The organism is Rhizobium ruizarguesonis (genome assembly GCF_017357285.1).
In the GTDB taxonomy this organism is placed as follows: Bacteria; Pseudomonadota; Alphaproteobacteria; order Rhizobiales; family Rhizobiaceae; genus Rhizobium; species Rhizobium ruizarguesonis.
This window is the reverse complement of the sequence record NZ_CP071678.1, coordinates 1,696,170-1,752,666: the sequence shown is the minus strand read 5'-3', so window position 1 is coordinate 1,752,666 and position 56,497 is coordinate 1,696,170. Positions and strand designations below refer to the sequence as shown.

The following is a 56,497-nucleotide window of genomic DNA, read 5'->3' as shown; positions in this document are numbered from 1 at the left end:
TGCGCCCGAGGCGCGCATCTTCGTGCTTTCCGGCATCTGGCCGGGCACCGAGCGACGCTTCTTCGAAAACGATCTGGTGCCGGTGATTTCTTCCGACGAACAGCTCGCCTTCTGGATGGCGGTGCTTGCCGATTACGGCCACTACCCCTGCGCGCTGCATGTCGATACCGGCTTCAACCGGCTCGGACTGCATATCGACGATGCGATCTCGCTCGCCGACGACGTCTCGCGGCCGGCGAGCTTCGCGCCCGTGCTTATCATGAGCCACCTCGCCTGTGCCGACGATCCCACCCATGCGATGAACCGGCAGCAGCTCGAATCATTCCAAAGGGTTAGCGCCGCCTATGAAGGCATCGATTCAAGTCTTGCCGCCTCGGCCGGCATCTATCTCGGTGAGGATTATCACTTCGACCTGACCCGCCCCGGCATCGCGCTCTATGGCGGCGAAGCGGTCAGCGGCATGGCGAACCCGATGCGGCCAGTCGCGACGGCGGAAGCGCGCATCATCCAGGTGCGCAACGTCGAAGCCGGCGAGACCGTCAGCTATGGGCGGGCGCTGCAGCTTCGCCGCGAAAGCCGGCTGGCGATCGCCTCGGCCGGCTATGCCGACGGCTACATGCGCGGCCAGTCGAGCGGCGGCGTGCCACTGCGCCAGGTGGTGCCGCAAGGCGGGCAAGGTTTCATCGCCGGACACAAGGTGCCGGTTGCCGGCCGGATCACCATGGACCTGACGATCTTCGATATCACCGACCTGCCTGACAACGCCGTGCGCGCCGGGGATTATGTCGAGCTGTTCGGGAAGAACATGCCGGTGGACGATGTGGCGCGGGCATGCGGCACGATCGGATACGAGATCCTGACCAGCATGGGGCTCCGCCACGAGCGGCGCTACGTGGCCGAGGAATAGCCTTCCTATTCAGCGGCTGCTGAGGGCGAGACGGACACCGAGCGCCAGGAAAAACGCCCCGAGGCCGCGATCGAGCCAGAGTCCGATTTTTTGATTATGCCTGATCGCGTCAGCAAGGCGCCCTCCGAGAAGGACGAGCGGCGGTTCGATGAAGGCCGCCACGACGATGATGAGCCCGCCATGCAGCAGGAGCTGGGCCCATGCCGGCCCTGCCCCTTCGACCACGAATTGCGGCAGGAAGGCCAGGAAGAATATCGCCACTTTCGGATTGAGCAGCGACACCAGGATTCCCTGCCGGTAGATCCTTGCCACCGGCAATCTTTCACCGACGGCCTTTGTCAGGCCACCGCCGCCACCGGAGCGCAAAGCCTGAATGCCGAGCCAGACGAGATAGGCGGCGCCGATCCATTTGACTGTCGAGAAGGCGACGGCGGAAGCGGCAAGTATGGCCGAGAGGCCGAGTGCCGCCATCAGCACATGCAGGCAGGCGCCGGACCAGACGCCGAACAGCGCGGAAAAACCGGCGCGCTTTCCGCTTCTCATCGTGTGGCCGAGGATGAAGGCGATGTCGGGACCGGGCGAGAGATTGAGCAGAACCGCCGCCGACAGAAATGCAAGCCAGTGTGTGAGCGAATAATCGAACATCTTTCACCATTCCCGGATGACTAGGAGCAAAGGATAGGCACGGGCGCGCTGATGGGGAAATCATTAGTTTTGATCCGTCGCGACAGCCATTATCTCAAGCACGATATTGATTCGATGAGGCGGCGCGTCTGCTTCACTTGGAAACCCGGACTGAAAGAGTACTAGATGGCGAAGGCCAGAACACAATTCATCTGCCAGAGTTGCGGCACGGTTCATAACCGCTGGGCCGGCAAATGCGAGAACTGCGGCGAGTGGAACACCATCGTCGAGGAAGACCCGATGGGCGGAATCGGCTCCGGTCCCGGCAAGACGCCGAAGAAGGGCCGCCCGGTGGCGCTGACGGCGCTGTCGGGCGAGATCGAGGAGGCACCGCGCATCCATACCGCCATGTCGGAGCTCGACCGGGCGCTCGGCGGCGGCTTCGTGCGCGGTTCGGCGGTGCTGATCGGCGGCGATCCCGGCATCGGCAAATCGACGCTGCTGATGCAGGCAGCAGCCGCCCTTGCGCGGCGCGGCCACAAGATCATCTACGTCTCCGGCGAAGAAGCCGTGGCGCAGGTCCGGCTGCGAGCGCAACGCCTTGCGGCGGCCGATACCGACGTGATGCTGGCGGCCGAAACCAATGTCGAGGACATTCTGGCGACGCTCGCCGAGGGCAAGCGGCCGGACCTCGTCATCATCGATTCCATCCAGACGCTATGGAGCGAACTTGCCGAGTCGGCGCCGGGAACGGTGACGCAGGTGCGCACCGGGGTGCAGGCAATGATCCGTTTCGCCAAGCAGACGGGGGCCGCCATGGTGCTCGTCGGCCACGTGACCAAGGACGGGCAGATCGCCGGGCCACGCGTCGTCGAGCACATGGTCGATGCCGTGCTCTATTTCGAAGGCGATCGCGGCCATCACTACCGCATCCTGCGCACGGTCAAGAACCGCTTCGGCCCGACCGACGAGATCGGCGTCTTCGAAATGTCAGACAAAGGCTTACGCGAAGTCGCCAACCCCTCGGAACTCTTCCTCGGCGAGCGCAACGAAAAATCGCCGGGTGCTGCCGTCTTCGCCGGCATGGAGGGCACCCGCCCCATTCTCGTCGAGGTGCAGGCGCTGGTGGCGCCGACCTCACTCGGCACGCCACGGCGCGCCGTGGTCGGCTGGGATTCGGCCCGGCTCTCTATGATCCTCGCAGTGCTTGAGGCCCATTGCGGCGTCAGGCTCGGCCAGCACGACGTCTACCTCAACGTCGCCGGCGGTTACCGCATCTCCGAACCGGCGGCCGATCTTGCCGTCGCCTCGGCGCTCGTTTCCTCGCTTGCCGGTATTGCCCTTCCCGCCGATTGCGTCTATTTCGGCGAAGTCAGCCTGTCGGGCGCCATCCGGCCGGTTGCGCACACCGCCCAGCGCCTCAAGGAAGCCGAGAAGCTGGGTTTTTCTGCAGCACTGCTTCCATCCGCCTCCGCCGAACTGCCGAAGGGCTCCGGCGGGCGCTGGAGCGAAGTCGGAAGCTTGCCGGATCTGGTCGCGCGCATCGCCGGATCGAAGGGGGCGCTGCGTGTGGAAGACGACGTTTGATCCTTTCATTGCCAGGAATGGTGATGATATAGGAGCACACGATAAGGCACGACACGGCCGCCAAGCGGCAGTCCTGGAGTTGAATTTACATGCCCATTACGATTTTCGACGGTATTGTCATCGGCGTCGTGCTCTTCTCCGCCGTGCTGGCGATGGTCCGCGGGTTTTCGCGCGAGATCCTTTCGATCGCGAGCTGGGGTGGTTCGGCCGCCGCTGCCTATTACCTCTATCCGTACCTGCTACCCTATGCGAAGAAATATACCGATGACGACCGCATCGCGATCGTCGGTTCGGCAGCGGTCGTCTTCCTGATCGCGCTCATCGTCATCTCCTTCATCACGATGAAGATCGCCGATTTCATCATCGACAGTCGTGTCGGCGCTCTCGACCGCACGCTCGGTTTCCTGTTCGGGGCGGCGCGCGGTGTGCTGCTCCTGGTCGTCGCCGTCGCCTTCTGGAATTGGCTCGTCGATGTCGACCACCGTCCGGCCTGGGTCAACGAAGCGAAGTCGAAACCTTTCCTGGATTCGATGGTGGTGAAGCTGAAATCGGTTCTGCCGGAGCAATTTGCCCAGATGATACCGGAAAGCATCCGTGATAAGCTGCAGCCGCCGGCACAGGGCGCTGGAGGTACCACTCCGCCGACGGGCGACCAGGCTCCGGCGGAAGACGCACCGACCGCGCCAGCAGACGGCGCACAGCAGCCGGCGAATTGACACAGTGTTCAAGAGCTTGACCCGCCTTCCGGCAATTGCCATTTGAGCGGAACATGAAATGAGGGTCCGGCCGAGCATTCCAGCTCCGCCGGGCTCAGCTATTTCTGGAAATGCCGATCCATTCTTGTGAGAGCAGAGGCCCGCAGAAATGAACCAGTCCCATTCCTTCCCGACCGACGATCCGCTCGACGGAGATACGCTGCATGAAGAATGCGGGGTTTTCGGAATTTTGGGACATCCCGATGCCGCCGCGCTCACGGCTCTCGGCCTGCATGCCTTGCAGCACCGCGGACAGGAAGCGGCCGGCATCGTCTCCTTCGACGGCAAGCGCTTTTATCAAGAGCGCCACATGGGCCTCGTCGGTGACCACTATACCAATCCGATGACGCTTGCCCGCCTGCCCGGCAGCATTACGATCGGTCATACCCGCTACTCGACAACCGGCGAAGTGGCCATGCGCAACGTGCAGCCGCTCTTTGCCGAACTGGAAGAAGGCGGCATCGCCATTGCCCATAACGGCAATTTCACCAACGGCCTGACGCTGCGCCGCCAGATCATCGCGACCGGCGCCATCTGTCAGTCGACCTCTGATACCGAAGTCGTCCTTCACCTCATCGCCCGTTCCCGCCACGCTTCGACATCCGACCGCTTCATCGACGCCATTCGTCAGATGGAAGGCGGCTATTCGATGCTCGCCATGACGCGCACCAAGCTGATTGCCGCGCGCGACCCGACCGGCATCCGCCCGCTGGTCATGGGCGAGCTCGACGGCAAGCCGATCTTCTGCTCGGAGACCTGCGCGCTTGACATTATCGGCGCCAAGTTCATCCGCGACGTTGAGAACGGCGAAGTCGTTATCTGCGAAATCCAGCCTGACGGCTCGATCAGCATCGATGCGCGCAAGCCCAGCAAGCCACAGCCGGAGCGCCTCTGCCTGTTCGAATATGTCTATTTCGCCCGCCCGGACTCGGTTGTCGGCGGCCGCAACGTCTATACGACACGCAAGCGCATGGGCATGAACCTCGCCAAGGAATCGCCCGTCGATGCCGACGTGATCGTGCCGGTGCCGGATGGCGGCACACCTGCGGCGCTCGGCTATGCTCAGCAGAGCGGCATTCCCTTCGAATACGGCATCATCCGCAACCATTATGTCGGGCGCACCTTCATCGAGCCGACGCAGCAGATCCGCGCCTTCGGCGTAAAGCTGAAGCATTCGGCCAACCGGGCAATGATCGAAGGCAAGCGCGTGGTGCTGGTTGACGATTCCATCGTGCGCGGCACGACTTCTCTCAAGATCGTCCAGATGATCCGTGAAGCCGGCGCGCGCGAAGTCCATGTCCGCGTCGCAAGCCCGATGATCTTCTTCCCGGATTTCTACGGCATCGACACGCCTGACGCAGACAAGCTGCTGGCAAACCAATATGCCGATGTCAAAGCCATGGCCAAATATATCGGCGCGGATTCACTCGCCTTCCTGTCGATCGACGGCCTCTATCGCGCTGTTGGCGGTGAAGACCGCAATCCGGCCCGGCCGCAGTTCACCGACCACTATTTTACCGGCGACTATCCGACCCGCCTGCTCGACAAGAACGGCGAGTCTATGGGCAACAAGATTTCGATGCTTGCCAGCAACGGCTGACACAGCGCGCCGGTTTTTCCATTGTCCATCCCGAGGGGTTCATCGCACCCCTCTCCCTTCGTGAGGGAACACGACATCATGAATATCAATCTTGAGGGCAAGATCGCGCTCGTCACCGGTGCGTCGCGCGGCATCGGCTATTTCACGGCGCTGGAACTTGCGAAAGCCGGCGCCCATGTGATTGCCTGCGCACGCACAGTCGGCGGACTCGAGGACCTCGACGATGCGATCAAGGCCATCGGCGGCACGGCGACGCTCGTGCCCTTCGACCTTGCCGACATGAATGCGATCGATGCGCTCGGCGGCTCGATCTTCGAGCGCTGGGGCAAGCTCGACATCCTCGTCGCCAATGCCGGCGTGCTCGGCGTCATTTCGCCGATCGGCCATATCGAAGCGAAAGTGTTCGAGAAGGTGATGACCATCAACGTCACCGCGACATGGCGGCTGATCCGTTCGGTCGACCTGTTGTTGGCCCGCTCGGATGCCGGCCGCGCGGTGATCATCTCTTCGGGTGCTGCCCACAAGTGCCGCCCCTTCTGGGGCGCCTATTCCGCTTCCAAGGCTGCGGTCGAGGCGCTGGCACGCACTTGGGCCGGCGAAAGTCAAAGCACACCGCTGCGGGTCACCAGCGTCGATCCGGGGGCGACACGCACGGCGATGCGGGCGCAGGCGGTGCCGGGCGAAGATCCGCAGACGCTGCCGCATCCCTCCCAGGTCGCAAAGGCGATCCTGCCGTTGCTGGGGCCTGGAGTGACCGAGACGGGTAAGCTGTTCATCGTGCGGGAGAACAAGCTCGTCGATTACCGGTTGCCGGAATAAGCTCCTGCATAATTCCTTAAATCGGAATCGATTTAAGGAATTATGCAGCAATTCAAAGTGCCACAGCGTCCTTTGCGGCTCTCGAAAAGACGCGTGGCGCTGTAGACGTCTCAGTTCGCTGCAACTGCCGGGAACAGATGCGCCAAGCCCGCTTCCGACGGGCAAAGCGCATTGAGGTCAACCGGTCCCTGGATGCCGTCCAAGGTGCCGTTGTCGGCAAATTGCCAGATTGACCAACGACTGCACTGTTCCTGCCTCGGTTCCCTGAATACACTACGCAGCCACAGATAGTGGTCGGGAAAGCGCGATTCATTGCCTTTCAGATATTGATCGAAGAACTCCTGCGTCACGTAGAAAATAGGCTTCTCCGGAAAAGTGCCCTTCAGCTCGGTGAAGAAGGCGTTCACCTCGGCAGCCATTTCCTCGAGCGTCGGGATTTTGTTACAATTGCCGACAAACTCCAGATCGATGGCGATGGGCAGAGTTCCCTGTTCCTTCGGCACGGTCGCCAGGACGTTCTGCGCCTGATCCTTGCCCGGTCGGCAGAAGGTGAAGAAATGATAAGCGCCCCTGACCAATCCAGCATCTCCGGCGCGCTGCCAGTTGTCGGCGAATTTGGAATCCCGATGATCTCCACCTTCGGTCGCCTTCATGAAGGCGAAGCGGACATTCGCCTGCGAGGCAACCACATTCCAATCGATATCACCTTGGTGATGGCTGACATCGATGCCTTGGATCGGATAGCTGCTTAAGGAAGGATTGTTGAAGCGAAGCATTCCGAAATCGTATGCGAAATATGCAGCGAATGCGACCACCAGCATTGCGGTCGCTCCGATCGTCGATCGAGCCGGTCTCCGCATCCCTTCCTCCCTATTAACAACAGCTTCTCAACCGGCTATGCGAGATTTGCGCCGCGAAAATGGCGGGCGAATTTCAAGGGCCCGCCAACTGGTTTCACCAGATGTCGCGGCTGCGATCGATTCATCGGATGGATGGATCCTGTTGCCGCTGGATCGCTCTTCGCCCCCTTGACCGGAAGCGCGAACCGGGCCATAAAACCCGCCATGAAAACGGTTATCTGCATTATCTGCCGGAAGATTATTCGCTAGCGCGAGCGCTGGCCCGGCCGTTTTCGTCTCCCAAATAGTCAAGATGCGAAACGCCCCGGTCCGCCGGTCGCGATATTTTTCTGATCGTGCATTTGGGAGAGTGAAATGGACGCGACGCCGGAACTGAAGCTGTACAACACGCTGACGCGGGAAAAATCGGTCTTTTCGCCGATCGATCCCAACAATGTCCGCATGTATGTCTGCGGCCCGACCGTCTATGACTTCGCTCATATCGGCAATGCCCGGCCGGTCATCGTCTTCGACGTGCTGTTCCGGCTGCTGCGCCATGTCTATGGCGAAGACCACGTCACTTATGCCCGCAACATCACCGACGTCGACGACAAGATCAATGCGCGGGCGCTTCGGGACCATCCGGGCCTGCCGCTCAACGACGCGATCCGCGCCGTCACGGAAAAGACCGAGACCCAATTTCACGCCGATGTCGCCGACCTCGGCTGCCTGGAGCCGGACTTCGAGCCGCGCGCCACCGACAATATCGTTGAGATGACCGAGATCATCGAGAAGCTGATCGGCAACGGTCATGCCTATGTCGCATCGGGCGAAGTGCTGTTCGACACCAAATCCATGGCGGATTACGGTCAGCTTTCGAAGCGCCCGCTCGACGAACAGCAGGCCGGCGCCCGCATCGCGGTCGACGCACACAAGAAGAATCCTGGCGATTTCGTGCTCTGGAAGCTGTCGAGCCACAACGAGCCCGGCTGGGACAGCCCTTGGGGCCGCGGCCGGCCCGGATGGCACATCGAATGCTCTGCGATGAGCAAGCGTTATCTCGGCGATGTCTTCGACATTCACGGCGGCGGGCTGGACCTGATCTTCCCGCATCATGAAAACGAGATCGCCCAGTCGCGCTGCGCCCACGGTACCGAGGTGATGGCGAATGTCTGGATGCATAACGGCTTCCTGCAGGTCGAAGGCCGCAAGATGTCGAAATCCGAAGGCAATTTCGTCACAATCCACGAGTTGCTGCACACGGAAACCTTCGGCGGCCGCAAATGGCCGGGCGAGGTGCTGCGCCTTGCCATGCTGATGACGCATTACCGCGAGCCGATCGATTTCTCGATCAAGCGATTGGAAGAGGCCGAACGTCTGCTCGCCAAATGGCCGGCGGCCGAAGCCGGCGATGCGGCTCCCGATGAAACCGTGCTGAACGCGCTTTCCGACGACCTCAATACGGTCGCGGCGGTGCAGGCATTGCATGCGCTGGCGCAGGCTGCCCATGCGGATCCCACAGCCCGTGCCGTCTTTGCCGCAACGGCCGACCTTCTGGGCCTGTTGCCGAAAAAGATGGAGATCGACGAAGCCGTCGCATCGGCGGTCGATGCGCTGGTCGCAATGCGTCTCGAAATGCTGAAGGCGAAGAACTTCACCGAGGCTGACAAGATCCGTAACGAGCTGACGGCGAAGGGCATCCAGTTGAAGGACGGCAAGGATGCGGTGACCGGCGAGCGCGTGACGACCTGGGAGGTCAAGAGATGACGACCTATACCGGCGGCTGCCAATGCGGAGCGATCCGTTTCCGCGTCAGCGGCGACATCAAGGATTCGTCGATCTGTCATTGCCGTATGTGCCAGAAGGCGTTCGGTGCTTATTATGCGCCGCTAGTCTCGGTGCGCGGCGCCGATTTCGAATGGACACGCGGAGAGCGGAAAAAATTCCGCTCTTCCAACTTTGTCGAGCGCGGCTTTTGCGGCGACTGCGGCACGCCGCTCACCTATGAAGCGCCGGATGGAATGGCGATTGCCGCCGGCGCCTTCGACGATCCTTCGGCATTTCCGCCGGTGGTCCAATTCGGGATCGAAGGCAAGATCGGTTTCGTCGATCATCTGCACGAATTGCCGGGGCACCGGACGGAGGAGGATGCGCAGGCTGCCCCCTTCCTGCTCGAGCTCGTCTCCTGCCAGCATCCCGATCATGAGACGCAGACATGGCCACCGAAGGAGCTCGGATGACGGCGGAATCAGACAGAAGCGGCGGGTGTCAGTGCGGAGCGTTGCGCTACCGCGGCAAAGGCGAACTCGGCTATCCCCATCTTTGCCATTGCCGTATGTGCCAGAAGGCAGCCGGCAACTATTTCATGCCGCTCGCCGGGGTGATGCGCAGCGATTTTACCTTCACACGCGGCACGCCGAAATGGTTTCAGTCCTCGGATCTGGTGCGGCGCGGCTTCTGCGGCGATTGCGGCACGCCGCTGTTCTACGACATTCCGGAGACTGATTTCATCAACCTCACGCTCGGCTCGCTGGATAATCCCGATGCGGTCAAGCCGGTGATGCAATCGAACACCAGCCGCAAGATGTCCTGGTTTCACGCGCTGGATGGCCTGCCGCTGGAACCAGAGCCTGAAACGCCCGACCGCGAGAACGCGATCGCGGCAAGCAACCATCAGCACCCCGACCACGACACGAAAAGCTGGCCCCTCGGAGAAAGCTCATGACGGACACGATAAAGACAGGCGGATGCCAGTGCGGCGCCGTGCGCTTCCGCATCTCGGGCAAACTAGGACGTCCCTCGATCTGCCATTGCCGCATGTGCCAGAAACAGTTCGGCGGTTTCTTCTCCGCGCTCGTCACCACGCCTGAGGAAGGGATGGAATGGACGCGCGGCGAGCCGAGCTACTTCCAGTCCTCGGTCAATATCGAACGCGGGTTCTGCAGCAATTGCGGCACGCCGATGACCTATCGTCATCCGGGCGGGCTGGAGCTTGCGATCGGCACCTTCGACGACCGCAGCGACCTCGCACCGCTGATCCAGGTGAACTACGAGGCCCGCCTGCCCTGGGTCGAGGAAATCTTCGAGGCGCCGGTGCTGAAGGATCAGGATTTCTACTCACGACAGGAGGCGATCATCTCCTTCCAGCATCCCGATCACGACACAGAAGTCTGGCCCGCGAAAGGCGTGAAGATATGACCGAGATACTGCGCACGCTCTATCCCGAAATCGAACCCTATGCTTCCGGCCATCTCGATGTCGGCGACGGCCATGTGATCTATTGGGAGCGCTCGGGTACGCCTGGCGCCAAGCCCGCCGTCTTCCTGCATGGCGGCCCGGGCGGCGGCATCTCGCCTGCCCATCGCCGGCTCTTCGATCCTGCTCTCTACGACGTCATGCTGTTCGACCAGCGCGGTTGCGGCAGGTCGACGCCGCATGCGGAACTCCATGCCAACACGACCTGGCACCTCGTTGCCGATATCGAGCGGCTGCGCGAGATGGCAGGCGTCGACACCTGGCAGGTGTTCGGCGGCTCCTGGGGCTCGACGCTGGCGCTCGCCTATGCCGAGACGCATCCAGAGCATGTCTCCGAGCTCATCCTGCGCGGCATCTATACGCTGACCAAGGCCGAACTCGACTGGTATTATCAATTCGGCGTCTCGGAGATGTTCCCTGACAAGTGGGAGCGCTTCATCGCGCCCATTCCGCCGGAAGAGCGGCATGAGATGATGCATGCCTATCATCGCCGTCTGACGCATGAGGACAGGAACGTCCGCCTCGCGGCGGCGCAGGCCTGGAGCATCTGGGAAGGCGAAACGATCACGCTGCTGCCGGAACCTTCGACGAGCTTCAAGTTCGAAGAGCCGGAATTCGCCTATGCATTTGCGCGCATCGAGAACCATTTCTTCGTCCATGCCGGCTGGATGGACGAGGGACAGCTGATCCGCGATGCGGGCAGGCTCAGGGATATTCCCGGCGTGATCGTGCATGGCCGCTACGACATGCCCTGCCCGGCCAAATATGCCTGGCTGCTGCACAAGGCCTGGCCGAAGGCGGAATTCCACCTGATCGAGGGCGCGGGCCATGCCTATTCGGAGCCGGGGATTCTCGATCAACTGATCCGGGCGACGGACAAGTTTGCCGGGAAGCAAGACTGATCGTTGGTATTGGGGCAGCCCCACACCCTAGCCTCTTCCCGTCAGAAAACGGGGAGAGGTGACGGCAGCCGGATGAGGGGCAGCATCCGCACTTCACAACAACCCGCTTGGCGGGAGGAAACGACATGAAAGAACGCATCTACCTCTTCGACACGACGCTCCGGGACGGGCAGCAGACGCCCGGTATCGATTTTTCCGTCGAGGACAAGATTGCGATCGCCGCCATGCTGGACGAGTTCGGCCTCGATTACGTCGAGGGTGGATATCCCGGCGCCAATCCGACGGATACGGCCTTCTTCAGCGAGAAGCGCACCAGCCAGGCCAGCTTCGTCGCCTTCGGCATGACGAAGCGGGCGGGCGTTTCGGTCTCCAACGATCCCGGCATTGCCGGGCTGCTTCAGGCCAAAAGCGATGCCATCTGTTTCGTCGCCAAGAGCTGGGATTATCACGTCGCTGTGGCACTTGGCTGCACCAACGAGGAAAACCTCGAATGCATTGCCGAAAGCGTCAAGGCGGCGGTTGGCGCGGGCAAGGAGGCGATCGTCGATTGCGAGCATTTCTTCGACGGCTTCAAAGCCAATCCGGCCTATGCGCTCGCCTGCGCCAAGGCGGCCTATGAGAGCGGCGCGCGCTGGGTGGTGCTCTGCGACACCAATGGCGGCACGCAGCCGCCGGAGGTGCGGGCGATCGTCGAGGCGGTGATCGCCTCGGGCGTTCCCGGGCACTGTCTTGGCATCCATGCGCATAACGACACCGGCCAGGCGGTCGCCAATTCGCTTGCCGCCGTCGAAGCCGGTGTCAGGCAGATTCAGGGTACCCTGAACGGCATCGGCGAGCGCTGCGGCAATGCCAATCTGGTGACGCTGATCCCGACGCTGGCGCTGAAGAGCGCCTACAACACACGTTTCGAAACGGCGATCGACGAGGAGCGGCTGCTCAACCTCACCCGGCTCTCGCATGCCTTCGACGAGCTGCTCAACCGCTCGCCCGACCACCAGATGCCCTATGTCGGCGCTTCCGCCTTCGCCACCAAGGCCGGCATCCATGCATCGGCGCTGATCAAGGACCCGCGGACCTATGAACACGTGCCGCCGGAAACCGTCGGTAACTTCCGCAAGGTCATGGTGTCCGACCAGGGCGGCAAGGCGAACTTCATCAATGCGCTGAAACGGCGCGGCATCGCGGTCGCCAAGGACGATCCGAAGCTCGACCTGCTGATCTCGATCGTCAAGGAACGTGAATCCATCGGCTATGCCTATGAGGGCGCGGATGCGAGCTTCGAACTGCTGGCGCGCCGCACGCTCGGCACGATCCCGGAATTCTTCACCATCGAAGGCTTCCGCGTGATGATCGAGCGCCGCTTCGACAGTCTCGGGCGCGTGAAGATCGTCTCGGAGGCGGTGGTCAAGATCACCATCGACGGCCAGACGCTGATGTCGGTTGCCGATGCCGAAGGCCCTGTCAACGCGCTCGACCTCGCGCTACGGAAGGATTTCGGCAAGTACCAGCACGAGATCGACGATCTCGTGCTCGCCGATTTCAAGGTGCGTATCCTCAATGGCGGCACGGAGGCGATCACCCGCGTGTTGATCGAATCCACCGACAGCGACGGCGTGCGCTGGTGGACGGTCGGCGTCTCCGAGAACATCATCGACGCTTCGTTCCAGGCATTGATGGATTCCGTCATCTACAAGCTGATGAAGAACCGGCAGCTGGCGGGCAAGATCGCGGCGGAATAAACCTATTCCGCCGGCTCGGCGCCGGGGTCCCAGCCCCTCGCCCGAATACCATTCGTTTCCTTCGGACGTCGTCTTCCAGCCGAGAGCATCGGATATCTTCTCGTCCATCGCTTCGTCTCCCGGTTCAAATCCTCTCACCCTTCATTCAACGAAATGAATTGGCCTATTCACGGCGCTTAAGCTAGGCCGGATCAGAAGAAGAACAAAGATGGAAACACCGATGTCGACCGATGCATCCGTTCCGTTGGCCAAGAACGAAGACAGTCCGCGCGGGTTCGCCTTCGCGCTCACAGCCTACCTGCTCTGGGGCTTCCTGCCGATCTACATGAAGGCGGTGGCGCATATCTCGCCGGCCGAGGTGATCGCCCATCGCATCGTCTGGTCGCTGCCGCTGGCGGGCATCGTGCTGATCGTGCTCGGACGCACACAGGACATCCGAACGGCGCTCGGCTCGCCGCGCATGCTGGCGATGGCGGCGCTGACAGCGTCGCTGATCACCGTCAACTGGGGCACCTATGTCTGGGCGATCGGCGCCGGCCATTCGCTCGACGCAGCACTCGGCTATTTCATCAATCCGCTGTTCAGCATCTTTCTTGGCGCGGTGTTCCTCAAGGAAAAGCTGCAGCCGCTGCAGATCGCGGCGATCGCGCTTGCGGCGCTTGCCGTCGCCATTCTCGCGCTGGACAGCGGCGGCATCCCGTGGGTGGCGCTGACGCTGGCGATCAGCTGGGGGTTCTACGCCCTGTTGCGCAAGACGCTGCCGCTCGGGCCGAACCAGGGCTTCTTCCTCGAAGTGCTGATCCTCAGCGGGCCGGCCCTCCTCTACATTCTCTATCTCGAATTCGGCAGCGGCCAGGGCCACCTCTACCGCACCGGTCTTGCCGACACGATCCTGCTGCTCGGGTGCGGCGTCATCACCGCCGTGCCGCTGATGATCTATGCGAACGGCGCCAAGCTCTTGAAACTCTCGACGATCGGCATCATGCAGTATATCGCGCCGACGATGATCTTCCTGATCGCGGTCTTCGTCTTCCACGAGCCATTCGGCACGGCGCGCATGATCGCCTTCCCGCTGATCTGGGCGGGGCTGTTCCTCTATAGCTGGTCGATGCTCAAGGGGAGCCGCGGGCGCTGAGGGCGCTAAAGCGCGCCACGTCGAATCGGATTCATGCGACGCGCTTTAGGTCTTTGTTTTATGCATGTCTTTGTCCCAAAACCGCTGGACACTTTTGGGCGACATGCATTGCATCCCTACATCTTCGAAATCACCTCGTCCTCGCCGTCACGATCGGCGGCGAGCTGGGCTGCCTGGGCCATGATCGCCGGAATGATGCCGGAGATCTCGTCGACGACGAGTGGCTGCACCCGGTGGGCGGTGTGCAGGAAGCCTTCTTCGGTCATATGGCGCATCAGTTCCATCATCGGATCCCAGAAACCGTTGACGTTGGCGAAGACCATCGGCTTCTCGTGGCGGCCGAGCTGCGCCCAAGTCATGATCTCGACGATCTCCTCCAGCGTACCGATGCCGCCGGGCAGCGCGACGAAGGCATCGGAGCGCTCGAACATGGTGTGTTTGCGCGCATGCATGTCAGGGGTTACAATGAGTTCGTTCAGCTGACCGAGCGAGTGGCGAGTCGCTTCCATATCGATCAGGAATTCGGGAATGATGCCCGTGACCTGACCGCCGCCTGAAAGCACGCCGCTGGCAACCGCGCCCATGATGCCTTTGGTACCCCCGCCATAGACGAGGCGCAGGCCGTATTCGGCGATCTCTCTTCCGAGAGCACGCCCGGCCGCCATGTGGGAAGGATCGCGTCCCGGCCTGGAGCCGCAGTAAACGCAGATGGATCGAATCGATACAGATTGTTCGGTCATGAGGGCAAAACAACTATTCCATTTCAATGCAGTCAAGAAAATTGACTGAAAAGCAGCGTGCCTAGCTTGCCTAATTGCTTTGAATGCTTGTGGAAAGCAACGGGAATCGCTAGCAATTTTGGGTATTACGGCAAATTGCCGCTCTGGGAGACATAATGATGAAGAACCGTGCCGGCTTGCTGGCTCTTGCAGTCCTCGCAATCGCAATCCTACTGATGGTGTTTGTCGTCATGCCGCGTATCGGCGGCGATGCAACCAAGGTCGGCGACGCCATCAACCAGGCGAGCACGGAGCTCAAGAACACGGTTAACGAGGCGTCAAAGACATCGCGCTCCGCTGTGGGCGATGCGGCTGCGGTCGCCGATCAGGTCGGTCGCCTTTCGGCCGATGCCGGCGTATCGCTCAGCGAGCTCAAGGCGCTGTTTGCGGACGGCAAAGGCCCGGCCATCGATGTTTTCACTGCCGCCAAGACCAAGGCCGTCAACGCGCTGACCGCACTTGCCGGCTTCACTATTCCCGAGGGCCTCGATCCCGCGACCCAGACCCTTGCCGCCAAGGCCAAGGACGGCGGCGCGAAGGCGCTCGCCATCGTCCAATCGCTGCCTGAGAACATTGCCGATGCGCTTGCCGCGATCGCCAAGGCAGAGGCTGCTCTGACCGGTGCGCCGGAGACCGCCCCTGCGGCGAACACGGCAGCGGAGAATACCGGCCCGAAACTTCCGGCCTTCGACGTATTGCGCGTCGAGCCCGACGGCTCGACGGTGATCGCCGGCTCCGCCGAACCGAACGGCAAGCTCGAGGTGCTCGACGGCGAGAAGGTGGTGACGACGGCCAATGTCGATGCGAGCGGCGATTTTGCTGCCGTCCTCGACGATCCGCTTCCGGCCGGCGACCACCAGCTCGTGCTCAAGTTCACGAGCAAGGACGGCAAGAGCACGCTTTCCGAAGAAGTCGCGACCATTTCCGTGCCGAAGGACGGCAATGGCGCCAATCTGCTCGCCATGGTCTCCAAACCCGGTGCGGCGAGCCGCATCATCACCGCGCCGAAGGCCGGAACCGAAGTTGCCGATGCCTCCAATCCGATGGCCCCGCCTGCGGACAAGCCGGCAACGGGCGAAAGCTCGGCTGCGCCTGCCGCAACAGTTGCACCAACCGGCGAGCTGGCGCTGCAGGCGCCGAACCTCACCGACACCTCCTCCGCCGGCGCAGCTACGCCATCGGATAAGGCGAATGTGCCCGATGTGATGGTCAATGCCGTCGAAATCGAGGGCAACAAGATCTTTATTGCCGGCACGACGCGCCCCAACGCCAAGGTTATCGGTTATGCCGACGACAGCCTCGTCGGCCAGGATACCGCCGGCTCCGACGGCCACTTCGTCATCGACGGCGTGGTGGCGCTCTCGGTCGGCGACCACAAGATCCGCGTCGATGTCGTTGATCCCGCAGGCAAGGTGATCGTGCGCGCGGCGGTGAATTTCAATCGCCCAGCCGGCGACCAGGTGAGGGTCGCCGCACAATCGGTACCCGCCGACACGAACAGCGCTCCCTCGATGGTGCCGCTCGACGAAGGCGAGCTCGACAAACTCAAAGCCGAAGTCGGCAAGGCCTTCGGCCTGCTGAAGGGCCTGTTTGCCGATGGCAAGCTGCCAGGCGCCGAGCAGCTCGCCGCGGCGCGCTCGGCAACGGAATTCGCTCTGCGCTCCGTCGCCGATTTCCGCCCTGCGGCCGATGCGCCTGATGTCTTCAAGCAGACGTCAGGCTCCGCCTCTCAGATCGCCGGCAACGCGCTGAAACTGCTGCAGGGCCTGCCGAAGGATGCGAAATCCGTGGGCAGCGCACTCGACAGGCTCGGCGCGATGATCGCCGAACTCGCCGTGGCACCCGCGCCGGCAGCGCCGTCCGCAAACGATGTCGGAAGCAACCAGCCGAAGACGATCGAACAGGCGCCGCTGACGGCAAACAACGCAGCGGTTATCATTCGCCGCGGCGACACGCTGTGGCAGATCTCGCGCCGCACCTATGGTCTCGGCGTTCGCTACACGACAATCTACATCGCCAACGAGGACAAGATCATCAATCCCGATCGCATCCGCCCTGGCCAGATTTTCGGCCTGCCGAAGGATGTACTGCCGAATGCCGAAGAGCTGCACCGCAAGCGCATGTCCGGCCAGCATCTCTAAGCTGCAAAACAACACGGCAAGACCGGGCGGGATAAGCGCCCGGCCTCGTCGTTTCCTTACCCCAGCAATTGTTGTATTCGTCCGCCCGGCACCCTATCTGGCGGTGGCGGCTGCGGGTTGTGGGAAGCGCTTTCAGGCACGTCCCGGTTCCGCGCTCTTGCCGGCATCGAATCGCGGCAAGCCCATCCGGGCTGGAGACAATCATGGCAAACGGCAAGACAGTCTCGGATTCCAACCTGCCGCAGACGCTTCTCAACCTCTGGCCCTATATGTGGCCGGCCGGCCGGCCAGACCTCAAGATGCGCGTCGTCTGGGCTTCGGTCTTTCTGCTGATCTCCAAGTTCGTCCTGCTGCTCGTCCCCTATTTCTTCAAATGGTCGACCGATGCGCTGAACGGCAGGATGGATCTTGCCGGCTCCGTGCCGCCGCTGCTGGCCGGCGCCATCGCGCTTGTCATCGCCTATAACATCACCCGGCTGATCCAGCTCGGCCTCAACCAGCTGCGCGACGCGCTCTTTGCCAGCGTCGGACAACATGCAGTGCGCCAGCTCGCCTACAGGACCTTCGTGCACATGCACGAACTGTCGCTGCGCTTCCATCTGGAGCGCAAGACCGGCGGTCTCTCCCGCATCATCGAGCGCGGCACCAAGGGTATCGAGACGATCGTGCGCTTCACGATCCTCAACTCCGTCCCGACCGTCATCGAATTCCTGCTGACGGCAGTGATCTTCTGGTGGGGCTACGGCTTCTCCTATCTCGCGGTTACCGCCTTTACCGTCTGGGCCTATATCTGGTTCACGATCCGCGCATCCGACTGGCGCATCGCCATCCGCCGGTCGATGAACGACAGCGATACCGACGCCAACACCAAGGCGATCGACTCCCTCCTCAATTTCGAGACCGTCAAATATTTCGGCAATGAGGAGATGGAGGCAAAGCGTTTCGACAAATCGATGGAACGCTATGAGAAGGCGGCGACCGATGTCTGGACCTCGCTCGGCTGGCTGAATTTCGGCCAAGGCGTCATCTTCGGCATCGGCACGACCATCATGCTGGTGCTGTCGGCGTTGGCCGTGCAGCGCGGTGAGCAGACGGTCGGCGATTTCGTCTTCGTCAATTCGATGCTGCTGCAGCTTTCCGTACCGCTCAATTTCATCGGCTTCGTCTATCGCGAAATCCGCCAGGGGCTGACCGACATCGAGCAGATGTTCGATTTGCTTGAAGTGCAGACCGAAGTCAAAGACGCGCCCGATGCGACCGAACTTCGGATCGGCCAGGGCGCGATCTCCTTCAAGGACGTACACTTCGCCTATGATGCGGCCCGTCCGATCCTGAAGGGCATTTCCTTCGAGGTGCCGGCCGGCAAGACGGTCGCCGTCGTCGGTCCGTCGGGTGCGGGCAAATCGACGCTGTCGCGCCTGCTTTATCGTTTCTACGATATCCAGAGCGGCGCAATCAGCGTCGACGGTCAGGATATCCGCACGGTGACGCAGAAGAGCCTGCGCTCGGTGATCGGCATGGTGCCGCAGGATACCGTGCTCTTCAACGACACGGTCGCCTACAACATCCGCTACGGCCGCACATCGGCCAGCGACGGCGAAGTCTTTGCCGCTGCCGAGGTGGCGCAGATCGCGCATTTCATCGAAACGCTGCCCGAGGGTTTCGAAACCAAGGTCGGCGAGCGCGGGCTGAAGCTTTCGGGCGGCGAGAAGCAGCGGGTGGCGATCGCCCGCACCATCCTCAAGGCGCCACCGATCCTGATCCTCGACGAGGCGACGTCGGCGCTCGACACGACGACGGAACGGGAAATCCAGGAGGCACTCGACCTGGTTTCGAAGAACCGCACGACGCTGGTCATCGCCCACCGGCTTTCGACTGTCATCAGCGCCGATGAAATCATCGTGCTCAAAAGCGGCGAGATTGCCGAGCGTGGAACACATGCCGCCCTCCTCGAAAGAAACGGCCTTTATGCCTCGATGTGGAACCGCCAGCGCGAGGCGACGCAGGCCGAAGAACATCTGAAGCAGGTGCGCGAAAGCGACGACCTGGGGGTCATAACTCGGCTTGCTCCGGCAAGCTGAGCCGGGAGACCGACGCCTGCCGGCTTTTGTTGTTCAGAACCCCGGCGTGGGAACCAGGGCCGAGGCCGCAGCATTGCCCCGGAGACGGTTTTTCGCTAACCAGCAAAAATGGAAACGCAAGGAGACCGGCAGCCATGAGCCTGTTCAACACGGTTCGCAACACGATCGTCCCCGTGCACAAGGAGGGTTATCCCTTCGTTGCCGCCTTCTTCGTCGCGTCGCTTGTCTTGGGCTGGATCTTCAAGCCGCTCTTCTGGATCGGCATGATCTTCACGCTCTGGTGCGCCTATTTTTTCCGCGATCCCGAGCGCGTGACCCCGCAGGACGACGATCTGGTGATCTCTCCCGCCGACGGCAAGGTCTCGGCGATCCAGATGGTGACCCCTCCGGCAGAGCTCAACCTCGGCTCCGAGCCGATGCTGCGCATCTCGGTCTTCATGAACGTCTTCAATTGCCATGTGAACCGGGCGCCGATGCGCGGGCGCATCGTCAGCATCAACTACCGCTCCGGCAGCTTCGTCAACGCCGAACTCGACAAGGCGAGCGAGGACAATGAGCGCAATGGACTGGTGATCGAAACCCGCCACGGCCAGATCGGCGTCGTGCAGATCGCCGGCCTCGTGGCGCGGCGCATCCTCTGCTGGGCAAACCCCAACGAGCCGGTGGATGCCGGCGAGCGTTTCGGGCTGATCCGTTTCGGCTCGCGGCTCGACGTATTCCTGCCCGCCGGTGCTGCGCCACGCGTCTCGCTCGGCCAGACGGCGGTTGCAGGAGAAACCGTCATCGCCGAATTCGCCTCCGCCAAGGGTCCCGTCATCAGCCGCCGCAGCTAAAGCGGTTCAGCTTTCACGGAAGTGACCGCTGCGCAGGTTTGCTGGAATTGCTTTAGGAACGATTGGAACGCGATATGGAAACGCCTTTTCCGCCTTTCGAGCCCAATGGGCCGGATGATTCCGCCCGCGGCCCGCGTCTGCGCGAAATCCCGCTCCGGCTCGTCTTTCCGAACCTCATCACCATTCTGGCGATCTGCGCCGGGCTGACCGGCATCCGGCTGGCTTTCGAGAATCGTTACGAGCTCGCCGTCTCCATGGTGCTGCTCGCCGCCTTCCTCGACGGCATCGACGGGCGTGTGGCACGGCTGATGAAGGCGACTTCCAAATTCGGCGCGCAGATGGATTCGCTTGCCGACATCGTCAATTTCGGCGTCGCACCCGCCCTCGTCGTTTATGTCTTCGCGCTCGACCAGGCGCGCTCGCTCGGCTGGATCGCCGCCCTGATCTATGCGATCGCCGCCGGGCTTCGCCTTGCCCGTTTCAACGTCATGGCCGAACGCGAAAACAAGGCGAGCTGGCAATCGGAATATTTCGTCGGCGTGCCGGCGCCGGCCGGCGCCATGCTGGTGCTGCTGCCGGTCTATCTCGGCTTCCTCGGGCTGGCGACGGACCGCACCTTCGCCTATCTCTCGTCGATCTACACCGTGCTCATCGCCTTCCTGCTGATCAGCCGGCTGCCGGTCTGGTCAGGCAAATCGGAAGGCAACCGCTTGCGGCGCGATCTCGTGCTGCCGATGATGCTTGGCGTCGTGCTCTATGTGGCTCTGCTAATGAGCTACACCTGGGAGGTGATGGTCTTCACCGTTGCCGCCTACCTCCTATCGCTTCCCTTCGGCGCGCGGAAATGGCAGCGGAAATACGGAACGCTGACGATCGAGGAGCCGGGCATCGGCGACGACGATATCGGCCGGCACATCTGATCACCGAGCATTTCCGGATTTCTCCAAATTACGGAAATGCTTCTCTCCCTTCGTTCTGACGGATCCCCGGGAAAAGCATGCGTTTTCCCCGGAGAAACCGTGCGCTTATCCGGGTGAAAACTGTTCCGCGCTTTTCCCCAGAAAACCGCTTTCGCACTTTTATTGGAACTACTCTCTTCAGTAAGTTTTAACCAACGTAGGCTTCAGTTAAGCCTCGCGAATTATGGTGCGCGTTTACAAATCCTGATAAGCGACGCCCCCATTTTGTCGCTATTCGTGACGAAACATCAAACTATAAAACACCCAGGGAAGAACCACGCAAGGAGAGTATCGTGACTTCGAAGAAGAGTAGTACCAGCGAACAGCAGGCGGCCAAGCCAGACCTCGCCGCAAACTATCGCCCCGTCGGCCTGAAGGCTGTTGCCGCAGCATCGCTGATGGCGAAGCATAGGCCGACCAGCGTCAAGAAATCCGCTTGAGGCGGAAGGCTTCACATTGGAATCATGCGTGCTTTCGGGTTACATGCGTTAGGCACCGCTGAGGAAGTGAATGACGAGGCGATCGCCGGAAATCTCCTGACAACGCACTGGCGACATAAGCACAACCTGAAAAACCTGATGGACGAAGCGACGCATCGCCGCCGCTTATGTGAGATTTCGGCGCCGATAGGTCGCCGACGGGCCTGCTGGTGCGGCGGATAGTGTTCAGAAGAAGCTGAGCTGGCCGTCGTCCGGCTTTTGCTTCTCGGGCCCCTTCAGCGGCTTTTCGATGACGACCGCCTCTTGCAGGTCGGGACCCATATTGGCGACCTTGTTGACCTTGTCGGAGACCGGGACGGCCTCGAAGAAATCGTCCTGAACGGGCTGCATCAGGTCGACCACCTCGCGTGGCTCCTGCGTCTTGCAATCGAGCCAGCGCGAGAAATCTTCGGGCTTGATGACGACTGGCATGCGATCGTGGATCGCTGATATGGCTGAATTGGCTGATGTCGTCAGGATCGCGCCGGTATCGACCTCGGAGCCGTCGGCCGAAGACCATGTCTCCATCAGCCCGGCAAAGGCGATGACCCCACCCTGGCGCGGCCTGATCCAGTAGGCCTGCGGCCGCTCGCCGCGTTCCTTCGGCGGGCGATGCCATTCATAGAAACCGGAGACCGGAATGAGCATGCGGCGATGACGCATGGCGGCGCGGAAGGAGGCCTTGCCAATCGCGGTTTCGGAGCGCGCGTTGATCAGAAGCGGGAAATCTCTCGGATCCTTGACCCAGCCCGGCGTGAGGCCCCAGCGCACGAGTACGGCGCGCCGGTCGGCCAAGTTGCTGCCCTGCTCCCTGCCCTCGCCTGATATGACGGCAAGGATCGGTTGCGTCGGCGCAATGTTGTAGCGCGCCGGAAAATCGTCGAGATCGAGACCGGAGAAGAAGTCGCTCAGGTCGGCGCTGGAGCTTGTCAGGGCGAAACGTCCACACATCGGCCTGTCTTTACACCCGGCTCGTGTCCGGTCAAGGCGCCTCAGCCTCTCGGTGCGAAGAGGATGAGGCTGGCGCCGGCAAGGCAGATCAGCGCGCCGCCGATATCGTAACGATCAGGCACGCGGCTCTCGACCAGCCACAGCCAGAGCAGCGAGGCGAGGATATAAATGCCGCCATAAGCCGCGAAGGTACGACCGGCAGCCTCGCTCGGCACCAGCGTCAGAGCCCAGGCGAAAAGCGCCAGAGAGACCATGCCCGGCGCCAGCCACCAGACGGGCTTTTCGAGCTTCAGCCATGCCCAGAAGGCAAAGCAGCCGGCAATCTCGAAGAGAGCGGCAAACGCAAAGATGATGTAGGTCATGGAAGCACCTTTCGAATCTCCATCGCACTCTTCATCCGATAAGATGGGCGATCACAGCAAGAGCAGGCCCCGATGACCTCCACAGCCAGAGCCGCCTCCTCCGCCATTCTCGAACGAGACGGGCGATTCCTCCTCGTGTTGCGGCGCAATCCGCCTTCCGCCGACATGTATGCCTTTCCCGGCGGGCGGGCCGAGCCCGGCGAAACGCCGGAGCAAACGGCATTGCGCGAATTCCATGAAGAGACCGGCATTTCGGCACGGAATCCGCGGCTGTTTTCGACCTACGACCTGAAGACGCATGCGGCCGACGGCAGCGTCAACAGCCATTTCCTGCTGTCGGTCTTCCGCGTCGATGCGGATCGGGACGCGGTGGCAGAAGCTGCCGACGATGCGGCCGCTCTCGGTTGGTATACGGTGGAGGAAATCCGGCGGCTGCCCGTGCCGCAGAGCGTGCTTGAATGCGCTGAGCGGCTGGCGGGCGGCGAATAGACGTGGAAACTTTCAAGTGCGCCTTGTTGCCGTCATGCTCAGCGTATCAACTACGAGCATGATTCCCGTTCGACGCGTTTTCCTGTCCCTGCTCGTGCTCGCCGGCCCTACGATGGCGCAGGGCAAGAATACGCCGCCTCCACAGGAGGAGCAGATTGCGCCGCCGATCGTGAGCGTGCCCTATGACGACAAGCTGGCGCGGTTCGCCGAGGTGCTGGGTTCGGTGCATTATCTGAGAACGCTCTGCAAGGCAGCGGGTGGCGACGAGTGGCGAAACGGCATGCAGCAGCTGCTCGATTCGGAGACCGGCAACGAGCAGTTGCGCAAGGAAAAGCTCACAGCGGCGTTCAATCGCGGCTATCGCGCCTTCGCCTCGGTCTATACGGATTGCACCCCGGCGGCCATCGTGGCAGAAGAGCGCTACCGTAACGAAGGTGCAACACTTGCCACAGAAATTACCTCGCGCTTTGGAAATTGACGTTTAATTAACCTGTTTTCGCATGCGGACGTGTCGTTTTGGGAAAAGGCTGTTAGTGTTGTTAACGGTGCAGTAAGACATGAGAAGTTCTGAGGAAAAGACAATGGAAGCAAGCCTCAACGACATCGACGACATGATCGTCCACGAAAAGATGCAGGCAGCTCTGGAGTACCAGAACGAGGCTTGGGCCGATGGCATGGCCGACGGTATCGAGCCTGAAATCATCGCTGATGCCGCCATTGCACATGCGCTGCGCGAGACGATCAGATTGCATGGTGAAAAGAGCGCCGAAGCCCTGCTGGATTCGCTGCGTGAGCGCATGCTTGCCGGCGAATTCTCCGCGAACCGCACCCTGCAATAATTGTTATCAGAGAGTTTGATGCACACCGGTAAAGAGAAAGTTTCGCGAATTTCGCTCGCGCCGGTGCTGCTTGCGTTCAGCCTCGCCGCCGGCAATGTTTTCCTTGCGCCGGCAGCCTACGCGCTTTCCGAACTGCACAAGATCCCCGGCCAGGCGGCCAACGACACGCCGCCCGCGCAAGGAAGCGCTCAGGGACAGAGCCAGCCGCAGACCACTCCCGGCGTCCCCATGGCCGATCCGCTGGTCAACAGCCAGAACAATCAGGGTGCCGACAAGACGCCGGGCGCTCAGGACAGTTCCAAGCCCGTCGAGGTAATCTACGACATCAGCAAGGTGCCAGAGCTGGTTCGCAAGACGCGCGAGCAGATCGTCGAGGCGGCCGCCTCCGGCGATCTCGAGCGGCTGCGACCGCTGATGGGCACCGGCGCCGACCAGACGCAGGTGACTGTGGGCGAGCCGACCGACGATCCTATCGGCACGCTGAAGGATCTATCGGGCGATCCCGACGGCGACGAGATCCTTGCCATCATGCTCGACATCATCTCGACCGGCTTCGTGCATGTCGGCCAGGGCACAGCAGACGACATGTATGTCTGGCCCTATTTTGCCGAAAAGGACCTGAAGTCGCTGACCCCGCCGGAGCGCGTCGAGCTGCTGCGCATCGTCACGGCCGGCGATCTCTCCGACATGCAGGAATTCGGCGGATACAATTTCTATCGCCTCGGCATCACGCCTGAGGGCAAATGGAAATTCTTCACGGCGGGCGACTGACACCCGTCTTGGCTGCGCCTTTCACGTCTCGCATGGCGCTTGCGATCCAGCTCATGAAGACATACCTCTGAGCGATGACCAACGCGACAGGTTCCGCCATGCCAGCCGTATTCCTGAAAGACCGCTCATTGCTCTTCGTCAGCGGCGCGGAAGCCCAACCCTTCCTGCAAAACCTGATCACCACCGATATCACCTCGCTTGGGCCCGACGAGGCGCGGCCCGGGGCACTCTTGACGCCGCAGGGCAAGATCCTGTTCGATTTCATGATCTGGCAGGACGGCGACGGTTACATGATCGAAACCGATGCCGGCCAGCGCGACAGCCTGCTGAAGCGGTTGACGATGTACAAGCTGCGCGCCGCCGTCACACTTGCGCCAAGCACCGAAGAGGGCGTCACCGTTTGCTGGGGCGAGGATGCCGAGGACAGCCAAGGCGTCCGGGGCAGCCAGGGCGTCCGGGACAGCCGCTTCACCAAGGCGGGCATCACGCTGATCCGCCGGCCCGGCAAACTTGGTGATGGCAAAGAAGCGCTCTACGACGCGCTGCGAATCAGCCACGGCATCGTCACATCAGGATCGGACTTCGCCCTGCAGGACGCCTTCCCGCATGACGTGCTGATGGATTTCAACGGTGGGCTCTCCTTCAGGAAAGGCTGCTATGTCGGCCAGGAGGTCGTCTCGCGCATGCAGCACCGCGGCACCGCGCGCCGGCGCGTCGTCACGGTGTCCGCCGCAACAGCCTTGCCGGAGACAGGGACGGAGATCACCGCCGCCGGCAAGCCGGTGGGAACGCTCGGTTCGGTCGAAGGCGGTAGTGGACTTGCGATCGTGCGCATCGACCGCGCCGGCGCGGCGATGGCCGCAGGCACGCCTCTGCTGGCCGGAGAAACGCCTGTTTCTCTCATCCTGCCGGCATGGTCCGGCCTTGTCTTTCCCGCCAGCGCCGACGAGGCCAGCGCGTGACAACGACGAAAGCGCCGCGTGCCTGGCAACGCATGCTGTCCGGGCGCAGGCTCGACCTGCTCGACCCCTCGCCGCTCGACGTCGAACTCGCCGACATCGCTCATGGGCTTGCGCGCGTGGCCCGCTGGAACGGCCAGACCTCCGGCGATCATGCTTTTTCGGTGGCTCAGCACAGTCTCGTCGTCGAGGATATTTTTCGCCGCTTCAACGATGCGCGGCCGCAGGAGTGCCTGATGGCGCTGTTGCACGACGCACCCGAATATGTGATCGGCGATATGATATCGCCGTTCAAATCGGTGGTCGGCGGCGGCTACATGACGGTAGAAAAGCGGCTCGAAGCCGCCGTGCACCTGCGCTTCGGCCTGCCGCCGCATCCCTCGCGCGATCTCAAGGACCGGATCAAGAAGGCCGACACGATCGCTGCCTATTTCGAGGCGACGGTGCTCGCCGGCTTCACCCCCGCCGAGGCGCAGAAATTCTTCGGCCAGCCACGCGGCATCAGCAAGGACATGCTGATGATCGAGCCCCTGCCGGCGATCGAGGCGCAGCGATTGTTCTGCGAGCGCTTCGCGGCGATCGAGGCCGAGCGGGAGATGGTGTCGTGACCTTTATCGTCGTCTCGCCGCTGTCGCGCATTGCCGAAATGGCGGTGCGCCATAAGGCGCGCGATATGATCAGCCTGATCGCCAAGGAGCAGGCCTTTCACCGACCCGGCGTGATCGCGGCCGAACGTCATCTGACGCTTGGCATGAACGACATCGTCTTCAAAGGCACCGGCGATCTCGTGGCGCCTGACGAGACGCATGTGCGAGCAATTATCGACTTTGCCGCATCGTGGCGACAGGAGACGCCGCTGCTCATCCATTGCTGGATGGGCGTGTCGCGATCACCGGCGGCAGCCCTCATCGCCGCGCTGTCGCTCGCACCGGATCAGAGCGAGGAAACGCTTGCCCGCCGGCTCCGAACCGCCTCACCTTTCGCGACGCCGAATGCCCGACTGATCGAGATCGGTGACGCGTTGCTCGGCCGCGGCGGCCGGCTGGTCGCGGCCGTGCGGGCAATCGGACGCGGTGCGGATGCCGACGGCAATGCGCCCTTCGTGCTTGCGATCCGGGACGCCGTTGGTGGTTGACGCTGCCTCCAGCCGCTCCATCTAGCCCCCGACCACGTACAATCGACAGGGCCAGATCATGGAACAACAAGCAGCCGATGTCCTCCTCGCCACGCAATCGGCACTCAGCCAGGCAAGCGCGCTTGCGGTGCAATATTCCTTCTCCGTCCTCGGGGCGGTGATCCTGCTCGTTCTTGGCTGGGCGCTGGCCGGTTTTACCAGCCGCTGGGCCTATGAAGGTCTGTCGCGGGTTCATGGCATCGACGAGACGCTGGCCCGGTTCTTCACCAATGTGCTGCGCTATGCGCTGCTCATCCTGGTGTTCATCACCGTCCTCGGTCAATTCGGCGTCCAGACCGCTTCGATCATCGCAACCCTCGGCGCAGCAGGCCTGGCGATCGGACTGGCGCTGCAAGGGACGCTGCAGAATATCGCCGCCGGCATTATGCTGCTGATCCTCAGGCCTTTCCGCGTCGGCGAATATATCGAGACCAGCAGCGTGGCCGGCACGGTGCGCGAAATCGGATTGTTTGCAACCGAGCTCAAAACCGGCGACGGGCTCTACCGTTTGGCGCCGAATTCGACGCTCTGGAATACGCCCATTACCAATTTCACCCGCGAGCCTACCCGGCGGAACGAGCTGAAAATCAGCGTCGCCTATGCGGATGACATCGATCTGGCGATGGAGACGCTGATGAACCTTGCCAAAGCCGATTCCAGGGTGCTGACGTCACCGGCCCCCAGCGTCTTCATCGACAGCCTTGGTGACGGCACGATCTCTGTAGCGCTGCGCTACTGGGCAAAGACAGGTGATTGGTGGCTGGTCAGCCGTGACATGGTGAAGCGCGTGAAACTTGCCTTCGACGACAATCCTAACGCTGTGCCGGATGATTCAGATGCCGCGCCGGAAAAAAAGTCCAACGGTAAGGCGGCTGCCGTAAAGCCGATGCCGACGCGGCAGTAAGACATTGCAGCGCCGCGGGGTCTTTTTGAAGACTCGCGACACTGTACACTTTGAATTGCTGCATAGTTTTGTCCTTCAATCGATTCCGATTTAAGGAATTATGCCGTAGGCTATTGGATGACGCCGCAGGACAGTCTTTCCCCGGCATCGCCTGAAGGCTGGCTCCGGTAATCATCCGAATTGGAGTGAACCATCAATGCGCGGCCGCGAATGCCGTCGGTCTTGCCGTCGAGCGTGACCATGCTGTCGAAGATCTGTGCCCGCAGCACGCCGTCCTCCCCGACATATTGATTGGGCATATCGCCGGCGTGCGGCCCCTTTGCGGCAAGGATGCCGTGCTCGGCCTTCCCAGGGTTGAAGTGACCACCCGCCGACTCATGATGGGTCGCAGCGTCGCAGCGGCCGGTCTCATGAACGTGAAAGGCCACCCATTTGTTCGCAGGCAGTTCCGATATCTCGACTTCGATCAGGACGCCGCCATTGGCGGCAGCCGTCAGTTGCGCGCGACCGTCCTCCTTGCCGTCCTTGCCGACGAAATTGGCGACCGCCGTTTGCTTGTCTTGAGCGCCTGCCGGCAATGCAACCGCAAGCAGGCTCAAGGCGGCGATAATGCGCATGGCTTTCATGGAGATCTCCTTCCGTCCGGTTGTCCATCTGAACGTATCAAACCGGAAGGTGTTCCTGATATAGAGCGCCGCGTCCGATAGGACGCGCTAAGGACGCGCTACGACTTTAAATTGGCGCATAATCCTTTCCGAAAATCATTCCGATTTTCGGGGTTATGCGCAGAGAATATCGAACAAGAAAAGCCGGCCAAACGGCCGGCTTGCAGATCACCCGAATTGAGCCGCAGCTTAAGCGACGGCGTCGAAATCGAACTGGCCGTAAGTGTTGCGGTAGAGATCGTCGGACTGATTGCCTGATGCCGGCGCGATCTGTTGCAACGGATAGGAAACGGCGATGCGGCTTGCCGTGCCGCTGTCGTGCGTGTCCATCATCAGAGCAATCAGGCTGCCGGAAAATTTCGGCTGCGAGTCGCTGCTCGTGTCGTCTTCCAAGATCTCTTTGATGATGCCGGGCTTCTCATCGGCGGCACGTTCGCCGCGGCTGAGTACGCCATCGCCATTGGCATCGAGCCGCGAAAGCGTCGCCAGATATGCATATGACGTGTCTGAAACGGATGTGGTGCTGGTCATACAAACCTCCATTCACCGCATTTTGCCGGTGGTGTTTGTACGCAATACGAACTTGGAAAATCACTGTTGACTCGGTGGTTAAACTGATTTGCGCAGTGCGTCAATAAGTTGTTAACTTCTCATTAACGATGATTGACAAAAGTTAAGGGAATGCTCGAGCGCAGGCCTCTGCCAGCATCAGGGGGCCGCTTTTCTCCGTATTTCAGGTATTTTTCACATATAAAACAGACGCCTAACGCAGCGAGGTCTCTGCTGCACTGCAACCGAATATTAATCCGGCCCATACAAAATGGGCATTCACGCATCACCAGCAGGCGTCCAGCTCATCAATATCAATCTCTGTATTCATTTTAGAAAGGTCTTCTATGTCCGGCGAAATGAGGCACGTTCATCAAACGAGGACGCTTCCCTCCGCTATCGTCCCGCGAGACGCATTCACATGAAAGCTGAAGCGCTTTTCTGGCGGCAATGCACCGAGGCCGTCACCGCCGACGGATCGATCGATGCGCAGCGCCTGATGGATCTTGTGATCGCGACCTATCGCGTCCATGAAAGCGACTATGACGAAATCGAGAGAAGCGCGGAAACGCTGCTAAGGGAAAACCATGCGCTGACAGGCAATATTTCCGCCCTCAGCCAAGCGTTCGACGGACAGAAAAAACTCTTCGAAATCATCCTCAACAACCTGCCGCTCGGTCTCAGCGTCTTCGACTCCGACCAGCGGCTGACGCTTTCCAACACCCGCTTCCGCCAGCTCTTCGACCTGACGGACGAAGATGTCATTGCCGGCGCGACAATCGCCGATCTCACGGCCAAAATGCGCGGCACGGAGAGCGCCAGCACCAAGCCCGGCCGGCGGGCCGGGCGACATTCTTCCGCAACCGTAAGGAGCAGTAGTCTCCGTCGGCGCGAATGGTTGATGGACGATGGCCGCATCATCCAGAGCATGGTGACTATCCTTTCCGACGGCAGCAACATTTCCATTCATGCCGATATTACCGAGGATCGAAGGGCGGCCGAGCGCATCACCTATCTCGCCCACCACGACCCGCTCACCGGCCTTCCGAATCGCATTCATTTCCGCGAGCAGGTGGATGCGACGCTCACAGAGCGCAGGCCAGATCAGCAGATTGCCCTCGTTCACCTCAATCTCGACCGGTTCAAATCGATCAACAACACGATGGGCGTTTCGGCCGGCGACAAGATCCTGCTGCAGGTCGCCGAGCGCATCCGAGCCTCGGCCGGTTCGGAAAACACCCTGGCGCGCCTCGGCTCGGACGAATTCGCCATCCTGCAGACGGGCAAGCAGCAGCCCCGGAACGTGACGGCGCTTGCCGAGCGGATCCGCCGGGAGCTTTCCAAACCATTCCTCCACGGCGAAAAACAGGTGGAACTCAGCGTCTCCATGGGCATCGCAATCGCCCCTGAGGATGGCGAGGAAACCGATATCCTGTTGAAAAATGCCGGCGTGGCGCTGTCACATGCCAAGGCGGACGGGCGCAAACGCGAACGTTTCTTCGCCAGCGAGATGGAAGCGCAGATCCAGTTGCGCCACGCGCTGGAGGCGGACCTCAGAGCAGCCGTTGAGAATGAAGAATTCGAGCTGCACTACCAGCCGCTTTATGACCTCGTGCAGCGGCGCATCTGTGGTTTCGAAGCGTTGATCCGTTGGAACCACCCAGCTCGAGGCCGCGTTCCGCCGATGGATTTCATTCCGCTTGCCGAAGAGGTCGGCCTTGTCGTTGATATCGGCCGTTGGGTTTTGCACCGGGCCTGCAACGATGCAGCGCAATGGCCGGAGGGCATCAAGATCGCCGTCAACGTTTCGGCAATCCAATTCAGCAGCAGCGACCTGACGCAAGATGTCAGCGAGGCGCTTGCCGCCGCGGCGCTGTCGCCGTCGCGGCTTGAACTCGAAATCACCGAGAGCGTGCTGATGGAAAATCTGAGCGACGTGCTGCCGATCCTGCATGCGCTGAAGGAGCGCGGCATCCGCATCTCGATGGACGATTTCGGAACCGGCTATTCCTCACTGAGCTATCTCTCGAGCTTCCCCTTCGACAAGATCAAGATCGATAAGTCCTTCGTCAACGACATCGTCGACAACAAGGAAGCGCATGCGATCATGCACGCGATCATCCTGCTCGGCGATGCGCTCGGCATGCGCGTCACCGTCGAGGGCGTCGAGACGGCCGCCCAACTGGCGCTGCTCGAATGCGAGGAATGCGACGAAATCCAGGGCTATCACATCAGTCCGCCGCGACCGGCGCGTGACGTGCCCCATCTTCTCTCCCTGCCGCCGAACGGCGGCGTGACGCATCTTCCTGAAGCCAAGCACTGAGATCCCCCTCGATTGCGACTCGCACGGCAAGCCGCTACAAAATCGGCTGCGATTCCTGAGATCTTCGTTGTCGCATCCTTTTACCGCCCGCATTCCATTCCGCGCCGATGCCTATCGGCGGAAAACGATCTTCCTCATGACAGGTGGCGCTATGTTCGCGGCTGAAGCTTTCTCCCCACACGAAACGCTTGCCGCGGCGCTGATTGCGCATGCTGCCGATGGCGACGACGGCTCGCACGACCTTGCCCATATCCTGCGCGTCTTCAGGAATGCCATACGCATCCATGAGGGAGAAGGCGGCGACGGTCGGGTGCTTGCCGCTTCCGTGCTGCTGCATGACTGCGTCGCAGTCGAGAAGAATTCGCCGCTGCGGGCAAGAGCATCGGCTTTGGCGGCGGAGAAGGCATCGGCGATCCTGGCAGAACTCGGCTGGAGCGAGGCGGATATTGAAGCAGCAGCCCACGCAATCACCGCGCATAGTTTCTCGGCCGGGGTGACGCCGCAGACGCTGGAAGCGAAGATCCTGCAGGATGCCGACCGGCTGGATGCGATCGGCATGGTCGGCGTCGCCCGCTGCTTCTATATCGCCGGGCGACTGGGATCCGGGCTCTACGATCCGTTCGACCCGGCGGCGGCGGACCGCCCGCTCGACGACAAGCGTTATGCCATTGACCATTTCCAGACGAAGCTGTTCAAACTGGCGGAAGGGTTCCAGACCGAGACCGGCCGCAGGCTGGCGGCCGCGCGTGACAAAAGCCTGCGCGATTTCCTCTCGGAATTCATGGACGAAATCTAGGAGCACAACATGCATGTCAGCGACCTCTTCATCTACCCGCTCAAGAGCGCCCGCGGCATTGCGCTGCCGGCCGCCGACATCGACGGTTACGGACTTCCCGGCGACCGACGGGCGATGATCACCGATGCGCAGGGTCACTTCATCACCCAACGCGAACTGCCAGATCTCGCGCGCATCGAGGTGCGACCGGAGGCAAGCGCCTTTCGGCTGCTGATGCAGGGGAAAACGGACATATCGGTAGCAGCGCCTCAGCCTGAAAACCGCATGGATGTGATCGTTTGGAAATCTGCCGTCAGCGCCGCCGTCGCCGATCCGGAGAGCAACCGGCAGCTTTCCGAATGGCTTGGCCGCGAGGTGCGGCTGGTCTTCTTCGACGGGCAGGCGCGGCGGACGGCGAATGCCGAATGGGCTGGCGAAGGCACGCCTGTCACCTTTACCGACGGTTACCAGATCCTGGTGGCGACGACGGGCTCGCTGAAGGCATTGAATGCCGATCTCGCCGCCCATGGCGAAGGCAGTGTCGGCATGGAACGCTTCCGTCCGAACGTCGTCATCGATACGGACGAAGCCTGGCCGGAGGACCGCTGGGCGGCGATCGAGATCGCCGGCATCCGCTTTGATCTCGTCAAACCCTGTTCCCGCTGCATCATGACGACTCAGGACCAGTTGACCGGGTCCCGCGAGGGACCAAACCCGATGCCGGCCATGGGCCGCATCCGCATGTCGGCCGACCGGCGCGTGCCCGGCCCGCTCTTCGGCTGGAACGTCACGCCACGCGGCAGTGGCAAGATCACGATCGGTGACACCGTCAGCATCATTGAAGAGAGGCCGGAAGGCTGGGCGCTCAAGCGTCGCGCCGCAGCATAGAAGCAATTCCAGGAAAAGTGCGAAGCGGTTTTCCGTCCGGAATTGCGTGAATACAAAGAGTTAGAGCGGTTCTGCGCTTCCGTGAAAAGCTGAACCGCTCTAGAATCGTCACACGCGCGCGAGTGCGGTGTCGATGCCTGCCATGACATCGGCCGACAGGGGTCCCTTCTCCAGCGCGCCGGCATTTTCCTCCACCTGGGCGACGGTGCGGAAGCCCGGGATGGGAAGGGTGCGCGGCGAGCGTGCCCAGAGCCAGGCAAGCGCGCCCTGCGTCAGCGTGCGGCCGCCTGATGTCAGGAGATCGCGGACGGCATCGAGCCTTGCAGCGAATTCCGGGGCCATGCGGCCATCCTTGAAATAGACCATCCACTCGAGCGCAGCACCGCGGACATCCTTGGCGCCCACTGCCTTGTCAGCGGTGAACTTGCCGGTGAGCAGACCCATCGCCAGCGGACCGCGATTGATGGAGATCAGCCCCTTCCCCTCGATCACCGCAATCATCTCCGGCACCGGCTCGAAGACGTTCATCGTATGCTGGACCGAGACGTAGCCCTGGCGGCCGGTATGACGGGCGGCGCGATCGGGAAAATCGGTGCTCCAGCCGAACGCGTCGATCTTGCCTTCGGCGCGCAGCGCCTCCAGCGTATCGAAGACGGCATCCGATTGATCTAGCGGAAAATCATTGAGATGGAACTGCAGGAGATCGAGGCGCTCGCGCTTGAGGCGGCGCAACGAGGTCTCGACCGAACGGCGGATGAAGGCCTCATCGGCGAAGGCGCCGGTTGCCTGCTTGGTAGCCGGATCTGTGGCGAAGCCGAACTTGGTGGCGATGACGATATCGTCGCGATTGCCTATCGCCCGACCGAGCACCTCCTCCGAGTGGCCAGCGCCATAGTTCGAGGCCGTGTCGAAGAAGCGGATGCCGAGTTCGATGGCACGGTGGATCGCCTCCACGGATTCATCGTCGTTGACATCGCCCCAGCCGAGCGGCGTGTCGCCGGCGAAGAAGGGGCCGCCGATCGCCCAGCATCCCATGCCGAGGCGCGGAATTTCGCGGCCGTTCCAGAGCGTGATCGTCGTCGGTGATGCGGTCTTGGTCAGCATGAGGTCCTCCTCGATTGGCAATCCTGTGAACACATAGGAAGCGCTCATGGGCAGGTAAACCGCCAAATCCGGAGGATGTTTTGCACCCGTAAAAAACGAGGTCAGGCGGAAATACCATTCGGGCCGGAAAGCGTCCGCAAGGCTGGATTAAGCGCCTTGAGCGCCGCCTGAACGAAACCGTCGCGGGCAGTTGCCGCCTCGATGCCGCGCGGCTCGTAAACATGGCGATGCAGAAAGAACCCTGTCAGACGGAATGCGGTTGAGAGACTATCGAAGTCGGCCGCATGATTGCCTTCGACGCTGAGGAACGGCGGCAGGAGCAGCATTTTGTCCGCCCAGGGCGCACCCGCGGCGCGGCTGACGGCGCGGCCGGATTTCGGCGAGACATAGACGAGATCGGAACGGGCGCCGGTCGCGGCGCATTCGGCGAGATCGAGGCCGAAGCCGAGATCATTCAGCACCGCAAGCTCGAAGCGTACGAAGAGTTCGCCGGCATCAGCCGGGTTGTGCAGGTGATCGAGGATGACCTCCAGCGCATCGAAGAGGTGCGGATGCGGGTCACGCTCCGGCAGCAGCCGCAGCAACGCGCCCATCGCCTGAACTCCGTAGACGGCGGTCGCCGTTTCCATCAGGCGGGCGGCGCGCAGCGTCACGGGCTCGACGCGGAATTCGCCGAGATGCTCGTCAAGCCGGGCACGCCAGATGACCTCCACGGCGTTGCCCGCCTGCAGCACCGGCTGCATGGCGCGCGAGCGGCCGGAACGCACCAGGCCGAGATGACGGCCGCGATCACGCGTCATCACCTCGGCAATGACGCTCGTCTCGCCGTGGCGCTTGACGCCCAGAATGATCGCCTGATCCTGCCATTGCATCGAAAGAAGTCCCTGCGGCTGACGAATCCATCCTAATCCAAGGCCCGGTTTCTGTCATGGACCACTTCTGTCATGGACCGCATCAGGCTACAGCCGGGAAAAGCCTCTGCAGGAATTCACGCATTGCCGTTTCGTCGAACGGTTTCACCAGAAGCGGTATTTGCTGCAGGTCGGCCGGGAAATCGCCTGTATCGGAATAGCCGCTGACGAAGCCGAAGGGGATGCCGATATCGAGAAGATGGCGGGCAAATCCGAAGCTCATGCCCTCGCCGAGATTGACGTCGAGAAGGGCGAAATCATATTTCTCCGCAGCGATGGCAGCCCTCGCCTGTTCCAAACTGCCGACGATATCGATGCTCTCGACACCTGCCAGGCGCAAAATATCTTCCGCCTCCATCGCGATGATCAGACTGTCTTCAAGAACCAGAACACGGGTTGCGCTCATGATTCCATGCCCCTCGTCGGGCACTTGTCGCAGCGCCCCGGCCATTTCGCCAACATCATTGCCCTCCGGTGCCCCGCATGGCACGCTATCGGTGAATTCCGCCACCTTTTCTGAATAAACCATTTTTCTGCCCGGTCGATAAGAATCAAAATCGGAGGAAAGATGTCGGCTGACCTTATTTTCCCTGCTGCTAATCTGCATTTAAAAAAGACATAACCAGGCTGCTTGGCTAAAGCATGTCGCGCAAAAGTGTGCAGCGGTTGTCTAATCGCATTGCCTTAGTCAAGGCTGTTTTGTTTTGCCATTCGGTATTGGCTCTGTTTTTGAGGAACGCGCACCCGCGGTGTATTCGATTGGTTGGGCGATGTTGTCTTCAAAGCTGTCCAGCGCCGGGAGCAGGGTTGTCTGCGCGGTCGACACCTGGTCGCCGCATAATGGGTCTCCGCAGGCAGGATCTTCCTATGTTTTGCGCGCAGTCTCAATGAGCTGCAGCCGCTGTAACGGAATGATCCGACCCACGCCCGCAGCTGGGACGCTCAGTGCCTCACATCAGGTTTGACGCGCTGAGGGAAGAAGGCCCGACACTTCGCTTATGCCGTCGCGCCGGCCAATCTGTTGAATACGTCTCCTGTCTTGAGCATGCTGTGCATGATGACCGCAAGCTTTCGGGCGACCGCCACCGCAGCGCGCTTGAAGCCCAGCCGCTCACGCAGCTTAAGCCCCCAGCTTTTGAGACGGCTCTCGTTCCTGGCACTGGTTCTTGTGAGGATCACCGTCGCCGCTTCATAAAGCAGCCCCCGCAGATGGGGGGCGCCTCTTCGAGAGATATGGCCGTCATAGTCGACCTCGCCTGACTGGTAGCGCCTCGTTGTCAGCCCGAGCCAGGCGCCCACCGATCGCGACGTTTTGAAGTTGTCTGGACCTTCAATCGCGGCGACATAGGAGATGGCCGTGACGGCACCGATACCCGGGATCGTCATCAACCGCTTCGTCGCCTGGCTCTCCCGTGCCGCTGCGACCAGCTGGCGACCAAGATCGGCCGCGCGCATGCGTATGTCACGCCACCCCTCAAGCAGCGGCAAGATGATCTTTGCAAGGCCGTCATTCCCATCCAGGAGTTGCCTCACATTGTTATCAAACACCCGACCTTTTCCTTGGGCGACGATAAGACAGAACGTCTTCATCACACCGCGGATCTGGTTGCTAAGCTGGGTTGAGATGCTCAGGAGCTGAGTGCGGGCCGCCACCAGCGTGCGCGTCAGCATGCTGTCGAAAGCCTTGACCCGGACAGCCGTGTAGAAGCCGGCTTCGGCCAAATGAGCCAAGCCATCCGCATCATTGTCATCGGTCTTGTTGAGCGTCTCGTTCAAGACCTTTTGTGCGTGCCGCGCTTCGATGCAGATCGCCGGCACGCCTTCCTTGGTCAGCTCATGATAGAACCACGTCGACAATGGCCCCGTCTCGAAAACAACGCGCCTGGCGTGCGGGGCATGCTTGCGGATCATCTCGGCTACAAGTTTGGGGTCCGAAGCGCACTTCCCCCGCCAGATCCGTTTACCGTCCTGTCGGATTGAGATCGCGGTCTCTTTCAATGAAACATCAAGCCCGATATATTGGTCCATGGTTGCTCTCCGTTCGATGTTTGGGCCCGGTTCCAATCGTGAGCCCGTTTTTCCATCTTATCGGGGGCAACCACCCCTGCCAGCCATCTCTCACGAAAATGGTCTGGGATGATCGCGCCGCGATTACCCCATGTTTTGCGACAACGACATGCGTAAAACGAAGACCTGAAGCGCCAGGAGCGAATCTAAAAGATCGCGACGCGCTTTAGATGAACGGGCGTTTGCCCTCTCCAAGCCCTTCCCAGCCGGCGATGACCATCAATTCCTCGCCGTTCAGCACCTCGCAGCCGCGCTCCTGCCAGCGGATCAACCCACGTTCGCTGAGCTTTTTCAAGGTTTTGTTGGTGTGAACGATGGAGAGACCGAGTGTGTCGGCAATGTGCTGCTGGGTGATGGGGATAAATTTGCGGCCGTTGAAGATGTTGAGCTTCCGGCCGCGCTCAAACAGGAAAGCGATCAGGTAGGCTGCTCTTTCCAGCGCCGTGCGGCGGCCGATGCTCAAGAGATGCTCATCCAGGATGCGCTCCTCGCGCGCGGCGATCCAGGTAATGTCGAAGGCGAGCGAGGCGTGCTTGTTGTAAAGCGTCATCAGCCTGTCTCGTTCGAAGACACAGAGCGAAACGGGTGAAAGCGCTTCGACGGAGTGCTGCATCTCGCCGGCGATGGTTCCCTGCAGGCCGATCAGATCGCCCGGCATGATATAGTTCAGAATCTGGCGACGCCCGTCCTCCAGCATCTTGTAGCGGAAGCCCCAGCCGGAGAGCACCGTGAAGAGATGAGCGCTATGGGCTCCCTCGACGAGGATGGTGGAGCCGGCATCGACGGCAAGCTCACCCCTTTTGAAGCTCGAGACGAACTCCAGCTCGTCGCGACTGAATTCCCTGAAATGCGGCAACGGCCGCAAAGGACATTGCTCGCATGGGGTCTTGAACGAATTGATGGGTCTCGACGTCGCCATACTTGCCCTTGCCGTCGCAAAACCGGCGCGCCAGCAGAGGCCAGCGTCTACCCGATGACATCCTTGCCATGCTTATTTCGGAAAATCGAGACCCATTTCGCGGAACCGCTCGGGATCATCACCCCAATTCTCGCGAACCTTGACGAACAGGAAGAGATGGACCGGCTGTTCGAGGATCTCCGACAATTCCTTACGCGACGCAGTCGAGATCGCCTTGATGGTTTCACCACCCTTGCCGAGCGCGATCTTCTTCTGGCTGTCGCGCTCAAGATAGATCACCTGCTCGATCCGCACCGAGCCGTCCTTGCGCTCTTCCCACTTCTCCGTTTCGACATGCGAGGCATAGGGAAGCTCCTGATGCAGGCGCAGAAACAGCTTCTCTCGGGTGATCTCGGCGGCGAGCTGGCGCATCGGCAGATCGGAGATCTGGTCTTCCGGATAGTACCACGGCCCCTCCGGGAGCGTTTTCGCCAGATAGTCCATGAGGTCGTCGCAGCCGGAGCCATTTTCGGCTGATATCATGAATGTGCGCTCGAAAGCGATCTTCTCGTTGGCGGCAGCGGCCAGTGCAAGCAGATCCTCGCGGTTGACGCGGTCGATCTTGTTGAGCAGCAGGATCTTCGGTTGCCGGACTTCCTTGAGGCCTTCGAGGATGGCTTCGGCATCGCCGCGCAGGCCGCGCTCGCTGTCGATCAGCAGCACGATCAAATCGGCATCCCTCGCACCGCCCCAGGCCGAGGTTACCATGGCACGGTCAAGCCGGCGGCGCGGCTTGAAGATACCGGGCGTATCCATGAAGACGATCTGGGCATTGTCGTGGATCGCGATGCCGCGAACGATGGCCCGCGTCGTCTGTACCTTATGGCTGACGATCGAGACCTTGGCGCCGACGAGGCGGTTCACCAGCGTCGACTTGCCGGCATTGGTCGGCCCGATCAGCGCGACGAAGCCCGAATGCGTCGGACCATTGGTTTCTGCGGCAGCTTCGGCCGCGATATCTTCTTCTTGTGTCATTGTCCCGTCAGTTTCCGGCAGACGATTGCTGCCAAATGCCTTCGCGCTCGAGCATCTTCGTTGCCGCGACCTGTTCGGCGGCACGCTTCGACCGCTCTACGCCGGTTTCGGGCTTAATGCCAGCAACTTCCACCGTCACCTTGAAGCGCGGATCATGATCCGGTCCACTGCGTTCATCAACCCGGTAGATCGGCGTGACGCCGAATTTCGCGTGCGACCATTCCTGCAGCTCTGTCTTGGCGTCGCGCTTGGCGCCATCGGCCCGCACCGCCCTGCCCTGCCAGTAACGCAGAATGAACCGGCGGGCAACTTCGAGGCCGCCGTCGAGATAGATCGCGGCGATCAGGCTTTCGACGACGTCGGCGCGCACGTTCATCATGCGCTTGCCGGTCAATTTCTTCACATCGGCGCCGGTGCGGATATAGAGGTGAAGATTGAGCTCGTCGGCGACCGCGGCACAGGTTTCAGCACTGACGAGCTGGTTGAGGCGAACCGAGAGCTCGCCTTCTCCCGCCGTGCCGAAAGTGCGGAACAGAAGCTCGGCGATGCAGAGCCCGAGGACCCTGTCGCCGAGGAATTCCAGCCGTTCGTAATTGCTGCCCTTTTCCGTGCGGGCGCTGGCATGGGTCAGCGCGCGATCCAGGCGCTCCTTTTCAGCGAAGTCATGACCGATCAGGCCTTCAAGCTTTGCGCGGTCCGCCGCAGAAAGCGTCTGCGCCTTACTCATTCAACAACCTTGAAGAGGCGATCCCAACGCATGTTCGTCGGCCACTTCCAGATTTCGCGGAAGGAGGTATCGTTGCCGAGCGAGAAGAAGATGACGCTGGCGCGGCCGACAAGATTTTCCGCAGGCACGAAGCCGACGTCAAAGCGGCTGTCGAGCGAGTTGTCGCGGTTATCGCCCATCATGAAATAGTGGCCTTCCGGCACGATGAACTCGCGGGTGTTGTCGCCGCGCGATACCGGAGACTGATCAAGCGTGTCATAGGTCTTGCCGTTGTCGAGCGTTTCGCGGAACACCGGCACATCCGCACCCGGATCAAGCTTGTAATCCGAGGTGAAGCTGCCGTCCGCCACCTTCGGAACCGGCTTGCTGTTAACGTAGAGCACGCCGTCGGTAACCTGGATATGGTCACCCGGCAGGCCGATACAGCGCTTGATGTAATCAACCTCAGGGTTTGGCGGGAAGCGGAAGACGACGATGTCGCCACGCTTCGGATCGGCGCCGAACAGGCGGCCGCTGAAGACGTCAGGCGAGAAGGGCAGCGAATATTTCGAATAGCCGTAAGCGAACTTATTGACGAAGATGTAGTCGCCGACGAGCAGCGTCGGCATCATCGAACCGGACGGAATGGTAAAGGGCTGGAACAGCACCGTACGGATCACCATCGCCAAAATCAGCGCCTGGATGATGACTTTGATATTTTCCCAGAGGGCATTCGGCTTGGCTTCGACTTTTTCGGACACGCAGTCTTATTCCTTCAAGACGCCGCGGAGGCGCAATTCTTTCTGTCGTTCTCTCTAGCGGCTTCGGTCGGTTGCGGCAATGGCGACAACACCAAAAGCGACGAGAGGTCGCGATCAGAGGCTCTCGGGCAACGCCTCGATAATGACGAAGGCCTGCGCCAAGGGATAATCATCCGTTATTGTCAAATGAATGGCGGGCCTGTGGCCCGCGGGCAGCAGCGATTCGAGGATCAGGGCGGCGGCGCCTGATAAAACCATGGTCGGTTTGCCGCTCGGCAGGTTGACGACGCCCATGTCCTTCCAGAAGATGCCCTGGGCTATGCCGGTACCCAGCGCCTTGGAACAGGCCTCCTTGGCAGCGAAACGCTTGGCATAGGATGCGGCACGATTTGCCCGGCGGTCAGAACGCGCGCGCTCGATCTCGGTGAAGCAGCGATGGGTGAAGCGCTCGCCGAAGCGCTCGATGGATTTCTCGACACGGCGAATGTCGATCAGATCGCTGCCAATGCCGATGATCATGCGGAACCTTCCATCGCTTAAGAATTCTTGATCAGGTTCATACGCTCGGCATGTCGCCGGCCGGACTGGCAAGACGCAGGCGCGCCCGCTCCATCAGCCGTATGTGGCGGCGCGTCTGAAAACCCTTCACGGTGTAGAACGTCAGCGCATAGAGCGCAACGGAGGTGACGATCGCCGGCGGAATGGCGCCGACCAGCATCGGCTCCAGCACCGGCTTCCACAGCTCAGCGAAGTTCAGCTTGTGAAAAAGGGCAGCGAGATCCACCGTCTGACCGGCCAGATGATCCTCGCGGCTCAACAGCAAATGTCCGATTTCCCAGGTGATGCCCCAGATGAAGGGATAGGTCAGCGGATTGCCGAAGGCGGCGCAACCGAGGGCGGCGGCCACCATGCTGCCGGAGAGGAAATAGGTGATGACGAAAGCCATGACAAAATGCACGCCGATGAAAGGCGTCCACGAGACGAAGACACCCGCAGCGACGCCGGCGGCAACCGCATGCGGCGAAGCGCTCAGGCGCAGGACGCGCATTGTCAGGTAACGGATCGGGCGAAGGAAACCCTTGCGAGGCCATAAGAGCTCCCGCATCTTTTCCTTGAATCCCGCAGGCTTGCGACGGCGAAACAACATGGCCGGTATTTAGTGCAGCGCACACGGCCATGACAAGAGCGGCAAATGATACCGCTCGAAAATCCGCCCCTCATTTCTCTCTGCGAAGAGGAGCTTCTTCATGCCGAGGGGCGTCCGTTATGCATAACGTCCCTCACTCGTCTCAAGTATAAAGTTCTGTATCAGCGATTGCGGAACAGACCGCGGTCGACCTGGCGCTGACGAAACTCGAGATCAATACGATCGAGCGAGCCGTTCAAATAAGCCATTTCACGTTCCTGCGTGGTCGGAGCGCGGAAGGCACGTGCGAATTTCTTGATAGGGTCAAACATTCCCTTGTCTCATCTTCTGTTTGCGTTTCGATAGCCAGAAGATAGGCCCGACAGAGGTTAATTACCACCGCCGCAACATGGAGACAGCCATGCGCTCAGCGCATCTCTTGCCTTTTTGATGCGTCATCCCGATCATAAAATGTGCAATTTTTCATCCAAACCCCCGAAAGGGCTTAACAAAAGCTTACTCGTAGAGACGCCGGACCGTGGCGATGCAATCCAGTTCCTTCATCTGGGCGAGCAACTGGTTGAGCTGACGCAGGTCCCAGACCTCGACCTCGAGCATCATTTCGGTGAAATCCGCCGCCACCCGCACCGTGTTCAGCAAGCGGATATTGACGTCGAGGCCTGCAACCGTCTGGGCGACCTTGGCAAGCGTGCCGGGTTCATTCAACCCATTCACCATGATGCGCGCCATGAAACGCGACTTGTTGGCTTCGTCGAGATCCCAACGCACGTCGATCCAGCGGTCGGGCTGATCGTCGAAGCGCTGCAGGCTCGGCGACTGGATCGGATAGATGGTGATGCCCTTGCCTTGGTCCATGATGCCGACGATGCGATCGCCGGGCACGGCGCCGGTCGGTGCGAATTTGACGTCGACATTGCCGGACAGGCCGCGGATCGGCCCGATATCAGCGTCGGCGTCGATTTCCGAATGGCCGCCGTCATGCCCGGCCTTCGTCTTGCCGGGGATCTTGAAGATCATACCGGCCGCACTGCGGACGTTGAACCAGCCGTCATCCCCCGACGGCTTCACGGTCACGCGCTCATCCTGATGATCGGGATAGACGGCGCGCAACACGTCGAGCGAGGACATCTCGCCGCGGCCGACGGCGGCGATCGCATCCTCGACGTCCTTCTGGCCGAGACGGTGCAGCGCCGGCTTCATCGCCTCGCGCGAGAAGATCTTGCCGGCCCTATTGAAGGTGCGCTCGAGAATGCGGTGGCCGAGGCCGGCATATTGCTTGCGGATCGCCATGCGGGTGGCGCGGCGGATGGCGGCACGCGCCTTGCCGGTGACGACGATCTCCTCCCAGGCGGCGGGCGGAACCTGCACGCCGGAGCGGATGATCTCGACCTCGTCGCCATTTGCAAGCCGCGTCACCAGCGGCATGATGCGGCCGTTGATCTTGGCGCCCACCGTGGTATCGCCGATATTGGTGTGCACCGCATAAGCGAAATCGATCGGGGTGGCGCCGCGCGGCAGGGCGATCAGCTTGCCCTTCGGCGTGAAGCAGAAGACCTGGTCCTGGAAGAGTTCGAGTTTGGTGTGTTCGAGGAATTCTTCCGGACTGTCGCCCTCGGCCAGCGCCTCGATCGTATGGCGCAGCCAGGAATAGGCATTGGATTCGCGGGACAGGATATCGCCATCGGCATTGGTGGCGCCGTCCTTGTACAGCGTGTGGGCGGCGATGCCGAATTCGGCGATTTCGTGCATGCGCTTGGTGCGGATCTGCAGTTCGATGCGCTGGCTGGAGGGACCGACGATGGTGGTGTGCAGCGACCGGTAATCGTTCTGTTTCGGCGTCGAGATATAATCTTTGAAGCGACCGGGCACGACGCGCCAGCGCGTATGAACGATGCCGAGCGCTCGGTAACAGGACGGGATGTCCTCGACGATCAGGCGGAAGCCGTAGACATCGGAAAGCTGCTCGAAGGAAAGCGACTTCGACTGCATTTTGCGGAAGACCGAATAGGGCTTCTTCTGCCGGCCCTTGACGTAGGCACTCGTCAGGCCGCTTGCCACCAGCAGGTCGCGCAGTTCGGCTTCGATCTTCTTGACGATGCCCTCGTTGCGCTTCGAAAGCTCTTCCAGCCTTTTGGTGACGGTCTCGTAGGCTTCCGGGTTCATATGGCGGAAGGAGAGTTCCTCGAGCTCCTCGCGCATGTCCTGCATGCCCATGCGGCCGGCGAGCGGCGCATAGATTTCCATCGTCTCCTCGGAAATGCGGGCACGCTTGTCGGCCGACATGTGGTCGAGGGTGCGCATATTGTGCAGGCGATCGGCAAGCTTGACGAGCAGCACGCGCACATCGTCGGAAATGGCCAGCAGCAGCTTGCGCAGGTTTTCCGCCTGCTTGGCCTTTTTGGTGACGAGATCGAGCTTCTTGATCTTCGTCAGCCCCTCGACCAGCCGGCCGATATCCTCGCCGAACAGTTCGTCGATCTCGGCGCGCGTCGCCGTCGTATCTTCGATCGTATCGTGCAGAAGGGCGACCGCGATCGTCGATTCATCGAGATGCATGTCGGTGAGGATCGCAGCGACCTCGAGCGGATGGGAAATATAGGGATCGCCGCTCGCGCGCTTTTGCTGGCCATGCTTCTGCATGGCGTAGACATAGGCTTTGTTCAGCAGTGCTTCATTGGCATCGGGCTTGTATTGCTGAACCCGCTCCACGAGCTCGTACTGCCGCATCATTCCAAAGCCACTCCGATAAAAATAAAAGCGCGCCAATCAACGATTGGCGCACACATGGGCAATAATATGCCTAAGCAATAAAGGTGCAAGATTGACGATTGGTAATCGTCGCTCTTTTGCGTCGCATGAAGCTTTTTCCGGGCTGCATCTAACCGATGCGACCGGAGATCCCGCCTGCGCGCTTAGTAGTCGTCGCTCTTTTCCGGCGGCACGAGGCCTTCAATGCCGGCAAGCAGCTCTTCTTCCGACATCTGGTCGAAAGTGATCGTCTCCGGCAGGTCGTCCTGCTCTTCGCTGTCGGCTGCGGTAACACCGCCGGCGGCGATCATGCTTGCCGGATCGGGCTCGGGCTCGTCGACTTCGACATGCTTCTGCAGCGAATGGATCAGATCTTCCTTGAGGTCGTCGGGCGAAAGCGTCTCGTCGGCGATTTCGCGCAGGGCCACCACAGGATTCTTGTCGTTGTCGCGATCGATGGTGATCGAGGCACCCTGGGAAATCAGCCGGGCGCGGTGGCTGGCGAGCAGAACCAGCTCAAAGCGGTTCTCCACCTTGTCGATGCAATCTTCAACTGTGACACGGGCCATTGCCTGTCCTTTACGGTCGTCATTTCGGGATTAACACGCCCGATACAATTAAAACCGGGCAAATACAAGTTTTTCATTCCGGCTCCCCTCGTCTTTATCCGCGGCTGAGCTAAATTTCCATGGAGAATGTCATAATTCCACCGAAGGTTGCTTGGAATATGTCGAATCGTGCCCTAAATCTTTCATATATGAATAATTCATAAAGTAAGGATCAGATCGAAATTGAAACGCAAGCTATTGTTTTTATTGAGGTTTGGTGCCTTCTGATTTCGATTGCTCTCATTGGATTGGTAAGCGATGTTTGACCCACGCGAGAAAATTGCACTCTTCATTGACGGCGCCAATCTCTACGCTGCATCCAAGAGCCTCGGCTTTGACATAGATTACCGCAAGCTCCTGAAAGCATTCCAGAAACGCGGATATCTGCTACGCGCCTATTATTATACCGCTCTGATCGAGGATCAGGAATATTCATCGATCCGGCCGCTGATCGACTGGCTCGACTATAACGGCTACAAAGTCGTCACCAAGCCTGCCAAGGAATTCACGGATTCCATGGGTCGCCGAAAGATCAAGGGCAACATGGACATCGAGCTTGCGATCGACGCCATGGAACAGTCCGAAACGGTCGATCACCTCGTCATCTTCTCGGGCGACGGCGACTTCACGAATCTGGTCGAAGCGTTGCAGCGCAGAGGCCGCAAGGTCTCGGTGATCTCAACCATGGCGACGCAGCCGCCGATGATTGCCGACGACCTGCGCCGTCAGGCGGATCATTTCATCGATCTCTTATCTCTGAAGGCTGAAATCGGTCGTGATCCCTCCGAGCGGGCGCCACGCCCCGCCGAAGTTGCCCCGGTCAGCGATCTCGAGGATTGATCTCTCCATCATCCCGAACCGGAGTGGCCGCGACGATCAGGACGTGATCATAAACCACGGCAGCGCGGTCAGCCATGAGCCTTCAGCAGGCGGCTCTTCTGCCGGTTCCAATCGCGCTCCTTCTCGGATTCGCGCTTGTCGTGCAATTTCTTACCCTTGGCGAGCGCCAGTTCCATCTTCGCCCGACCGCGATCGTTGAAATAGATCTTCAGCGGGATTAGCGTCATGCCTTCGCGGTTGATGGCAGAGCGCAGGCGATGGATTTCACGGCCCGACAGCAGCAGTTTGCGGCGCCGGCGCGGCTCGTGATTGAAGCGGTTGGCCTGCAGATATTCCGGCAGATAGGAATTGATCAGCCAGATCTCGCCGCCCTCATCCGAGGCGTAGGATTCGGCGATATTGGCCTTGCCTTCGCGCAGCGACTTGACCTCCGTGCCCATCAGCACGATGCCCGCCTCGTAAGTATCGATGATCTCGTAGTTGAAGCGGGCCTTGCGGTTTTCGGCCACGATCTTGTTCACCACGCGCTGGCTGCCTTTGGGGGCCATGACGATATTCCAATTGCTTCCGAGCATGATGCCGAAAAGTGTGAGCGGTTTTCGGGTGCCATCATGCTCTATTTCTTGATGTAGATCCGGATTCAGATTTCAGGCCAGTCAGGCCTAAAATCATCCGGATCTATGGCGCGAAAAGCCGCGCCCTCATTCCTTGCCCTTTATGTAAAGGAGAGACCCCGTCTTGTGAAGACGGCCGGTCTCGTCAGTTCAACAGGCCTGCATGACGCATGGCGGCGTCAATCGCCGATTCCGTTGCCGGCTCCAGCGTCGAAAGCAGCGGCGAGCGAACGTTGCGGCTCATCCGGCCAAGCTTGGACAGCCCGTATTTGGCGCCGCAAAGACCCGGCTCAAGGAAGATCGCCTTGTGGAGCGGCATCAGCCGATCCTGATATTCCAGGGCACGGGCATAGTCGCCTGCCAGCGTTGCCGCCTGGAAGTCGGCGCAAAGGCGCGGGGCGACATTGGCCGTTACCGAAATACAGCCGACACCGCCATGGGCGTTGAAGCCGAGCGCCGTCGCATCCTCGCCGGATAATTGCCTGAAATCCGCGCCGCAGGTGATGCGCTGTTCGGAGACGCGCTCGATCTTGCCCGTCGCATCCTTGACGCCAACGATATTCCTGTGCGCCTTGGCGAGCGCACCCATCGTTTCCGGCGTCATGTCGACCACCGAGCGGCCGGGGATGTTATAGATATAGATCGGCAGATCGACGGCATCGGCAATGGCCGAAAAATGCGCGATCAAGCCCTTCTGCGTCGGCTTGTTGTAATAGGGAGTGACGACCAGAACGGCGTTCGCACCGACCTTTTCGGCATGCTGGGCAAGCTCGATCGCCTCCCGCGTATTGTTCGAGCCGGCGCCAGCCATGACGGGAACGCGTTTTGCGGCAACCTCGATGCAGAGTTCCACGACCCGTTTGTGTTCGGCATGCGACAGCGTCGGGGATTCGCCCGTCGTGCCGACCGGAACGAGACCACCGCTGCCTTCCTTGATCTGCCAGTCGACATGAGCGGCGAAGCTGTCTTCGTCGATCAGTCCGGCATCCGTGAAGGGGGTGACGAGGGCGGGAATGGACCCATTGAACATGCAAAGCTCCTCACGACCAAATCCTTGCTTCGGCCGCATTCCATGAATAAGAGTTGCGCACCATAGAGCGCCGAAATCATCGCGACAAGCGCGTAGAGTTCGGTTTAGGGCAAATTCCGATAGCAGATGTGAATGAATTTTACCTGGTACGGTAAGGTTTCGTTAAGATGCCTCTAGCCTAATGGCAGGGCGTGTTTTCATTGCGAGATCCCGGATGAAGAAAGCTGTCCTGATTCTGTCCGCCTTCGGCTTCATTGCCGCTGCGTGGGGCAGCGTTGCGTCGCCGCTTCCCGGCGAGAGCACTTCCATGCCTGAGGTCAAGCCGCTCGGCTTCATTCCCGAGACAGCCATACCGGAATCGATCACAACAGGCGCCATTCCGCGCAACCCGGCAATCGCGCCCGTCAACGGCGACCTGAAAGCCGGCCTCGATGCGCTTTCCGACAAGGACCCGCAGCTGGCGCTTTCGATCCGCGACAGCATGCGCGACGCGACGCTCGACCGCCACATCCTCACCTGGGCGATTGCCGTTTCCGGATTGAAGGGCGTTCCCTCCTATGAAATTGCCAGCGCCGCGCAGGAGCTCAAGGGCTGGCCGGGTCTTGCGCGGCTGCGCGCCTATTCCGAGCGCGCGCTCTATGACGAAAATCCCGCCCCTTCCGCCATACTTGCCGCCTTCGGCGATACCGCGCCTGAAACGATGCAGGGCGCGGTCATCCTCGGCCGGGCGCTGATTGCATCAGGCAAGCAGGCGCAAGCGGCAAAATATATCCGCAAGGTCTGGCGTGGAGAGGCTCTCGACAAGGCGACCGAGGACAAGATCCTCATCGAGTTTTCCGCGCTGTTGACGCCTGCCGACCACAAGGCGCGGATGGACTATCTGATGTATCGCGGCCGGGTGGCGCAGGCCAAGCGCTTCGGCGACATGGGCCAGGCACAATCGCTCTACAAGGCCTGGGCTGCGGTCGACGCCAAAGCGGCCAATGCCGGAGCTTTGCTCAACGGAGTCGATGCGAAGTGGCGGGCCGATGCCGGCCTGCTGTTTGCGCGGATCGAATATCTGCGCAAGCAGGACAAATATGCCGAGGCGGCAGCACTTCTGGAGCAAATGCCGCCCGAGCGCAGCGAACTCGTCAATTCCGGCGAATGGTGGAACGAGCAACGCATCGTCAGCCGTGGCCTCGTCGACCAGGGACAATTCAAGCCTGCCTATCGCATCGTCGCAAACTACGCCGCAACGAGCCCGACGGATATCGTCGAGGCTGAATTCCATGCCGGATGGTACGCGCTTCGCGGCCTGCAGGACCCGGCAGCGGCGGAAAGACATTTCCGCAAGATCCTCGAGACATCAAACGGGCCGATCTCGGTTTCACGCGCCTGGTACTGGCTGGGACGGGCAGCCGAAGCCGGCGGCCCCGGAAAATCCAGCGAATTCTATGCAAAGGCCGCGAATTTTCCCGGCACCTTCTATGGCCAGCTCGCGGCCGAAAGGCTGGGGCGAAAGACGCTTAATGTCACCTATCCGTCGCCGAGCACTGCCGACCGGCAACGCTTCCAGGCACGCGAAGCCGTGCAGGCCATTGCCCGGCTGGAGGCCGCAGGCCATGGATGGCGGGCCGACATTCTCTATCTCGCGCTTGCCGATCAACTGCAGAGCCCGGGTGAACTGGCTGTCCTCGCGGCTCAGGCAGAGCAATCCGGCGATCATCATCTTTCGCTGCAGATCGGCAAGATCGCTTATGGACGCGGCATCGATGTCGCGGCGCTCGCCTTTCCGGTCGGCGTGATCCCGGCGAACGCCAATATATCAGGCTCCGGCAAGGCGCTCGCCTATGCCATCGCCCGGCAAGAAAGCGCCTTCAATCCGGCCGCCGTTTCGGCGGCGAATGCACGCGGCCTGCTGCAGCTTCTGCCAGGAACAGCCCAGGCGGTGGCCAAGCGCCACAACATCGCCTATTCGAAGGACAAGCTGACGGCCGATGCCGGTTATAATGCGACGCTCGGTGCGCATTATCTCGGCGAGCAGATCGACGCCTTCGGCGGCTCCTATATCCTCACCTTCATTGCCTACAATGCCGGGCCGAAGCGGGTACCGGAATGGATCGGCCGTTACGGCGATCCGCGCGGCAGGCCGATCGACGAGATCGTCGACTGGATCGAACGCATCCCCTTCCCCGAAACGCGCAACTATGTGCAGCGGGTGATGGAGAATTACGAAGTCTACAAGGCTCGCCTCGGCCAGCAGACCGATATCGAGCGTGATCTCATCGGCGGACGCAGCGCCTCCTGAAGCCATTTGGCCCAGCTCGAAAAGCAGGCTACATCTTCGCGATCAACAGGTCTCGAGGGATGCGATGCCGGATAGGGATGCGGGTGGTTTTCAAGAACGATTTTACACGTCTTCCGATGGGCTGAGGCTTTATGCCCGCGACTACCGGCCCGACGAGGCGGCAAGTGCCGGATGGTTGCCGGTGATCTGCCTGCCAGGCCTGACCCGCAATACGCGGGATTTTCATCCGCTGGCGCTGCTTCTTTCCCGCGACCCGGCAGCGCCACGCAGGGTGATTGCGATCGATTCGCGCGGGCGGGGAAATTCGGCTTGGGATGAGAACAAGGCGAACTACAATCTCGCCATCGAGGCCGGCGACGTCATTGCCGCCTGCACGACACTCGGCATCGAGCGGGCGATCTTCATCGGCACGTCGCGGGGCGGCCTGATCCTGCATCTGATCGCGGCGACACATCCGGATCTTCTCGAAGCCGTCATCCTCAACGATATCGGGCCTGTGCTCGAGGCTGAGGGACTGGCACGGATCCGCGACTACCTCAACAACAGCAGGAGGCCGGGGGACTGGAACGAGGCTGCCGGTCTATTGAAGGAGAATCATGGAGCGTCGTTTACCGCGCTTGCAGAGGAAGACTGGCGCGAGATGGCGCTTGCCCTTTATCGCGACATCGGCGGAAGGCCGGTCGCCGATTTCGATCCAGCGATTGCGGAGGCACTGAAATCGATCGATTTCAGCCAGCCGCTGCCTGATCTCTGGGGGCAATTCGAAAGCCTGGGCCGGTTGCCGCTCATGCTGATCCGCGGCGAAAATACTTCGCTGCTTTCACAGGAAACCGCCGGCGAGATGGCGCGGCGGCATTCGGGGTTGATCCTTCATACTGCCGAAGGGCAAGGACATGCCCCGCTCCTGCATCTTGATAACATCCCCACAGCAATGCGAGCTTTTCTCGCCGCCTGTCGATAACCTCATCGAAACCGCTCAGCGGGCACAACGTGCCTTCGTCCAAATACAAAAAGCCCGGCTCGAGAGCCGGGCTTTCCTGACTGACCGAGGTCAGATCAGATTAGAACGAACGCTGCAGACGGAAGTAGCCCGTCGTGGTGTCGTCGCCATCTTCCGGATCGAGCCACTGAACCGAAGCCTTGGCGTAGAAGTTGTCGACGATCTGGTAATCAACCGTCAGACCAGCCTTCCAGGCATCGCCGAGACCGTCGAAGTCTTCCGGAACTTCCGTGCCACCGCCGAAGTAGTTGCCGTAGTACTGAACGCCCGGGGTGATCTTGAGCTTGTCGGTTGCCTTGATAGCGTATTCGGCAGCGATAGCCCATTCAGCTGAGGAGTAGTAGGAGTTCGGGCCGGAAGAGTAAACGCCGGCGAGGCCGAGCGTACCGGGACCGATGTCAACCGTACCCATTGCACGGATAGCGCCGTCTTCGTTGTCGACGTCCCAGCCGCCGGTAACCTGGTAGCTGAACGCACCAGCCTTACCGCCAACGCCGAAGGCAACGCCGACATTGTTCGGACCATCGTCCGCAGTAAAGTCGGTGGTGCCGGGAATGACGCCGGGAGTAAAGGTACCCTGGTAAACGCCGTCTTCCAGTTCATCGACGCTGATACCAGCGTAGAAATCGCTGGTTTCATACTGATAGCGGATCGAGTTGTGGAGCGTTACGACCGAACCGATGTCGTCGGTTTCGCCAGAGAGACCATCGTCCCACCAGCTGTAGAACAGACCGGCGCGGAAGCCCGCGACGTCGAGGTAAGCGGAGTCGAGCTTGGCCTCCTGATCGGTGGCATTGTCAGCATTGAACTGCATGACGATGACGCCGGTCAGCGGACCATACTCGGTGTCGCTCTTGGCGGTGAACTGAACCTGACCGCGGGTCTTGGCATCCCAGTCCGAATCGCCGCCGACATCTTCGCCAACGTTGACCTGGAAACGGATGTAACCGTTGATCTTGAGGCAGGTTTCGGTGCCCGGGATGTAGAAGTAGCCGGTGCCGTAAGCGTCGCAGACGCGAACATATTCAACCGGTTCCGGTTCGGCAGCAACGATAGCGTCAGCAGCCTGAGCACCGGAAACTACTGCGAGAGCAGCAGCGGAGCCGAGAAGAAGGCTCTTGATGTTCATAAATGACCTCCAATTCAAAGTTTCGATCGGGTTTGGGATCTTTCGCTGAGCAGCGTTCCCTGCCCCATCCCCGTGTTTCAAGAAGTGGACGATCAGTCGCCCTTGCTTCCGACGCTGAAAATACAAGACGGAAGCCGTCACGCAATCACCAACTTACTCGGATGGGGGATTTGAGGGAGCCTTCCCGACATTCTGTTGCTGAAAGGACACAAGTCGGGCAACCGGCCTCGATTTCCTTTATGCTTTGTTAAGAAAACCCTGATTTTGCGGAGGCTTAGGTTCGGTCAACAAAGAATTGGACATGCGCTTTGCGACACATTCGTGACACTTTTTCGACAAAATGCGGCTCTTGTGGGGGATTCATGATTACAGGAAGCGTAACCGAACGTGCACCAATCCAGCTTTCGCCACTTGCCGGGCGTGAGCGCGGGAGGTGATTCCCGCAGACGATTCTCTCACTTGAGGCAGAGAGATTTTTCTCGTTCGCCCGGCCAAAGGCATAGCCGACTATGAGAACATGATTCCCTGCCGGAAACCAAAGATCGACGTATGCTCAGGAAATCACAATGGCGGAGAAGATGGGATTCGAACCCACGATACGCTTTTGACGTATACTCCCTTAGCAGGGGAGCGCCTTCGACCACTCGGCCACCTCTCCGGTGCGGCCTAACTATGGCGACCGGTCTGTGAATGCAAGGGTTTTTTGAGTTTTCACCAGAAGAAATGCAGCGAGCGGCAATTCGGCTGGTTGCGCAAACAGACCTCGCCTCCGGCCGAGATCCGCGGAGTTTGATCGCGCTTCGTTCTCTTCGATGAAGAGGCCGATCTCAGACGAGCAGGCTCTTGAGGTCAGCAGAAGGGTCGGCGAGAATCGATTTGTCGGGGTTGGTCCCGGATTCCAGCAGTTTTTTGCCGGTCACATAGGCTTTCGCGTCGTTGATGGCATCGACGGCGATCAGCACGCCTTCCCTGAAGTACCAGACCGAATGGGCGCCTTCGCGGGTGCCGGGACGCAGCAACGTCTCGTCATAACCGAGATTGAAGCCGGCAATCTGCAGCTTGACGTCATACTGGTCGGACCAGAACCACGGCTTCGGCGCATAAGGCTCATTGCCGCCGGCGATGACGGCTGCCGCTGCTTCGGCCTGGTCGACGGCGTTCTGCACCGATTCGAGCCTGATGCGGCCGCCCTGCCAGGGAAGTGCGGCGCAATCGCCGGCCGCAAAGATCGCCGGATCGGAGGTGCGGGCGAATTCGTCGACGACAATGCCGTTGGCGACTTCGAGGCCGGCTTCCTTGGCAAGCTGATCGTTCGGCGCGACGCCGATGCCGACGACGGCGAAATCGATGTCGATAACCGATCCGTCGGAAAGTGCGGCACCGGTGACGCGGCCATCCTTGCCAATCAGATGCTTGAGCCCTGTCTTCTCGCGGATCACCACGTCATGTGTCTCGTGAATCCCGCGCATGATGTCGGCGGTCTCCTTCGCCGCGACGCGCTGCAGGATGCGGTCGGCCATTTCGATGACGGTGACTTCCAGGCCGCGATGGCGGGCAACGGCCGCTGCCTCGAGACCGATATAACCGCCGCCGATGATGAGGACGCGGCGACCGGGGCGCATCTCGTCAGCAAGCAGATCGGCATCGCGCTTGTCGCGAGCGACATAGACGCCTTCGAGATCGCCGCCGATTGCGGCCGGGAGCCGGCGCGGCGTCGAGCCGGTGGCGAGCGCCAGCGTGCCGTAATCGAGAACAGAGCCGTCCTGCAGCAGAACCTGCTTGCTGTCCGGCTTGATCTGCTCGGCCCAGGTCGAAAGGCGAAGATCGACATCATTGTCCGCATACCAGTGCTCGGCGCGGAACAGCAGGCGGTCGAAGACCATTTCACCGAGCAGGTATTTTTTCGAAAGCGGCGGGCGTTGATAGGGAGCGACGTCCTCGGCGCCGAGGAGGGTGATCGGGCGCGTATCCTTCAACGCACGCAGCTTGGCCGCCAATGCGAAACCGGCTTGTCCCGCGCCGATGATCACCAGTCTATCCGTCACGATCTCACTCCTGAAGCTGCGCCCGACACCCACGCCAAGGCCTGTCCCCTAAAGCGCCGCGCATCTTTCAGACACGCAAAGGACGCTGTCGCATTTTGAGTTTCTGCATAATCCCTGAAATCGATCCCGATTTCAGGGATTATGCAGTAGCCCGTGCGCCGTCAACGGAAAGCGGCCTCTTACATTCAGCCGATCTCGATCCAGCGGCGCTCGTGGAAGGATTGTGCCATGGCATGCACCGACTTCTCTATCCTGAGACCGTCTTCGAATGTCACGATCGACGACGGCTCGCCTGATATTGCCCGGATCAGCTCACGGCATTCGATGATCTTCAGATCGTTGAAGCCAAGGCCGTGGCCTGGTGCCGGAATGAACCGATCATAAGGCCGATGGGCGGGTGCCGCCAGTATCTTGCGGAAGCCCTGTTCGGAGCCGCGGCCGTCGGCCTGATAGAGCTCGAATTCGTTCATGCGCTCCTGGTCGTAGACGATCGAGCCTTTCGAGCCGAAAATCTGCAGGGCGATGCGGCCCTTGCGACCCCAGGCGGCGCGATTCGCCATCAGCACGGCGGAGATGCCGCCGCCAAGCCGCATCAGCACGTTGGCGCCATCGTGGTTTTCGACAGCACGGCGACCACCCTCGCTCAGCGGGCGATCGGCATAGGGCCTCACCATATCCGTTATGACGGCCTCGACATGGCCGAAGAGATACCAGAGCAACGACAGCGGGTGCACGGCGAAATCATCGAGCGCGCCGTAGCCGGCGGAAAGCTCGCTCTTCCAATAAAAGAAGACATCGGGATCGGCCATGAAGTCCTCATCCATCTCGACGCGGATATGATTGACCGTGCCGATGGCGCCCTCGCCAATCAGCGTTCTGATATGCCGCATGACGGGATTCTGGATGTAATTATAGCCAAGGGCGGCAACCTTGCCGGATCGCTTCGCCGTTTCCAGCATGCGCTCGGCATCGGCATAGGCCGGCGCCATCGGTTTTTCGCACCAGACATGCTTGCCGGCCTCGAGGGCTGCAATCGCCATCTCGGGATGAAACTGATTGGGCGTGGTGACGGAGACCACGTCGACCTGGGGGTCGGCGATCAGCGCCCGCCAGTCGGCCGTCGCCTTCTCGAAACCGAATTCACCGGCACGAGTCTCAGCAAGCTCGGCATTGGCTTCGGCCAGATGCACAAGACGCGGACGCTCGACATCGCCGAACACCGTCTTTACTGCATTCCACGCCAGCGCATGGCACTTGCCCATATAACCGGTGCCGATCAAACCGATGCCGAGTGGCTTCATTTCCGTCTCCTCCAAAGCTGTGCGCGGATTTTTGGAATATTTGGATCATTTTGACAAGGACCTGCTCGCAGGCATTTCTGCGCCCTTCCCGAGAAGATTGTCTAAAAGCCTTCAATTACAGGGGATTAAAAACAATTAGCCGTGTCGTTTGAAATCGTTTATGTTCGATAATATGGAATGTTTGTTTCATCTCGTGAGCCGTAAGCATGGATAACGATCCCCAGAGGCACGCGCGTGTGCCGCGCGATTTCGAAAGCCTGCGCAGCACCATCATCGAGCGCAAGGCGAACATGCCGAAGCGGCTGGCGCAGGTCGCCGCCTTCGCGCTCGGCAATCCCGACGAAATCGCCTTCGGAACGACGGCGAGCATCGCGGCCGCCTCCGACGTCCAGCCCTCGACGCTGGTGCGCTTGGCGCATCATCTGGGTTATGGAGGCTTTTCCGACCTGCAGAGCATCTTTCGCGAAAGATTGCGGGACCGGACGCTGAGCTACGAAGAGCGCCTCGTCACGCTCGAGCAATCGAACGGTGACGATGAGGACGCCAATCTGCTCTCCGGCTTCATTGCCGCGGCAAACCAGTCGGTCAACCGGCTGGCGGCGACGGTCCAGAGCGATACTTTCACCAAAGCGGTGAATATCCTTGCTAACGCCGAGACGATCTATCTGATCGCCAAACGACGCTCCTACCCTTTGACGGCGCACATGACCTACGCTTTTTCCAAGCTCAACATCCGCCACCAGATCGTCGCCTCGCCGAACGGCGTCGACCCTGAGATGGTGCAGTTCGCAACACCGAAGGATGCGGCGATCGCGGCGAGCTTTTCGCCTTATGCGGCCGACAGCCTCAACCAGAGCCAAGAGCTTGCCGACCGCGGCGTTCCCGTCATCGCGATCACCGATTCGGCCTTTTCGCCGCTTGCCGCCTGCGCCACGCACTGGTTCGAGGTGGCGGAGGCCGATTTCGCCGGCTTCCGCTCGCTTTCGGCCTCGATGGCGCTCACGATGGCACTGCCGGTTGCAATCGCCGAGCGGCGGCGCAAGCGTCAGCAGTCAAAACCTGTAAAAGGCAAAATGGAATAAACATTCCGAATTGACAAAATATCGGAACCGATGTTTCATTATTGAAAATTCGCAGGCACTGGAAGCCGCGCAAAATCTAGCGGGAGGACATCATGGTA

The 56,497-nt window shown here is 60.7% G+C and carries 58 protein-coding genes and 1 tRNA gene (2 of these 59 only partly in view); 33 read left to right on the top strand and 26 right to left on the bottom strand.

What is annotated here, in order from left to right; genetic code table 11:
• Positions 1–907: the 3' portion of an alanine racemase gene (gene alr / locus J3P73_RS08705; protein ID WP_207580000.1), read on the top strand. The gene continues 263 nt to the left of window position 1, outside the view; 907 of the gene's 1,170 nt are visible here — the last part of the coding sequence; its start codon lies beyond the left edge, outside the window; the stop codon is at positions 905–907.
• A 9-nt stretch (positions 908–916) separates the two neighbouring features.
• Here the strand turns inward: alr and J3P73_RS08700 are convergent, their stop codons facing one another.
• Entirely contained in the window at positions 917–1,552 is a 636-nt protein-coding gene (locus J3P73_RS08700; protein WP_207579880.1) for a LysE family translocator, read from the bottom strand.
• Between the two features lie 165 nt (positions 1,553–1,717).
• On the opposite strand from J3P73_RS08700, the gene radA reads away from it, so the two are divergent.
• The 4 genes from radA (at position 1,718) to J3P73_RS08680 (ending at position 6,292) form a co-directional block, all read left to right on the top strand.
• On the top strand, positions 1,718–3,118 hold the full coding sequence (radA, locus tag J3P73_RS08695; RefSeq protein ID WP_012756823.1) for a DNA repair protein RadA: 1,401 nt from the start codon (positions 1,718–1,720) through the stop codon (positions 3,116–3,118).
• Between the two features lie 89 nt (positions 3,119–3,207).
• Positions 3,208–3,834 (top strand): CvpA family protein, encoded by a 627-nt coding sequence (locus J3P73_RS08690; protein WP_011651236.1) that lies wholly within the window; start codon positions 3,208–3,210, stop codon positions 3,832–3,834.
• A 148-nt stretch (positions 3,835–3,982) separates the two neighbouring features.
• A complete protein-coding gene (purF, locus tag J3P73_RS08685; protein WP_207579879.1) occupies positions 3,983–5,473 on the top strand; it encodes an amidophosphoribosyltransferase in 1,491 nt (496 codons plus the stop codon).
• Positions 5,474–5,551: 78 nt separating this feature from the next.
• On the top strand, positions 5,552–6,292 hold the full coding sequence (locus J3P73_RS08680) for an SDR family NAD(P)-dependent oxidoreductase (protein WP_207579878.1): 741 nt from the start codon (positions 5,552–5,554) through the stop codon (positions 6,290–6,292).
• Between the two features lie 110 nt (positions 6,293–6,402).
• Here the strand turns inward: J3P73_RS08680 and J3P73_RS08675 are convergent, their stop codons facing one another.
• Positions 6,403–7,152: a glycoside hydrolase family 25 protein gene (locus tag J3P73_RS08675; RefSeq protein WP_207579877.1), complete on the bottom strand. Its 750-nt coding sequence runs from the start codon at positions 7,150–7,152 to the stop codon at positions 6,403–6,405.
• Positions 7,153–7,506: 354 nt separating this feature from the next.
• Between J3P73_RS08675 and cysS the strand changes: the two genes are divergently transcribed.
• The 7 genes from cysS (at position 7,507) to rarD (ending at position 14,162) form a co-directional block, all read left to right on the top strand.
• Positions 7,507–8,898 carry a cysteine--tRNA ligase gene (gene cysS / locus J3P73_RS08670; protein WP_130655113.1) on the top strand — a complete coding sequence of 464 codons (1,392 nt, stop codon included), beginning with the start codon at positions 7,507–7,509 and terminating at the stop codon, positions 8,896–8,898.
• Positions 8,895–9,371, top strand: coding sequence for a GFA family protein (locus J3P73_RS08665; RefSeq protein ID WP_207579876.1), 477 nt, complete (start codon positions 8,895–8,897; stop codon positions 9,369–9,371). The genes cysS and J3P73_RS08665 overlap by 4 nt, the downstream gene beginning before the upstream one ends.
• Complete coding sequence (locus tag J3P73_RS08660) at positions 9,368–9,856, top strand: GFA family protein (RefSeq protein WP_207579999.1); 489 nt, start codon at positions 9,368–9,370, stop codon at positions 9,854–9,856. Before J3P73_RS08665 ends, J3P73_RS08660 begins: the two co-directional genes overlap by 4 nt.
• On the top strand, positions 9,853–10,329 hold the full coding sequence (locus J3P73_RS08655) for a GFA family protein (protein ID WP_027685275.1): 477 nt from the start codon (positions 9,853–9,855) through the stop codon (positions 10,327–10,329). Before J3P73_RS08660 ends, J3P73_RS08655 begins: the two co-directional genes overlap by 4 nt.
• The gene (gene pip / locus J3P73_RS08650; RefSeq protein WP_207579875.1) at positions 10,326–11,288 is read left to right on the top strand and encodes a prolyl aminopeptidase; all 963 of its coding nucleotides are present in this window, start codon (positions 10,326–10,328) and stop codon (positions 11,286–11,288) included. Before J3P73_RS08655 ends, pip begins: the two co-directional genes overlap by 4 nt.
• Before the next feature lie 125 nt (positions 11,289–11,413).
• Complete coding sequence (gene cimA / locus J3P73_RS08645; RefSeq protein WP_207579874.1) at positions 11,414–13,027, top strand: citramalate synthase; 1,614 nt, start codon at positions 11,414–11,416, stop codon at positions 13,025–13,027.
• A 220-nt stretch (positions 13,028–13,247) separates the two neighbouring features.
• Complete coding sequence (gene rarD / locus J3P73_RS08640) at positions 13,248–14,162, top strand: EamA family transporter RarD (protein ID WP_027689730.1); 915 nt, start codon at positions 13,248–13,250, stop codon at positions 14,160–14,162.
• Between the two features lie 116 nt (positions 14,163–14,278).
• On the opposite strand, the gene J3P73_RS08635 is transcribed toward rarD, so the two are convergent.
• Positions 14,279–14,902, bottom strand: a complete 624-nt coding sequence (locus tag J3P73_RS08635; RefSeq protein WP_003558142.1) for an LOG family protein — start codon at positions 14,900–14,902, stop codon at positions 14,279–14,281.
• Between the two features lie 155 nt (positions 14,903–15,057).
• Here J3P73_RS08635 and J3P73_RS08630 point away from each other — a divergent pair, with 155 nt between their 5' ends.
• From J3P73_RS08630 to J3P73_RS08610, 5 genes are all read left to right on the top strand, one after another.
• The gene (locus J3P73_RS08630; RefSeq protein ID WP_207579873.1) at positions 15,058–17,082 is read left to right on the top strand and encodes a LysM peptidoglycan-binding domain-containing protein; all 2,025 of its coding nucleotides are present in this window, start codon (positions 15,058–15,060) and stop codon (positions 17,080–17,082) included.
• 203 nt (positions 17,083–17,285) lie between these two features.
• The gene (locus tag J3P73_RS08625; RefSeq protein WP_018070581.1) at positions 17,286–19,163 is read left to right on the top strand and encodes an ABCB family ABC transporter ATP-binding protein/permease; all 1,878 of its coding nucleotides are present in this window, start codon (positions 17,286–17,288) and stop codon (positions 19,161–19,163) included.
• A 134-nt stretch (positions 19,164–19,297) separates the two neighbouring features.
• Positions 19,298–19,996, top strand: coding sequence for a phosphatidylserine decarboxylase (locus J3P73_RS08620; RefSeq protein WP_017963685.1), 699 nt, complete (start codon positions 19,298–19,300; stop codon positions 19,994–19,996).
• Between the two features lie 74 nt (positions 19,997–20,070).
• Positions 20,071–20,916 carry a CDP-diacylglycerol--serine O-phosphatidyltransferase gene (pssA, locus tag J3P73_RS08615; protein WP_024321223.1) on the top strand — a complete coding sequence of 282 codons (846 nt, stop codon included), beginning with the start codon at positions 20,071–20,073 and terminating at the stop codon, positions 20,914–20,916.
• A gap of 332 nt (positions 20,917–21,248) precedes the next feature.
• Positions 21,249–21,395 (top strand): hypothetical protein, encoded by a 147-nt coding sequence (locus J3P73_RS08610; protein ID WP_018070583.1) that lies wholly within the window; start codon positions 21,249–21,251, stop codon positions 21,393–21,395.
• Positions 21,396–21,620: 225 nt separating this feature from the next.
• On the opposite strand, the gene J3P73_RS08605 is transcribed toward J3P73_RS08610, so the two are convergent.
• Positions 21,621–22,385: an SOS response-associated peptidase gene (locus J3P73_RS08605; RefSeq protein WP_130655106.1), complete on the bottom strand. Its 765-nt coding sequence runs from the start codon at positions 22,383–22,385 to the stop codon at positions 21,621–21,623.
• Positions 22,386–22,426: 41 nt separating this feature from the next.
• A complete protein-coding gene (locus J3P73_RS08600) occupies positions 22,427–22,747 on the bottom strand; it encodes a YnfA family protein (RefSeq protein ID WP_064251408.1) in 321 nt (106 codons plus the stop codon).
• A 72-nt stretch (positions 22,748–22,819) separates the two neighbouring features.
• Here J3P73_RS08600 and J3P73_RS08595 point away from each other — a divergent pair, with 72 nt between their 5' ends.
• From J3P73_RS08595 to J3P73_RS08560, 8 genes are all read left to right on the top strand, one after another.
• A complete protein-coding gene (locus J3P73_RS08595) occupies positions 22,820–23,236 on the top strand; it encodes an NUDIX hydrolase (protein WP_130691114.1) in 417 nt (138 codons plus the stop codon).
• A 34-nt stretch (positions 23,237–23,270) separates the two neighbouring features.
• On the top strand, positions 23,271–23,714 hold the full coding sequence (locus tag J3P73_RS08590; protein WP_018070587.1) for a TIGR02301 family protein: 444 nt from the start codon (positions 23,271–23,273) through the stop codon (positions 23,712–23,714).
• A 103-nt stretch (positions 23,715–23,817) separates the two neighbouring features.
• Complete coding sequence (locus tag J3P73_RS08585; protein ID WP_003546972.1) at positions 23,818–24,075, top strand: hypothetical protein; 258 nt, start codon at positions 23,818–23,820, stop codon at positions 24,073–24,075.
• An 18-nt stretch (positions 24,076–24,093) separates the two neighbouring features.
• Positions 24,094–24,846 (top strand): hypothetical protein, encoded by a 753-nt coding sequence (locus tag J3P73_RS08580; RefSeq protein WP_207579872.1) that lies wholly within the window; start codon positions 24,094–24,096, stop codon positions 24,844–24,846.
• A gap of 98 nt (positions 24,847–24,944) precedes the next feature.
• Entirely contained in the window at positions 24,945–25,808 is an 864-nt protein-coding gene (ygfZ, locus tag J3P73_RS08575; RefSeq protein WP_130655103.1) for a CAF17-like 4Fe-4S cluster assembly/insertion protein YgfZ, read from the top strand.
• Positions 25,805–26,413, top strand: a complete 609-nt coding sequence (locus J3P73_RS08570; RefSeq protein WP_207579871.1) for an HD domain-containing protein — start codon at positions 25,805–25,807, stop codon at positions 26,411–26,413. Before ygfZ ends, J3P73_RS08570 begins: the two co-directional genes overlap by 4 nt.
• Positions 26,410–26,940 (top strand): tyrosine phosphatase family protein, encoded by a 531-nt coding sequence (locus J3P73_RS08565; protein WP_130655102.1) that lies wholly within the window; start codon positions 26,410–26,412, stop codon positions 26,938–26,940. Before J3P73_RS08570 ends, J3P73_RS08565 begins: the two co-directional genes overlap by 4 nt.
• A gap of 58 nt (positions 26,941–26,998) precedes the next feature.
• A complete protein-coding gene (locus tag J3P73_RS08560) occupies positions 26,999–27,883 on the top strand; it encodes a mechanosensitive ion channel family protein (RefSeq protein WP_130661307.1) in 885 nt (294 codons plus the stop codon).
• A 110-nt stretch (positions 27,884–27,993) separates the two neighbouring features.
• On the opposite strand, the gene J3P73_RS08555 is transcribed toward J3P73_RS08560, so the two are convergent.
• Both J3P73_RS08555 and J3P73_RS08550 read right to left on the bottom strand, forming a co-directional pair.
• Positions 27,994–28,509, bottom strand: a complete 516-nt coding sequence (locus J3P73_RS08555) for a superoxide dismutase family protein (protein WP_130691116.1) — start codon at positions 28,507–28,509, stop codon at positions 27,994–27,996.
• A gap of 228 nt (positions 28,510–28,737) precedes the next feature.
• The gene (locus tag J3P73_RS08550) at positions 28,738–29,091 is read right to left on the bottom strand and encodes a hypothetical protein (protein ID WP_197726822.1); all 354 of its coding nucleotides are present in this window, start codon (positions 29,089–29,091) and stop codon (positions 28,738–28,740) included.
• Positions 29,092–29,518: 427 nt separating this feature from the next.
• Here J3P73_RS08550 and J3P73_RS08545 point away from each other — a divergent pair, with 427 nt between their 5' ends.
• From J3P73_RS08545 to J3P73_RS08535, 3 genes are all read left to right on the top strand, one after another.
• Positions 29,519–31,420: a putative bifunctional diguanylate cyclase/phosphodiesterase gene (locus J3P73_RS08545; protein WP_024321233.1), complete on the top strand. Its 1,902-nt coding sequence runs from the start codon at positions 29,519–29,521 to the stop codon at positions 31,418–31,420.
• Between the two features lie 136 nt (positions 31,421–31,556).
• On the top strand, positions 31,557–32,216 hold the full coding sequence (locus J3P73_RS08540) for an HD domain-containing protein (RefSeq protein ID WP_207579998.1): 660 nt from the start codon (positions 31,557–31,559) through the stop codon (positions 32,214–32,216).
• A 9-nt stretch (positions 32,217–32,225) separates the two neighbouring features.
• The gene (locus J3P73_RS08535; RefSeq protein ID WP_130691120.1) at positions 32,226–33,083 is read left to right on the top strand and encodes an MOSC domain-containing protein; all 858 of its coding nucleotides are present in this window, start codon (positions 32,226–32,228) and stop codon (positions 33,081–33,083) included.
• A 108-nt stretch (positions 33,084–33,191) separates the two neighbouring features.
• On the opposite strand, the gene J3P73_RS08530 is transcribed toward J3P73_RS08535, so the two are convergent.
• From J3P73_RS08530 to rpoZ, 13 genes are all read right to left on the bottom strand, one after another.
• Positions 33,192–34,187 carry an aldo/keto reductase gene (locus tag J3P73_RS08530; RefSeq protein ID WP_130655097.1) on the bottom strand — a complete coding sequence of 332 codons (996 nt, stop codon included), beginning with the start codon at positions 34,185–34,187 and terminating at the stop codon, positions 33,192–33,194.
• A gap of 101 nt (positions 34,188–34,288) precedes the next feature.
• On the bottom strand, positions 34,289–35,059 hold the full coding sequence (gene recO / locus J3P73_RS08525; protein WP_130691122.1) for a DNA repair protein RecO: 771 nt from the start codon (positions 35,057–35,059) through the stop codon (positions 34,289–34,291).
• Positions 35,060–35,141: 82 nt separating this feature from the next.
• Positions 35,142–35,627 carry a response regulator gene (locus J3P73_RS08520; RefSeq protein WP_018070600.1) on the bottom strand — a complete coding sequence of 162 codons (486 nt, stop codon included), beginning with the start codon at positions 35,625–35,627 and terminating at the stop codon, positions 35,142–35,144.
• A 467-nt stretch (positions 35,628–36,094) separates the two neighbouring features.
• Complete coding sequence (locus J3P73_RS08515) at positions 36,095–37,126, bottom strand: IS110 family RNA-guided transposase (protein WP_207579870.1); 1,032 nt, start codon at positions 37,124–37,126, stop codon at positions 36,095–36,097.
• Between the two features lie 205 nt (positions 37,127–37,331).
• Complete coding sequence (locus J3P73_RS08510; RefSeq protein ID WP_018070601.1) at positions 37,332–38,084, bottom strand: Crp/Fnr family transcriptional regulator; 753 nt, start codon at positions 38,082–38,084, stop codon at positions 37,332–37,334.
• A 72-nt stretch (positions 38,085–38,156) separates the two neighbouring features.
• On the bottom strand, positions 38,157–39,098 hold the full coding sequence (gene era / locus J3P73_RS08505; protein ID WP_018070602.1) for a GTPase Era: 942 nt from the start codon (positions 39,096–39,098) through the stop codon (positions 38,157–38,159).
• Positions 39,099–39,105: 7 nt separating this feature from the next.
• On the bottom strand, positions 39,106–39,825 hold the full coding sequence (gene rnc, locus J3P73_RS08500) for a ribonuclease III (RefSeq protein ID WP_018070603.1): 720 nt from the start codon (positions 39,823–39,825) through the stop codon (positions 39,106–39,108).
• Complete coding sequence (gene lepB / locus J3P73_RS08495; RefSeq protein ID WP_018070604.1) at positions 39,822–40,565, bottom strand: signal peptidase I; 744 nt, start codon at positions 40,563–40,565, stop codon at positions 39,822–39,824. Before lepB ends, rnc begins: the two co-directional genes overlap by 4 nt.
• 114 nt (positions 40,566–40,679) lie before the next feature.
• Positions 40,680–41,084, bottom strand: coding sequence for a holo-ACP synthase (gene acpS / locus J3P73_RS08490; protein WP_024321240.1), 405 nt, complete (start codon positions 41,082–41,084; stop codon positions 40,680–40,682).
• Between the two features lie 37 nt (positions 41,085–41,121).
• On the bottom strand, positions 41,122–41,712 hold the full coding sequence (locus tag J3P73_RS08485; protein ID WP_130661301.1) for a DUF2062 domain-containing protein: 591 nt from the start codon (positions 41,710–41,712) through the stop codon (positions 41,122–41,124).
• A 161-nt stretch (positions 41,713–41,873) separates the two neighbouring features.
• The gene (locus tag J3P73_RS08480) at positions 41,874–42,023 is read right to left on the bottom strand and encodes a DUF3563 family protein (RefSeq protein ID WP_003558084.1); all 150 of its coding nucleotides are present in this window, start codon (positions 42,021–42,023) and stop codon (positions 41,874–41,876) included.
• A 184-nt stretch (positions 42,024–42,207) separates the two neighbouring features.
• Positions 42,208–44,442, bottom strand: a complete 2,235-nt coding sequence (locus J3P73_RS08475) for a RelA/SpoT family protein (RefSeq protein WP_018070607.1) — start codon at positions 44,440–44,442, stop codon at positions 42,208–42,210.
• 182 nt (positions 44,443–44,624) lie between these two features.
• Positions 44,625–45,029, bottom strand: a complete 405-nt coding sequence (gene rpoZ / locus J3P73_RS08470) for a DNA-directed RNA polymerase subunit omega (protein WP_018070608.1) — start codon at positions 45,027–45,029, stop codon at positions 44,625–44,627.
• Between the two features lie 297 nt (positions 45,030–45,326).
• Between rpoZ and J3P73_RS08465 the strand changes: the two genes are divergently transcribed.
• Positions 45,327–45,908: a LabA-like NYN domain-containing protein gene (locus J3P73_RS08465; protein WP_003558079.1), complete on the top strand. Its 582-nt coding sequence runs from the start codon at positions 45,327–45,329 to the stop codon at positions 45,906–45,908.
• Positions 45,909–45,976: 68 nt separating this feature from the next.
• Here the strand turns inward: J3P73_RS08465 and smpB are convergent, their stop codons facing one another.
• The gene (gene smpB / locus J3P73_RS08460) at positions 45,977–46,456 is read right to left on the bottom strand and encodes an SsrA-binding protein SmpB (protein ID WP_003558077.1); all 480 of its coding nucleotides are present in this window, start codon (positions 46,454–46,456) and stop codon (positions 45,977–45,979) included.
• A gap of 211 nt (positions 46,457–46,667) precedes the next feature.
• A complete protein-coding gene (dapA, locus tag J3P73_RS08455) occupies positions 46,668–47,552 on the bottom strand; it encodes a 4-hydroxy-tetrahydrodipicolinate synthase (protein ID WP_018070610.1) in 885 nt (294 codons plus the stop codon).
• 214 nt (positions 47,553–47,766) lie between these two features.
• Here dapA and J3P73_RS08450 point away from each other — a divergent pair, with 214 nt between their 5' ends.
• A complete protein-coding gene (locus J3P73_RS08450; protein WP_018070611.1) occupies positions 47,767–49,842 on the top strand; it encodes a lytic transglycosylase domain-containing protein in 2,076 nt (691 codons plus the stop codon).
• Positions 49,843–49,906: 64 nt separating this feature from the next.
• On the top strand, positions 49,907–50,803 hold the full coding sequence (locus J3P73_RS08445; protein ID WP_207579869.1) for an alpha/beta fold hydrolase: 897 nt from the start codon (positions 49,907–49,909) through the stop codon (positions 50,801–50,803).
• Between the two features lie 100 nt (positions 50,804–50,903).
• Here the strand turns inward: J3P73_RS08445 and J3P73_RS08440 are convergent, their stop codons facing one another.
• The 4 genes from J3P73_RS08440 to J3P73_RS08425 form a co-directional block, all read right to left on the bottom strand.
• Positions 50,904–51,971, bottom strand: coding sequence for a porin (locus J3P73_RS08440; RefSeq protein ID WP_130661299.1), 1,068 nt, complete (start codon positions 51,969–51,971; stop codon positions 50,904–50,906).
• 567 nt (positions 51,972–52,538) lie between these two features.
• Positions 52,539–52,629, bottom strand: a tRNA-Ser gene (locus J3P73_RS08435).
• Positions 52,630–52,798: 169 nt separating this feature from the next.
• Positions 52,799–54,016 (bottom strand): NAD(P)/FAD-dependent oxidoreductase, encoded by a 1,218-nt coding sequence (locus tag J3P73_RS08430; RefSeq protein ID WP_020397466.1) that lies wholly within the window; start codon positions 54,014–54,016, stop codon positions 52,799–52,801.
• Positions 54,017–54,201: 185 nt separating this feature from the next.
• Positions 54,202–55,317: a Gfo/Idh/MocA family protein gene (locus J3P73_RS08425; RefSeq protein WP_130661298.1), complete on the bottom strand. Its 1,116-nt coding sequence runs from the start codon at positions 55,315–55,317 to the stop codon at positions 54,202–54,204.
• Between the two features lie 206 nt (positions 55,318–55,523).
• Between J3P73_RS08425 and J3P73_RS08420 the strand changes: the two genes are divergently transcribed.
• A complete protein-coding gene (locus J3P73_RS08420; RefSeq protein WP_018071033.1) occupies positions 55,524–56,399 on the top strand; it encodes a MurR/RpiR family transcriptional regulator in 876 nt (291 codons plus the stop codon).
• A gap of 92 nt (positions 56,400–56,491) precedes the next feature.
• Positions 56,492–56,497, top strand: the beginning of a protein-coding gene (locus J3P73_RS08415; protein WP_018071032.1) for a bifunctional 5-dehydro-2-deoxygluconokinase/5-dehydro-2-deoxyphosphogluconate aldolase. Its footprint extends 1,929 nt past the window's final position; the window shows 6 of its 1,935 coding nt (coding positions 1–6); its start codon is at positions 56,492–56,494; its stop codon lies beyond the right edge, outside the window.

Coding starts and splice junctions, on each gene's coding strand:
- J3P73_RS08700 (WP_207579880.1), bottom strand. CDS start 1,552: ATGTTCGATTATTCGCTCACACACTGGCTTGCATTTCTGTCGGCGGCG.
- radA (WP_012756823.1), top strand. CDS start 1,718: ATGGCGAAGGCCAGAACACAATTCATCTGCCAGAGTTGCGGCACGGTT.
- J3P73_RS08690 (WP_011651236.1), top strand. CDS start 3,208: ATGCCCATTACGATTTTCGACGGTATTGTCATCGGCGTCGTGCTCTTC.
- purF (WP_207579879.1), top strand. CDS start 3,983: ATGAACCAGTCCCATTCCTTCCCGACCGACGATCCGCTCGACGGAGAT.
- J3P73_RS08680 (WP_207579878.1), top strand. CDS start 5,552: ATGAATATCAATCTTGAGGGCAAGATCGCGCTCGTCACCGGTGCGTCG.
- J3P73_RS08675 (WP_207579877.1), bottom strand. CDS start 7,152: ATGCGGAGACCGGCTCGATCGACGATCGGAGCGACCGCAATGCTGGTG.
- cysS (WP_130655113.1), top strand. CDS start 7,507: ATGGACGCGACGCCGGAACTGAAGCTGTACAACACGCTGACGCGGGAA.
- J3P73_RS08665 (WP_207579876.1), top strand. CDS start 8,895: ATGACGACCTATACCGGCGGCTGCCAATGCGGAGCGATCCGTTTCCGC.
- J3P73_RS08660 (WP_207579999.1), top strand. CDS start 9,368: ATGACGGCGGAATCAGACAGAAGCGGCGGGTGTCAGTGCGGAGCGTTG.
- J3P73_RS08655 (WP_027685275.1), top strand. CDS start 9,853: ATGACGGACACGATAAAGACAGGCGGATGCCAGTGCGGCGCCGTGCGC.
- pip (WP_207579875.1), top strand. CDS start 10,326: ATGACCGAGATACTGCGCACGCTCTATCCCGAAATCGAACCCTATGCT.
- cimA (WP_207579874.1), top strand. CDS start 11,414: ATGAAAGAACGCATCTACCTCTTCGACACGACGCTCCGGGACGGGCAG.
- rarD (WP_027689730.1), top strand. CDS start 13,248: ATGTCGACCGATGCATCCGTTCCGTTGGCCAAGAACGAAGACAGTCCG.
- J3P73_RS08635 (WP_003558142.1), bottom strand. CDS start 14,902: ATGACCGAACAATCTGTATCGATTCGATCCATCTGCGTTTACTGCGGC.
- J3P73_RS08630 (WP_207579873.1), top strand. CDS start 15,058: ATGATGAAGAACCGTGCCGGCTTGCTGGCTCTTGCAGTCCTCGCAATC.
- J3P73_RS08625 (WP_018070581.1), top strand. CDS start 17,286: ATGGCAAACGGCAAGACAGTCTCGGATTCCAACCTGCCGCAGACGCTT.
- J3P73_RS08620 (WP_017963685.1), top strand. CDS start 19,298: ATGAGCCTGTTCAACACGGTTCGCAACACGATCGTCCCCGTGCACAAG.
- pssA (WP_024321223.1), top strand. CDS start 20,071: ATGGAAACGCCTTTTCCGCCTTTCGAGCCCAATGGGCCGGATGATTCC.
- J3P73_RS08605 (WP_130655106.1), bottom strand. CDS start 22,385: ATGTGTGGACGTTTCGCCCTGACAAGCTCCAGCGCCGACCTGAGCGAC.
- J3P73_RS08600 (WP_064251408.1), bottom strand. CDS start 22,747: ATGACCTACATCATCTTTGCGTTTGCCGCTCTCTTCGAGATTGCCGGC.
- J3P73_RS08595 (WP_130691114.1), top strand. CDS start 22,820: ATGACCTCCACAGCCAGAGCCGCCTCCTCCGCCATTCTCGAACGAGAC.
- J3P73_RS08590 (WP_018070587.1), top strand. CDS start 23,271: ATGCTCAGCGTATCAACTACGAGCATGATTCCCGTTCGACGCGTTTTC.
- J3P73_RS08585 (WP_003546972.1), top strand. CDS start 23,818: ATGGAAGCAAGCCTCAACGACATCGACGACATGATCGTCCACGAAAAG.
- J3P73_RS08580 (WP_207579872.1), top strand. CDS start 24,094: ATGCACACCGGTAAAGAGAAAGTTTCGCGAATTTCGCTCGCGCCGGTG.
- ygfZ (WP_130655103.1), top strand. CDS start 24,945: ATGCCAGCCGTATTCCTGAAAGACCGCTCATTGCTCTTCGTCAGCGGC.
- J3P73_RS08560 (WP_130661307.1), top strand. CDS start 26,999: ATGGAACAACAAGCAGCCGATGTCCTCCTCGCCACGCAATCGGCACTC.
- J3P73_RS08555 (WP_130691116.1), bottom strand. CDS start 28,509: ATGAAAGCCATGCGCATTATCGCCGCCTTGAGCCTGCTTGCGGTTGCA.
- J3P73_RS08550 (WP_197726822.1), bottom strand. CDS start 29,091: ATGGAGGTTTGTATGACCAGCACCACATCCGTTTCAGACACGTCATAT.
- J3P73_RS08545 (WP_024321233.1), top strand. CDS start 29,519: ATGAAAGCTGAAGCGCTTTTCTGGCGGCAATGCACCGAGGCCGTCACC.
- J3P73_RS08540 (WP_207579998.1), top strand. CDS start 31,557: ATGACAGGTGGCGCTATGTTCGCGGCTGAAGCTTTCTCCCCACACGAA.
- J3P73_RS08535 (WP_130691120.1), top strand. CDS start 32,226: ATGCATGTCAGCGACCTCTTCATCTACCCGCTCAAGAGCGCCCGCGGC.
- J3P73_RS08530 (WP_130655097.1), bottom strand. CDS start 34,187: ATGCTGACCAAGACCGCATCACCGACGACGATCACGCTCTGGAACGGC.
- recO (WP_130691122.1), bottom strand. CDS start 35,059: ATGCAATGGCAGGATCAGGCGATCATTCTGGGCGTCAAGCGCCACGGC.
- J3P73_RS08520 (WP_018070600.1), bottom strand. CDS start 35,627: ATGGTTTATTCAGAAAAGGTGGCGGAATTCACCGATAGCGTGCCATGC.
- J3P73_RS08515 (WP_207579870.1), bottom strand. CDS start 37,126: ATGGACCAATATATCGGGCTTGATGTTTCATTGAAAGAGACCGCGATC.
- J3P73_RS08510 (WP_018070601.1), bottom strand. CDS start 38,084: ATGGCGACGTCGAGACCCATCAATTCGTTCAAGACCCCATGCGAGCAA.
- era (WP_018070602.1), bottom strand. CDS start 39,098: ATGACACAAGAAGAAGATATCGCGGCCGAAGCTGCCGCAGAAACCAAT.
- rnc (WP_018070603.1), bottom strand. CDS start 39,825: ATGAGTAAGGCGCAGACGCTTTCTGCGGCGGACCGCGCAAAGCTTGAA.
- acpS (WP_024321240.1), bottom strand. CDS start 41,084: ATGATCATCGGCATTGGCAGCGATCTGATCGACATTCGCCGTGTCGAG.
- J3P73_RS08485 (WP_130661301.1), bottom strand. CDS start 41,712: ATGTTGTTTCGCCGTCGCAAGCCTGCGGGATTCAAGGAAAAGATGCGG.
- J3P73_RS08480 (WP_003558084.1), bottom strand. CDS start 42,023: ATGTTTGACCCTATCAAGAAATTCGCACGTGCCTTCCGCGCTCCGACC.
- J3P73_RS08475 (WP_018070607.1), bottom strand. CDS start 44,442: ATGATGCGGCAGTACGAGCTCGTGGAGCGGGTTCAGCAATACAAGCCC.
- rpoZ (WP_018070608.1), bottom strand. CDS start 45,029: ATGGCCCGTGTCACAGTTGAAGATTGCATCGACAAGGTGGAGAACCGC.
- J3P73_RS08465 (WP_003558079.1), top strand. CDS start 45,327: ATGTTTGACCCACGCGAGAAAATTGCACTCTTCATTGACGGCGCCAAT.
- smpB (WP_003558077.1), bottom strand. CDS start 46,456: ATGGCCCCCAAAGGCAGCCAGCGCGTGGTGAACAAGATCGTGGCCGAA.
- dapA (WP_018070610.1), bottom strand. CDS start 47,552: ATGTTCAATGGGTCCATTCCCGCCCTCGTCACCCCCTTCACGGATGCC.
- J3P73_RS08450 (WP_018070611.1), top strand. CDS start 47,767: ATGAAGAAAGCTGTCCTGATTCTGTCCGCCTTCGGCTTCATTGCCGCT.
- J3P73_RS08445 (WP_207579869.1), top strand. CDS start 49,907: ATGCCGGATAGGGATGCGGGTGGTTTTCAAGAACGATTTTACACGTCT.
- J3P73_RS08440 (WP_130661299.1), bottom strand. CDS start 51,971: ATGAACATCAAGAGCCTTCTTCTCGGCTCCGCTGCTGCTCTCGCAGTA.
- J3P73_RS08425 (WP_130661298.1), bottom strand. CDS start 55,317: ATGAAGCCACTCGGCATCGGTTTGATCGGCACCGGTTATATGGGCAAG.
- J3P73_RS08420 (WP_018071033.1), top strand. CDS start 55,524: ATGGATAACGATCCCCAGAGGCACGCGCGTGTGCCGCGCGATTTCGAA.